68 protein-coding genes and 1 other annotated feature (1 of these 69 only partly in view) are annotated in these 55,974 nt (G+C 54.1%); of the genes, 67 read left to right on the forward strand and 1 reads right to left on the reverse strand.

All coding sequences use genetic code 11. The features are described from left to right. Window positions 1-502 precede the first annotated feature (502 nt). The 65 genes from CDO73_RS24030 to rpsI all read left to right on the forward strand — a co-directional run bounded on the left by CDO73_RS24030 (window position 503) and on the right by rpsI (window position 52,062). Window positions 503-1,621, forward strand: coding sequence for a glycosyl hydrolase family 28-related protein (locus CDO73_RS24030; RefSeq protein ID WP_088491063.1), 1,119 nt, complete (start codon window positions 503-505; stop codon window positions 1,619-1,621). A 311-nt stretch (window positions 1,622-1,932) separates the two neighbouring features. Continuing rightward, entirely contained in the window at window positions 1,933-2,397 is a 465-nt protein-coding gene (locus CDO73_RS24035; RefSeq protein ID WP_088491064.1) for a CtsR family transcriptional regulator, read from the forward strand. Between the two features lie 60 nt (window positions 2,398-2,457). Next, complete coding sequence (gene mcsA / locus CDO73_RS24040; protein WP_088491065.1) at window positions 2,458-2,985, forward strand: protein-arginine kinase activator protein McsA; 528 nt, start codon at window positions 2,458-2,460, stop codon at window positions 2,983-2,985. 15 nt (window positions 2,986-3,000) lie between these two features. Then, entirely contained in the window at window positions 3,001-4,065 is a 1,065-nt protein-coding gene (gene mcsB / locus CDO73_RS24045) for a protein arginine kinase (RefSeq protein ID WP_088491066.1), read from the forward strand. 66 nt (window positions 4,066-4,131) lie between these two features. Next, window positions 4,132-6,600, forward strand: coding sequence for an ATP-dependent Clp protease ATP-binding subunit (locus CDO73_RS24050; RefSeq protein WP_088491067.1), 2,469 nt, complete (start codon window positions 4,132-4,134; stop codon window positions 6,598-6,600). Window positions 6,601-6,861: 261 nt separating this feature from the next. Next, on the forward strand, window positions 6,862-8,241 hold the full coding sequence (gene radA, locus CDO73_RS24055) for a DNA repair protein RadA (protein WP_088491068.1): 1,380 nt from the start codon (window positions 6,862-6,864) through the stop codon (window positions 8,239-8,241). A 39-nt stretch (window positions 8,242-8,280) separates the two neighbouring features. Beyond that, window positions 8,281-9,354, forward strand: coding sequence for a DNA integrity scanning diadenylate cyclase DisA (gene disA / locus CDO73_RS24060; protein ID WP_088491069.1), 1,074 nt, complete (start codon window positions 8,281-8,283; stop codon window positions 9,352-9,354). A gap of 185 nt (window positions 9,355-9,539) precedes the next feature. Continuing rightward, a complete protein-coding gene (gene ispD, locus CDO73_RS24065) occupies window positions 9,540-10,241 on the forward strand; it encodes a 2-C-methyl-D-erythritol 4-phosphate cytidylyltransferase (protein WP_088491070.1) in 702 nt (233 codons plus the stop codon). After that, window positions 10,238-10,738: a 2-C-methyl-D-erythritol 2,4-cyclodiphosphate synthase gene (ispF, locus tag CDO73_RS24070; RefSeq protein WP_088491071.1), complete on the forward strand. Its 501-nt coding sequence runs from the start codon at window positions 10,238-10,240 to the stop codon at window positions 10,736-10,738. The genes ispD and ispF overlap by 4 nt, the downstream gene beginning before the upstream one ends. A 24-nt stretch (window positions 10,739-10,762) precedes the next feature. Then, a complete protein-coding gene (gltX, locus tag CDO73_RS24075; protein ID WP_088491072.1) occupies window positions 10,763-12,220 on the forward strand; it encodes a glutamate--tRNA ligase in 1,458 nt (485 codons plus the stop codon). Between the two features lie 480 nt (window positions 12,221-12,700). Beyond that, window positions 12,701-13,381, forward strand: coding sequence for a serine O-acetyltransferase (gene cysE, locus CDO73_RS24080; protein ID WP_088491073.1), 681 nt, complete (start codon window positions 12,701-12,703; stop codon window positions 13,379-13,381). Window positions 13,382-13,408: 27 nt separating this feature from the next. Then, complete coding sequence (cysS, locus tag CDO73_RS24085) at window positions 13,409-14,812, forward strand: cysteine--tRNA ligase (RefSeq protein ID WP_088491074.1); 1,404 nt, start codon at window positions 13,409-13,411, stop codon at window positions 14,810-14,812. 1 nt (window position 14,813) lies between these two features. Beyond that, window positions 14,814-15,272 carry a Mini-ribonuclease 3 gene (locus tag CDO73_RS24090; protein WP_088491075.1) on the forward strand — a complete coding sequence of 153 codons (459 nt, stop codon included), beginning with the start codon at window positions 14,814-14,816 and terminating at the stop codon, window positions 15,270-15,272. Window positions 15,273-15,334: 62 nt separating this feature from the next. After that, window positions 15,335-16,081, forward strand: coding sequence for a 23S rRNA (guanosine(2251)-2'-O)-methyltransferase RlmB (gene rlmB, locus CDO73_RS24095; RefSeq protein ID WP_088491076.1), 747 nt, complete (start codon window positions 15,335-15,337; stop codon window positions 16,079-16,081). A gap of 9 nt (window positions 16,082-16,090) precedes the next feature. After that, window positions 16,091-16,612: an NYN domain-containing protein gene (locus CDO73_RS24100; protein ID WP_088491077.1), complete on the forward strand. Its 522-nt coding sequence runs from the start codon at window positions 16,091-16,093 to the stop codon at window positions 16,610-16,612. Window positions 16,613-16,825: 213 nt separating this feature from the next. Continuing rightward, the gene (sigH, locus tag CDO73_RS24105) at window positions 16,826-17,473 is read left to right on the forward strand and encodes an RNA polymerase sporulation sigma factor SigH (protein ID WP_088491078.1); all 648 of its coding nucleotides are present in this window, start codon (window positions 16,826-16,828) and stop codon (window positions 17,471-17,473) included. A 281-nt stretch (window positions 17,474-17,754) separates the two neighbouring features. Next, the gene (gene rpmG / locus CDO73_RS24110; RefSeq protein ID WP_087801972.1) at window positions 17,755-17,904 is read left to right on the forward strand and encodes a 50S ribosomal protein L33; all 150 of its coding nucleotides are present in this window, start codon (window positions 17,755-17,757) and stop codon (window positions 17,902-17,904) included. Window positions 17,905-17,925: 21 nt separating this feature from the next. Continuing rightward, complete coding sequence (gene secE, locus CDO73_RS24115) at window positions 17,926-18,117, forward strand: preprotein translocase subunit SecE (protein WP_088491079.1); 192 nt, start codon at window positions 17,926-17,928, stop codon at window positions 18,115-18,117. 24 nt (window positions 18,118-18,141) lie between these two features. After that, entirely contained in the window at window positions 18,142-18,675 is a 534-nt protein-coding gene (gene nusG / locus CDO73_RS24120) for a transcription termination/antitermination protein NusG (protein WP_088491080.1), read from the forward strand. Between the two features lie 24 nt (window positions 18,676-18,699). Then, on the forward strand, window positions 18,700-19,125 hold the full coding sequence (gene rplK, locus CDO73_RS24125; RefSeq protein WP_037291610.1) for a 50S ribosomal protein L11: 426 nt from the start codon (window positions 18,700-18,702) through the stop codon (window positions 19,123-19,125). A 91-nt stretch (window positions 19,126-19,216) separates the two neighbouring features. Continuing rightward, window positions 19,217-19,909, forward strand: a complete 693-nt coding sequence (gene rplA / locus CDO73_RS24130) for a 50S ribosomal protein L1 (RefSeq protein ID WP_088491081.1) — start codon at window positions 19,217-19,219, stop codon at window positions 19,907-19,909. 75 nt (window positions 19,910-19,984) lie between these two features. Next, window positions 19,985-20,116: a sequence feature (ribosomal protein L10 leader region), on the forward strand. A 96-nt stretch (window positions 20,117-20,212) separates the two neighbouring features. Beyond that, window positions 20,213-20,719, forward strand: coding sequence for a 50S ribosomal protein L10 (rplJ, locus tag CDO73_RS24135; RefSeq protein WP_087801966.1), 507 nt, complete (start codon window positions 20,213-20,215; stop codon window positions 20,717-20,719). Between the two features lie 96 nt (window positions 20,720-20,815). Next, window positions 20,816-21,178 carry a 50S ribosomal protein L7/L12 gene (gene rplL, locus CDO73_RS24140; RefSeq protein WP_088491082.1) on the forward strand — a complete coding sequence of 121 codons (363 nt, stop codon included), beginning with the start codon at window positions 20,816-20,818 and terminating at the stop codon, window positions 21,176-21,178. 117 nt (window positions 21,179-21,295) lie between these two features. Continuing rightward, window positions 21,296-21,895, forward strand: coding sequence for a class I SAM-dependent methyltransferase (locus CDO73_RS24145; RefSeq protein ID WP_088491083.1), 600 nt, complete (start codon window positions 21,296-21,298; stop codon window positions 21,893-21,895). A gap of 452 nt (window positions 21,896-22,347) precedes the next feature. Next, window positions 22,348-25,899 (forward strand): DNA-directed RNA polymerase subunit beta, encoded by a 3,552-nt coding sequence (rpoB, locus tag CDO73_RS24150; protein WP_088491084.1) that lies wholly within the window; start codon window positions 22,348-22,350, stop codon window positions 25,897-25,899. A gap of 40 nt (window positions 25,900-25,939) precedes the next feature. Beyond that, window positions 25,940-29,554: a DNA-directed RNA polymerase subunit beta' gene (rpoC, locus tag CDO73_RS24155; protein ID WP_088491085.1), complete on the forward strand. Its 3,615-nt coding sequence runs from the start codon at window positions 25,940-25,942 to the stop codon at window positions 29,552-29,554. Window positions 29,555-29,709: 155 nt separating this feature from the next. Then, window positions 29,710-29,958, forward strand: a complete 249-nt coding sequence (locus tag CDO73_RS24160; protein ID WP_088491086.1) for a ribosomal L7Ae/L30e/S12e/Gadd45 family protein — start codon at window positions 29,710-29,712, stop codon at window positions 29,956-29,958. Between the two features lie 161 nt (window positions 29,959-30,119). Next, window positions 30,120-30,542 (forward strand): 30S ribosomal protein S12, encoded by a 423-nt coding sequence (gene rpsL / locus CDO73_RS24165; RefSeq protein WP_026293957.1) that lies wholly within the window; start codon window positions 30,120-30,122, stop codon window positions 30,540-30,542. Between the two features lie 52 nt (window positions 30,543-30,594). Further along, a complete protein-coding gene (rpsG, locus tag CDO73_RS24170) occupies window positions 30,595-31,065 on the forward strand; it encodes a 30S ribosomal protein S7 (RefSeq protein ID WP_018978372.1) in 471 nt (156 codons plus the stop codon). A 49-nt stretch (window positions 31,066-31,114) separates the two neighbouring features. Next, on the forward strand, window positions 31,115-33,193 hold the full coding sequence (gene fusA / locus CDO73_RS24175) for an elongation factor G (RefSeq protein ID WP_088491087.1): 2,079 nt from the start codon (window positions 31,115-31,117) through the stop codon (window positions 33,191-33,193). Window positions 33,194-33,295: 102 nt separating this feature from the next. After that, window positions 33,296-34,486: an elongation factor Tu gene (gene tuf, locus CDO73_RS24180; protein WP_087801952.1), complete on the forward strand. Its 1,191-nt coding sequence runs from the start codon at window positions 33,296-33,298 to the stop codon at window positions 34,484-34,486. Window positions 34,487-34,794: 308 nt separating this feature from the next. After that, window positions 34,795-35,103 carry a 30S ribosomal protein S10 gene (gene rpsJ / locus CDO73_RS24185; protein ID WP_037291586.1) on the forward strand — a complete coding sequence of 103 codons (309 nt, stop codon included), beginning with the start codon at window positions 34,795-34,797 and terminating at the stop codon, window positions 35,101-35,103. A 39-nt stretch (window positions 35,104-35,142) separates the two neighbouring features. Further along, the gene (gene rplC / locus CDO73_RS24190; RefSeq protein ID WP_088491088.1) at window positions 35,143-35,766 is read left to right on the forward strand and encodes a 50S ribosomal protein L3; all 624 of its coding nucleotides are present in this window, start codon (window positions 35,143-35,145) and stop codon (window positions 35,764-35,766) included. Between the two features lie 30 nt (window positions 35,767-35,796). Further along, entirely contained in the window at window positions 35,797-36,420 is a 624-nt protein-coding gene (rplD, locus tag CDO73_RS24195; RefSeq protein ID WP_088491089.1) for a 50S ribosomal protein L4, read from the forward strand. Further along, window positions 36,420-36,713 (forward strand): 50S ribosomal protein L23, encoded by a 294-nt coding sequence (gene rplW / locus CDO73_RS24200; RefSeq protein ID WP_088491090.1) that lies wholly within the window; start codon window positions 36,420-36,422, stop codon window positions 36,711-36,713. The genes rplD and rplW overlap by 1 nt, the downstream gene beginning before the upstream one ends. 14 nt (window positions 36,714-36,727) lie before the next feature. Beyond that, window positions 36,728-37,558, forward strand: a complete 831-nt coding sequence (rplB, locus tag CDO73_RS24205) for a 50S ribosomal protein L2 (RefSeq protein ID WP_087801942.1) — start codon at window positions 36,728-36,730, stop codon at window positions 37,556-37,558. Between the two features lie 70 nt (window positions 37,559-37,628). Next, window positions 37,629-37,907, forward strand: a complete 279-nt coding sequence (rpsS, locus tag CDO73_RS24210) for a 30S ribosomal protein S19 (protein WP_088491091.1) — start codon at window positions 37,629-37,631, stop codon at window positions 37,905-37,907. Between the two features lie 39 nt (window positions 37,908-37,946). Then, entirely contained in the window at window positions 37,947-38,279 is a 333-nt protein-coding gene (rplV, locus tag CDO73_RS24215; protein WP_087801940.1) for a 50S ribosomal protein L22, read from the forward strand. A gap of 12 nt (window positions 38,280-38,291) precedes the next feature. Further along, window positions 38,292-38,957: a 30S ribosomal protein S3 gene (rpsC, locus tag CDO73_RS24220; protein WP_088491092.1), complete on the forward strand. Its 666-nt coding sequence runs from the start codon at window positions 38,292-38,294 to the stop codon at window positions 38,955-38,957. Window positions 38,958-38,959: 2 nt separating this feature from the next. Then, window positions 38,960-39,394 carry a 50S ribosomal protein L16 gene (gene rplP / locus CDO73_RS24225; protein WP_087801936.1) on the forward strand — a complete coding sequence of 145 codons (435 nt, stop codon included), beginning with the start codon at window positions 38,960-38,962 and terminating at the stop codon, window positions 39,392-39,394. Next, the gene (gene rpmC / locus CDO73_RS24230; RefSeq protein ID WP_018978360.1) at window positions 39,384-39,584 is read left to right on the forward strand and encodes a 50S ribosomal protein L29; all 201 of its coding nucleotides are present in this window, start codon (window positions 39,384-39,386) and stop codon (window positions 39,582-39,584) included. The genes rplP and rpmC overlap by 11 nt, the downstream gene beginning before the upstream one ends. 52 nt (window positions 39,585-39,636) lie before the next feature. Further along, window positions 39,637-39,903: a 30S ribosomal protein S17 gene (rpsQ, locus tag CDO73_RS24235; protein WP_087801934.1), complete on the forward strand. Its 267-nt coding sequence runs from the start codon at window positions 39,637-39,639 to the stop codon at window positions 39,901-39,903. Window positions 39,904-39,941: 38 nt separating this feature from the next. After that, window positions 39,942-40,310, forward strand: coding sequence for a 50S ribosomal protein L14 (gene rplN / locus CDO73_RS24240; RefSeq protein ID WP_087801933.1), 369 nt, complete (start codon window positions 39,942-39,944; stop codon window positions 40,308-40,310). Window positions 40,311-40,369: 59 nt separating this feature from the next. Next, window positions 40,370-40,726 (forward strand): 50S ribosomal protein L24, encoded by a 357-nt coding sequence (gene rplX / locus CDO73_RS24245; protein WP_087801931.1) that lies wholly within the window; start codon window positions 40,370-40,372, stop codon window positions 40,724-40,726. Window positions 40,727-40,756: 30 nt separating this feature from the next. Then, window positions 40,757-41,299, forward strand: a complete 543-nt coding sequence (rplE, locus tag CDO73_RS24250; RefSeq protein WP_087801929.1) for a 50S ribosomal protein L5 — start codon at window positions 40,757-40,759, stop codon at window positions 41,297-41,299. Between the two features lie 72 nt (window positions 41,300-41,371). Beyond that, window positions 41,372-41,557: a type Z 30S ribosomal protein S14 gene (locus CDO73_RS24255; protein WP_009226651.1), complete on the forward strand. Its 186-nt coding sequence runs from the start codon at window positions 41,372-41,374 to the stop codon at window positions 41,555-41,557. 33 nt (window positions 41,558-41,590) lie between these two features. Beyond that, window positions 41,591-41,989, forward strand: coding sequence for a 30S ribosomal protein S8 (rpsH, locus tag CDO73_RS24260; RefSeq protein ID WP_037291559.1), 399 nt, complete (start codon window positions 41,591-41,593; stop codon window positions 41,987-41,989). 31 nt (window positions 41,990-42,020) lie between these two features. Further along, a complete protein-coding gene (gene rplF, locus CDO73_RS24265; RefSeq protein WP_088491093.1) occupies window positions 42,021-42,563 on the forward strand; it encodes a 50S ribosomal protein L6 in 543 nt (180 codons plus the stop codon). A gap of 78 nt (window positions 42,564-42,641) precedes the next feature. Then, entirely contained in the window at window positions 42,642-43,010 is a 369-nt protein-coding gene (rplR, locus tag CDO73_RS24270; RefSeq protein ID WP_087801925.1) for a 50S ribosomal protein L18, read from the forward strand. 26 nt (window positions 43,011-43,036) lie between these two features. After that, window positions 43,037-43,537, forward strand: coding sequence for a 30S ribosomal protein S5 (gene rpsE, locus CDO73_RS24275; RefSeq protein WP_087801923.1), 501 nt, complete (start codon window positions 43,037-43,039; stop codon window positions 43,535-43,537). Between the two features lie 13 nt (window positions 43,538-43,550). Beyond that, window positions 43,551-43,736 (forward strand): 50S ribosomal protein L30, encoded by a 186-nt coding sequence (rpmD, locus tag CDO73_RS24280; RefSeq protein WP_088491094.1) that lies wholly within the window; start codon window positions 43,551-43,553, stop codon window positions 43,734-43,736. A gap of 59 nt (window positions 43,737-43,795) precedes the next feature. Further along, on the forward strand, window positions 43,796-44,236 hold the full coding sequence (rplO, locus tag CDO73_RS24285; RefSeq protein ID WP_088491095.1) for a 50S ribosomal protein L15: 441 nt from the start codon (window positions 43,796-43,798) through the stop codon (window positions 44,234-44,236). Next, a complete protein-coding gene (gene secY, locus CDO73_RS24290; protein WP_088491096.1) occupies window positions 44,236-45,534 on the forward strand; it encodes a preprotein translocase subunit SecY in 1,299 nt (432 codons plus the stop codon). Before rplO ends, secY begins: the two co-directional genes overlap by 1 nt. An 89-nt stretch (window positions 45,535-45,623) precedes the next feature. After that, complete coding sequence (locus tag CDO73_RS24295; RefSeq protein WP_087801915.1) at window positions 45,624-46,268, forward strand: adenylate kinase; 645 nt, start codon at window positions 45,624-45,626, stop codon at window positions 46,266-46,268. Window positions 46,269-46,273: 5 nt separating this feature from the next. After that, window positions 46,274-47,026, forward strand: a complete 753-nt coding sequence (gene map / locus CDO73_RS24300; RefSeq protein WP_088491097.1) for a type I methionyl aminopeptidase — start codon at window positions 46,274-46,276, stop codon at window positions 47,024-47,026. Window positions 47,027-47,035: 9 nt separating this feature from the next. Then, the gene (locus CDO73_RS24305; protein WP_088491106.1) at window positions 47,036-47,344 is read left to right on the forward strand and encodes a KOW domain-containing RNA-binding protein; all 309 of its coding nucleotides are present in this window, start codon (window positions 47,036-47,038) and stop codon (window positions 47,342-47,344) included. 2 nt (window positions 47,345-47,346) lie between these two features. After that, a complete protein-coding gene (infA, locus tag CDO73_RS24310) occupies window positions 47,347-47,562 on the forward strand; it encodes a translation initiation factor IF-1 (RefSeq protein ID WP_018978345.1) in 216 nt (71 codons plus the stop codon). A 110-nt stretch (window positions 47,563-47,672) separates the two neighbouring features. Further along, window positions 47,673-47,786 (forward strand): 50S ribosomal protein L36, encoded by a 114-nt coding sequence (gene rpmJ, locus CDO73_RS24315; protein ID WP_037291536.1) that lies wholly within the window; start codon window positions 47,673-47,675, stop codon window positions 47,784-47,786. Between the two features lie 21 nt (window positions 47,787-47,807). Beyond that, entirely contained in the window at window positions 47,808-48,176 is a 369-nt protein-coding gene (gene rpsM, locus CDO73_RS24320) for a 30S ribosomal protein S13 (protein ID WP_018978344.1), read from the forward strand. A 19-nt stretch (window positions 48,177-48,195) separates the two neighbouring features. Continuing rightward, entirely contained in the window at window positions 48,196-48,591 is a 396-nt protein-coding gene (gene rpsK / locus CDO73_RS24325; RefSeq protein ID WP_037291530.1) for a 30S ribosomal protein S11, read from the forward strand. A 70-nt stretch (window positions 48,592-48,661) separates the two neighbouring features. After that, window positions 48,662-49,606, forward strand: coding sequence for a DNA-directed RNA polymerase subunit alpha (locus CDO73_RS24330; protein ID WP_087801909.1), 945 nt, complete (start codon window positions 48,662-48,664; stop codon window positions 49,604-49,606). 33 nt (window positions 49,607-49,639) lie between these two features. Next, window positions 49,640-50,005: a 50S ribosomal protein L17 gene (gene rplQ, locus CDO73_RS24335; RefSeq protein ID WP_037291525.1), complete on the forward strand. Its 366-nt coding sequence runs from the start codon at window positions 49,640-49,642 to the stop codon at window positions 50,003-50,005. Window positions 50,006-50,169: 164 nt separating this feature from the next. Further along, on the forward strand, window positions 50,170-50,955 hold the full coding sequence (truA, locus tag CDO73_RS24340; protein WP_088491098.1) for a tRNA pseudouridine(38-40) synthase TruA: 786 nt from the start codon (window positions 50,170-50,172) through the stop codon (window positions 50,953-50,955). 257 nt (window positions 50,956-51,212) lie between these two features. Further along, window positions 51,213-51,650 carry a 50S ribosomal protein L13 gene (gene rplM, locus CDO73_RS24345; RefSeq protein ID WP_088491099.1) on the forward strand — a complete coding sequence of 146 codons (438 nt, stop codon included), beginning with the start codon at window positions 51,213-51,215 and terminating at the stop codon, window positions 51,648-51,650. A gap of 19 nt (window positions 51,651-51,669) precedes the next feature. Then, complete coding sequence (rpsI, locus tag CDO73_RS24350) at window positions 51,670-52,062, forward strand: 30S ribosomal protein S9 (protein WP_087801903.1); 393 nt, start codon at window positions 51,670-51,672, stop codon at window positions 52,060-52,062. Between the two features lie 63 nt (window positions 52,063-52,125). On the opposite strand, the gene CDO73_RS24355 is transcribed toward rpsI, so the two are convergent. Continuing rightward, window positions 52,126-53,880 (reverse strand): methyl-accepting chemotaxis protein, encoded by a 1,755-nt coding sequence (locus CDO73_RS24355; protein WP_088491100.1) that lies wholly within the window; start codon window positions 53,878-53,880, stop codon window positions 52,126-52,128. 358 nt (window positions 53,881-54,238) lie between these two features. Between CDO73_RS24355 and CDO73_RS24360 the strand changes: the two genes are divergently transcribed. Then, entirely contained in the window at window positions 54,239-54,931 is a 693-nt protein-coding gene (locus tag CDO73_RS24360) for a phosphoadenylyl-sulfate reductase (RefSeq protein WP_088491101.1), read from the forward strand. Window positions 54,932-54,980: 49 nt separating this feature from the next. Further along, window positions 54,981-55,974, forward strand: partial view of a sulfate adenylyltransferase gene (gene sat, locus CDO73_RS24365; RefSeq protein WP_088491102.1) — the 5' portion only. 176 nt of this gene lie beyond the right edge of the window; 994 of the gene's 1,170 nt are visible here — the first part of the coding sequence; its start codon is at window positions 54,981-54,983; the stop codon falls past the right edge of the window.

Genomic DNA, 55,974 nt, shown 5'->3' on the forward strand with positions numbered 1-55,974 from the left:
CGGAGAAGGCTTTTTTGTATGTGAATTTGCAAGTAACACAAGAGATCCTTGCAGTCGGCAAAGCCGCTGCCTGCCTTCCGCGACTGGAAGAGAGGCGCGGCAAAGTTGTTGCGAACGGGACTCAGAACGTCTAAGGCTCAAGCACTCAGAGGCTTGAGACGCTTTCCCTCCCCCGAACAGAGCGATGCTGTTCTCCGAACCGGAGCGCCTTTGGCTTGTCGCCCTCTACACCCAGCCGCATTCTTGTTCGATCGGAAGAGGGAGACAAACAACGAAGCGCAGGTCGGAGAGCAGCATCGCGGCCCCAACCATCAGCGCTACAGCTAGCAAAAATAAGTTATCCACCGAGATATTAAGATTTCCACATGCTTGGTTGATAAATCGGCTGTAAATCGCTGTTTTTCAACAGATTATCCCCATTTTGCACATTTTTTTGTTTGAGCCGAGGTCGTGTTGTTTTATATATCTGTAAAAAACAGAAAAATGGGAATGGAGGACTTTCATGAAAATTCAGGTTGTAAAACAAAGGCGTACGGCATCATTCGCAGCGCTCGCTTTGGCCGGTTTATTAATTTGGCAGGCTCCTACCGAAGCGGCTGCGCCTCAATCATCCGTATCTGTCAAAGATTACGGAGCCGTACCGAACGGAAAAACCGATTCGTTGGCCGCTTTTCAAAAAGCGATTGCTGCGGCTAAAACCCGAGGGGGCAGCGTCTATGTCCCGCCGGGCAATTACGCGTTAAGCGGCCGCTTATTTGTGGATGGAGTGGGGATAACCGGCGCCGGGCAGAACTTGTCCATTCTGACTTCGACGGATCCTGCCAACGGTTCGATCGATCTGAAAGGCTCCAACGTCTCACTCAAAGACCTGACGCATGTATACAAAAATACCGCCGCGCGTGACGGTTCGGATGCCAAGAACAGCATAACGGTGCTGGGAGCGTCGAACTTCTCGATCCGCAATGTCCGAGTCGTCGGAGCGGGGACCGCCGGTATTCTGGTTCGGGACGAAGCAAAGGATGGCGTTATTTCCGATAACGTTATCAAGAACACCAAAGCCGACGGTATTCATATTACGGACGGCAGCAGCCGGATCACGATCGAGAATAATACCGTCAAACAGACCGGCGACGACACGATTGCCGTAGTCAGTTACAAGAAGGATCCTGTCGTGACAAGCGACGTCGTGATTCGAGGGAACTCGGTCGGTTACGCTTCGGGAGCCCGCGGCATCTCCGTGGTAGGCGGGAGCGGAGTGAAGATCGAGAAGAATACGATCAACAACACCGAAATGGCGGGAATTTATATCGCGGTCGAAGCGGCTTGGAAGACTCGCGACGTCAATGACGTGAATGTCAGCGGCAATACGATCGTAAAAACAGGCACCCGGCCGACCAACGACCATCCTAATGTACTCGTATTCGCGGATACCGGAAGCATCGACGAGATTCGCTTCGATCGAAACGTGATTACGGATTCGACCAATGCGGGGATCGGAGTATGGGGAGACGGCAAGATCGGCAAGATTTATTTTACGTTTAATCAGGTCAAGAATCCCGGACATGACGCGACCAATTTCAAGAAAGGCGATATTACGTCGGAAGGGAACAGCGGATTTTAACAGGCAAGCAGGAAGACCGCGAACCTCGCGGTCTTTTTTTGATATTCAAAAAAACGGGAAGTCTTGGCATTTGCAAAAAATATGCTATAATATACACAAAGTCAAAGAAAGTCAAAGTCAACTGTTTGTCGTGTCATCAATACCCTGCGACACGCCGCAAATTCACGGTGCCTAGCGGCTCGAAACCGTTCGGGCCGTACAAAAACAACCAGACGTTTCTTCCTTTTTGCGGAAGGGTTATTTTAAGAGTAGGCTCCACATTCGGACAGTAGGCCGAGCGGCGGCTCAGGTAGATCGTGGAGGGTGAGTCGATGCGTAACATATCCGATGTCATCGAGCATTATTTAAAGACGGTTCTTCAAGAAAGCCAAGGAGGCATGATCGAGATTCAACGCAACGATCTGGCCGACCGCTTCTCTTGTGTGCCGTCGCAGATCAATTACGTCATCAGTACGCGTTTTACGTTGGAAAAAGGATATTTGGTCGAAAGCAAGCGAGGCGGGGGAGGCTACATCCGGATTCAGCGTATCGAGCTTCCGGCCCATTCCGAGCTTCATGCCCATGTACACGAGACGATCGGCGGCGAGATGAGTCAAGCGGCAGCCGAAGGATTGATCTACCGTCTGGAAGAAGCGGGCTTGATCACCTGCCGGGAAGCCGCGGTCATGAGAGCGACGGTCTCGCGCAATACGCTGCTGCTCAAGCTGCCGTATCGGGACGAGATGAGAGCGCGCATCATGAAAGCGATGCTGATCGCGCTGATGGGGCAGCAATAACAAGAGAGTCGCGCAGGATTGCGGCGATTCAACGTTTATCAGTCGAAGGAGGTGGCGCGGATGCTGTGTCAAGAATGCCAACAGCGGCCCGCAACCCTGCATTTTACGAAGATTATCAACGGCGAGAAAAACGAATTCCATATTTGCGAACAGTGCGCGAGAGAGAAAGGCGAGACGATTCCCGGTACGGCCGGAGGCTTCTCGATTCATAATCTCCTCTCGGGATTTCTCGACTTCGACAATATGGCCGGCAAGACGCAATCGGGAACTCCGCCGCAGACCCAGCAGCAGCATTGCGAGGAATGCGGGATGACGTATGCCCAGTTCCGCAAAATCGGGCGTTTCGGATGCAGTTCTTGTTATAAATATTTCGACGATCGGATCGATCCGCTTCTTAAACGGGTGCATGGAGGAACCGTGCATGTCGGCAAAGTGCCGAAGCGAGGCGGGGCCGATTTGCAGGTTCAACGCGAGATCGACGCGCTCAAGCAGGAACTTCAAGAGCGGATCGAGAAGCAGGAGTTCGAAACGGCCGCCCAGCTTCGAGACCGCATTCGCGAGCTTGAGCTGCAGCGAACCCAGCGGTAAAGGAGGGACCGAACCATGTCGGATTTTACTTTTACGGAGAATGCGCTTAGCGCTTGGATGCAGGTCGAAGGACGCGACTCCGATATCGTCATCAGCAGCCGGGTAAGGATCGCGCGCAATTTGAGAAAACTGCCGTTTCCGCTTGTGGCGAACGAAGAGCAAGGGGAGCAGGTACGGGAGTTGGTCGTGGATGCCGCGGCCCGGGCGGCCGAAGAATTGGGACCGCTGCAGCCGATCCAACTCGACGAACTGAGCGAAGTGGATCGGCAGGTCTTGGTGGAGAAGCACTTGGTCAGCCCTACGCTGGCGAACGAATCCCAGAACCCGGCCGTCGTGCTGAGCGAAGACGAATCGCTGAGCATCATGATCAACGAAGAAGACCATATTCGCATCCAATGTCTGTATCCCGGATTTCAAGTGAAGCAGGCCTGGGAAAGAGCGACGGCGGTAGACGACGCGCTCGAAGCTTACGTGGATTACGCGTTCGACGATCGCCGCGGATACTTGACCAGTTGTCCGACCAACGTGGGAACCGGACTGCGGGCTTCCGTCATGATCCATATGCCCGCGCTCGTCATGACCCATCAAGTGGGCCGCATCCTTAATGCGGTTTCTCAGGTGGGCCTTACGGTGCGCGGCATCTACGGAGAAGGCAGCGAAGCGCAGGGCAATCTGTTCCAGATCTCCAATCAGATCACGCTCGGACAGAGCGAGCAAGAGATTGTGGACAATCTGGAAGGAATCGTGGCGCAGATTATCGAATATGAACGACAGGCGCGCAGCAGGCTCGTCGGCGAGTCGAAGATCCGTTTGTACGACCGCGTAATGCGTTCGTACGGGATTCTGACTCATGCGGCGATTATCGACGGCAAAGAAGCGGCGCAGCGGCTCTCGGATGTTCGTCTGGGCGTCGATCTCGGTTGGATCGACGCGCTGTCGATGACCTTGCTGAACGAACTTACCATTTTGACCCAGCCGAATTTCCTTCAGAAAACGTTCGGTGCTACAATGAACACATCGGAGAAGGATATGTACCGAGCGCAGTTGATTCGGGACAAATTGGTTAAAAGTAAAGAATAACCCGATTTCCCGTGTCGGCGGTCGAATCCGGCCGGAAGCTTACTAATTTGTGGAGGTGCTTCGCATATGATGTTTGGCAGATTTACGGAACGCGCGCAGAAGGTTCTGGCTCTCGCCCAAGAAGAAGCGGTGAGGCTGGGACATAACAACATTGGCACCGAACATATCCTGCTCGGCTTGATTCGCGAAGGCGAAGGCATCGCGGCCAAAGCGTTGATCGGACTGGGCCTCGGGCTGGAACAAATCCAGAACGAAGTCGAGACTTTGATCGGACGCGGCCAAGATCAGCCGACCAATATCGCATATACGCCTCGGGCGAAAAAAGTCATCGAGCTGTCGATGGACGAAGCTCGCAAGCTCGGCCACACTTACGTGGGCACGGAGCACATCCTGCTCGGTCTGATCCGCGAAGGCGAAGGCGTGGCGGCCCGCGTGCTGAACAACCTCGGCATCAGCCTCAACAAAGCCCGCCAGCAGGTGCTTCAGCTGCTCGGCAGCAGCGAAGCGGTATCGAGCCATCACGGCACGCCGGCTAACGTCAGCACGCCTACGCTGGACAGCCTGGCACGCGATCTGACGGCGTACGCCAAAGACGGCAACATCGATCCGGTCATCGGCCGCAGCAAAGAGATCGAACGCGTGATCCAAGTGCTCAGCCGCCGGACCAAAAACAATCCGGTACTGATCGGCGAACCGGGCGTAGGCAAAACGGCGATCGCCGAAGGCTTGGCCCAGAAGATCGTCAATAACGAAATTCCGGAAACGCTGCGCGAAAAACGCGTCATGACGCTCGATATGGGTTCGGTCGTCGCCGGTACCAAATACCGCGGCGAATTCGAAGACCGTCTGAAAAAGATCATGGACGAGATCCGTCAAGCGGGCAACGTCATCTTGTTCATCGACGAGCTGCATACGCTGATCGGAGCGGGCGGCGCGGAAGGCGCGATTGACGCGTCGAATATCCTGAAGCCGGCTCTGGCCCGCGGCGAACTTCAGTGCATCGGGGCCACGACGCTGGACGAATACCGCAAGTATATCGAGAAAGACGCCGCGCTGGAACGTCGTTTCCAACCGATTACGGTGGATCAACCTTCCGTCGACGAAGCGATCCAGATCCTCATGGGTCTGCGCGACCGTTACGAGGCGCATCACCGCGTGAAAATCACGGACGAAGCGATCGTGCAAGCGGTCAAGCTGTCGGACCGTTATATCACCGACCGCTTCCTGCCGGATAAGGCGATCGACTTGATCGACGAAGCGGGTTCCAAAGTAAGGCTTCACACGTATACGGTACCGCCGAATCTCAAACAGCTCGAAAACCGCTTGGAAGATATCCGCAAAGAGAAGGATTCCGCGGTTCAGAGCCAAGAATTCGAGAAAGCGGCCGCGCTGCGCGATACCGAGCAGAAGATCCGCGAAGAGCTGGAAATGACGCGCAATCAGTGGAAAGAAAAACAGGGCCGTACCGATTCCGAAGTAACGCCGGAAGATATCGCCGACGTGGTCAGCAACTGGACCGGCGTACCGGTCACGAAGCTGAAGGAAGAAGAAACGGAGCGCCTGCTCAATATGGAATCCCTGCTGCATGACCGCGTGATCGGTCAAGACGAAGCGGTCGTGGCCGTCAGCCGAGCGATCCGCCGCGCACGCGCCGGTCTCAAGGATCCGAAGCGTCCGATGGGTTCGTTCATCTTCCTCGGTCCTACGGGCGTAGGTAAAACGGAGCTGGCTCGCGCGCTTGCCGAAGCGATGTTCGGCGACGAAAATGCCGTCATCCGTATCGACATGTCGGAATACATGGAGAAACATTCGACGTCCCGTCTGGTCGGAGCGCCTCCGGGATACGTCGGTTACGAAGAAGGCGGACAGTTGACCGAGAAGGTCCGCCGCAAACCGTATTCCGTCGTCCTGCTGGACGAGATCGAAAAAGCGCACCCTGAAGTGTTCAACATTCTGCTTCAAGTGCTGGAAGACGGACGCCTGACCGACTCCAAAGGCCGCGTCGTCGACTTCCGCAATACGCTGATCATCCTGACGTCGAACGTCGGCGCGGACGCGATTCGCCGCAATTCGACGCTGGGCTTCACGGCCGCGGTCGACAGCGGAGCGGAATACAGCAATATGAAAGGCAAAGTCATGGACGAGCTGAAGAAGAGCTTCCGTCCGGAGTTCCTCAACCGGATCGACGAAGTGATCGTCTTCCACTCGCTGGAAGAGAAGCATATCGGACAGATCGTGACTTTGATGTCCGAAGAACTGCGTAAACGCCTGAACGAATACGGCGTGAACTTCAAGCTGACGGACGAAGCCAAAGCTTTCCTTGCCAAAGAAGGTTACGACCCGGCTTACGGCGCGCGTCCGCTGCGCCGGGCGATCCAGAAGCATATCGAGGACCGTCTGTCCGAAGAGCTGCTGACGGGCCGCGTGGCCAAAGGCGATTTCCTGTTGATCGACGAGAAAGAAGGCGCGTTGACCGTCGAAAAAGGCGAAGAACAGGCGGAGCCGGTCGTATCGGTGGAAAAATCGGATAAATAAGCAGGATCAGTGATAAGTGACAATAAAAGGCCCGGGCCGGGCGATGCTTCGCGCTTTTCCGGTCTGCCGGCCGCCGGAGCCGGGTCGCGAAAATTCGTTTTCGCGGCCTGGCTTTTTTTGCTTGGCAGACCGCTTTGCAGGGACTCGTTCCCCTTACTTTTGCGGACGATAAATGATAAACTTTGATAGGCAGGGCCTTCCGTATGCCGGAGGCGAACGGACGGTTTGGGAATGCCGGGAAACCGGCGAGAGAGGAGATCCATGGCCAAAACGAAAACGAAGTTTTATTGCACCGAATGCGGCTACGAATCGCCGAAATGGTACGGGAAATGCCCGGGATGCCAATCGTGGAACTCGATGGTCGAAGAAACGGTCAGCAGCGGCGTCAAAACGCAGGGGATGAGCGGAATGAACTCTTCCTTGTTTCAAGGGACGACCAAGCCTCAGTCCATCGTGGATATCGAAGGCGGTCAAGAACCGCGCGTCGATACGAAGATCGGCGAGCTGAACCGTGTTCTGGGAGGCGGCGTGGTTCCGGGTTCGCTGATTCTGGTCGGCGGAGATCCGGGCATCGGGAAATCGACGCTGCTCTTGCAGACGTCGCACTCGTTGGCCGCATCGGGACTTAAGGTATTGTATATTTCCGGCGAAGAATCGGTGAAGCAGACCAAACTTCGCGCCGAGCGGCTCGGCGCGTTGTCGGCTCAGCTGTACGTGCTTTGCGAGAGCAACATGGAACAGATCGAGCAGTCCATCGAGCAGATCGCGCCCGATTTTCTGGTCATCGACTCGATTCAGACCGTGTATCAGCCGGACGTGACCAGCGCGCCGGGCAGCGTGTCGCAGGTCCGCGAGTGTACGGCGCGCTTTATGCGGCTCGCCAAGAACGGCGGAATCGCGATCGTGCTGGTCGGACACGTCACCAAAGAAGGCGCGATCGCCGGACCGCGCATGTTGGAACATATGGTGGACTGCGTGCTGTATTTCGAAGGCGAGCGCCATCATACGTACCGGATTCTCCGCGCGGTGAAGAACCGTTTCGGTTCGACGAACGAGATGGGGATCTTCGAGATGCGCGAGCAAGGATTGGACGAAGTGACCAACCCTTCGGAACTGTTCTTGTCCGAGCGCGCGATGGGCGTGTCGGGGACGACCGTCGTGGCCAGCATGGAAGGAACGCGTCCGGTGTTGGTCGAGATTCAGGCCTTGGTCGCGACGACGCATTTCCCGTCGCCGAGACGGATGGGCACGGGCATTGATTACAACCGGTTGAACTTGATCATCGCGGTGCTGGAGAAACGCATGGGGCTCTATATGCAGACGCAGGACGCTTACGTCAACGTGGCGGGCGGCGTCCGGCTGGACGAGCCGGCGGTCGATCTGGCGATCGCCGTCAGCATCGCGTCCAGCGTGCAGGATAAGCCGACGCGGCCTTACGACGCGGTATTCGGCGAGATCGGCCTGACGGGCGAAGTCCGGGCGGTGGCGCGGGCGGAGCAGCGGGTCAAAGAAGCGCAGAAGTTGGGCTTCAAGCGGGTCATTTTGCCAGAGAAGAGCTTGAAGGGCTGGAAACATCCGAAAGGGATCGAACTGATCGGGGTCGAAACCGTTTCGCAGGCGCTCAAAGCGGCGCTAGAGTAGTGCGTTGACCATGGGGGTCGATGCAGGGGGAGGCAGGCTATGAAAGAATCGGAATCCGTAAAAATGAACGAGCTGCTCAAGCTCGTCGCGCCGGGAGCGCCTTTCCGCGACGGTCTTGAGAACGTGCTCCGGGCCAAGACCGGCGCTCTGATCGTGGTCGGGTACAGTCCCGAAGTGATGGAAGTCGTCGACGGCGGCTTCTCCATCAACTGCGACTTTTCGCCGAACTATCTGTACGAGCTGGCGAAGATGGACGGCGCCATCATCTTGAGCGAAGATCTCAAGCGCATCTTGTACGCCAATACCCAGTTGATTCCCGATCCGGCGATCTCGTCGTCGGAGACGGGCATTCGCCACCGAACGGCGGAACGCGTCGCCAAGCAGACCGGCAAGCTGGTCGTGTCCATTTCCCAGAGGCGCAATATCATCACGCTGTATCTGGGCAGCCTGCGTTACGCGCTCAAAGAAGTCGGCGTCATCCTGACCAAAGCGAATCAGGCGATCCAGACGCTGGAGCGATACAAAGCGGTGCTGACGCAGGCCATGACCAATCTCACCGCTTCGGAATTCGAAGAAATGGTGACGCTTGCGGAAGTCGTGGGCGTGATCCGTCGGGTAGAGATGGTGCTGCGCATCAAGACCGAGATTCAGCGTTACGTCAGCGAGCTGGGGAACGAAGGCCGACTGATCTCGATGCAAATGGAAGAATTGGTCGGCAACACCGAACGCGAAGTCTTGCTGCTGCTCAAAGACTACGTGGCGCAGAGCGGCGAAGAGCGGATCAAAGACGTGCTCGCCGCGCTTCGCCGATCCACCGACGACGAGCTGCTGGATACGGCGCATATCGTGCGTCTGCTCGGTTATCCGGCGCAGACGTCGGTCGCCGACGAGATGCTCACTCCGCGCGGTTATCGCGTACTCAGCAAGATTCCTCGCCTGCCGAACGTCATCGTGCACAACTTGACCGAACATTTCGGCAAACTGGGCCATGTCGTGCGGGCGGAGCTGGAAGAGTTGGACGAAGTCGACGGCATCGGCGGCGCCCGCGCCCGCACGATCAAAGAAGGTCTGCGGCGTTTGCAGGATCAAGTCTTTATCGACCGGCAGGTCTAAACGTTTCTACGCGATATAAGCGGTTTCACGGCGTCTTCCTTCGGGAAGGCGCTTGTCTTTTTCGGCGGAAGAAGCCGGGTTTTCAGGCCGTTTTCGGCAGGATTGTAGTTTTCCGTGCTTGCTGCGGGTATACTTAAGAGACGCGGAAAAACAGCGAAAACGGCATAAAGGCGGGGCTGAAAGCAATGGAACGGAATTTGAGCGTGATCGTGGTCGCGGCCGGCCGCGGCTCGCGCATGGGAACGGCGGAAAGCAAACAGTTTCTCGAATTGGACGGTCGTCCGCTGTTTCTGCGGGCGATCGAAACGTTCGGGCGTTTTGCCGCGACTGCGGAGATTATCGTGGTAACCGGGGCGGCCGACGTCGAACGCTGCGGCCGCTATATCGAAGAAGCGGGCTGCCCGCTCGTCGAAGCGGTCGTGGCCGGCGGTTCGGAACGTCAGCATTCCGTCTACGAAGGACTGAAGCACGCGCGATCCCCGTGGGTGATGGTGCACGACGGCGTAAGGCCTTTTATCCGCGAACGGGATATCGCTTCCTGCTACGAAGAGATGCAGCGAAGCGGCGCTTCCGTATTGGCGGTACCGGTCAAAGATACGATCAAGACCGTCGGCGAAGGCGGCACCATCGTCGATACGCCCGACCGCAGCCTGCTGTGGGCGATCCAGACGCCTCAAGGGTTCCGTACCGAAGAACTGCTGCGGGCTCATCGGCGCGCGGCGGAAGAAGGGTTCCTCGGAACGGACGATTCGATGCTCGCGGAGCGTCTGGGCGTTCCGGTCAGCGTCGCGCGGGGCGATTATACGAATATCAAGATTACGACGCCGGAGGATCTCGATTATGCGGAGTTCCTGCTCCGGGCGGAGACGAAGGAGAGAGAAGCATGATCAGAGTAGGACAAGGATTCGACGTGCATCAATTGACCGAAGGCAGGCCCTGCATCATCGGCGGGGTGACCATTCCTCATGAAAAAGGACTGCTGGGCCATTCCGACGCCGACGTGCTGCTGCATACGATCAGCGACGCGATTCTGGGCGCGCTGGCGCTGGGCGATATCGGCCGTCATTTTCCCGACACGGATCCGGCTTTCAAAGACGCGGACAGCGTGAAGCTGTTGGAGCGCGTCTGGGAGATGGCGACGGAGCGCGGCTACGTACTGGGCAATCTGGACGCGACCATCATCGCGCAGCAGCCGAAGATGGCGCCTTATATCCCGCAGATGGTGACCGTGATCGCCCGGGCGCTCGGCGCGGAAGAGTCGCAAGTCAACGTCAAAGCGACAACCACGGAATGGCTCGGCTTTACCGGAAGAGGCGAAGGCATCGCGGCGCAGGCCGTTGTTTGTCTGACGAAGGATATGCTATCATCGGAAAAGAGTTTGTAGAAACGATACGGGAGGAAGACGATCATGACTAAGGAAGTACGCGTACGGTATGCGCCGAGCCCGACGGGCCATCTGCATATCGGCAACGCCAGAACGGCGCTGTTCAATTACCTTTTCGCTCGCAATCAGGGCGGCAAATTCATCGTCCGCATCGAAGACACCGACGTGAAACGCAACGTGGCCGGCGGCGAAGAAAGCCAATTGAAATACATGAAATGGCTCGGCATCGACTGGGACGAAAGCATCGACATCGGCGGGGAGTACGGACCTTACCGCCAAACGGAACGGCTCGACGTCTATAAAATCTATTGGCAGGAGCTGCTCGACAAAGGGCTGGCTTACCTCTGCTACTGCACGGAAGAAGAGCTGGAAAAAGAACGCGAAGAACAAACCGCCGCAGGACTGACGCCGCGTTATTCGGGCAAACACCGGGACTTGACCGCGGAGCAGCGTCAAGCGTTCGAAGCCGAAGGCCGCGTGCCGAGCGTGCGTTTCCGCGTGCCGGAGAACAAAACGTATACGTTCGACGACATGGTCAAAGGAGAAATCTCCTTCACGACGGAAGATACGGGCGATTTCGTCATCGTGAAGCGCGACGGCATCCCGACGTACAACTTCGCCGTCGTCATCGACGACTACCTGATGAAGATCTCTCATGTGCTGCGCGGGGAAGACCATATCTCCAACACGCCGCGCCAGCTGATGATCTACGAAGCTTTGGGATGGGAAGCGCCGCGCTTCGCGCATATGACGCTGATCGTGGGCGACGACCACAAGAAGCTCAGCAAGCGGAACGAATCGATCATCCAGTTTATCTCGCAGTACGAAGAACTGGGCTACCTGCCGGAAGCCATGTTCAACTTCATCGCGCTGCTCGGCTGGTCGCCGGAAGGCGAAGAAGAGATCTTCGACCGCGAGCAGCTGATCTCGATCTTCAACGCGAACCGTCTGTCGAAGAGTCCGGCGGTGTTCGATCCGCATAAACTGGCGCATATCAACAACCATTACATCAAGAATGCCGATCCGAAGCGGATCGCCGATCTTGCGATTCCGCATCTGCAAAAAGCGGGGCTGCTGCCGGAAACCTTGGACGCGGCGCAGCGGGAATGGGCGGAACGCCTCGTGGCTCTGTATCAAGAGCAGATGAACGCGGCGTCGGACATCGTCAAGCTGTCGGAGATGTTCTTCCGCGAAGACGTCGAATTCGGCGACGAAGAACGCGAAGTGCTGGCCGACGAGAAAGCGCCGGTCGCGCTGGGCGCGTTCCTCGCCAAAGTCGAAGCTTCCGACGAGTTCACGCCGGAGCGCATGGCGGCCTTGATCAAAGAAGTGCAGAAAGAGAACGGCATCAAAGGCAAACAGCTGTTCATGCCGATTCGCGTCGCGCTCACCGGACAAATGCACGGACGAGACTTGAACCAGACGATCTACCTGCTGGGCAAAGAAACCGTCATCGAGCGCTTGAAAGCCCAAACGGCGTAAACGACCCGCGGGGCGAGGTTCGGCTTCCTTTTCGCGGAGTCCGCTTCCTTGATTGACCGGGAACCAAACGATTGTCAGACCGCGGGGATTCGTTTATAATGGCTAAACAAGATCTATCCAACCTCGTATTCAATCGAATATTTCTATAGCGAAGATCAGGAGAAGTACGTTGTACGCCGCATCCCCAGAGAGGACGGCCGAACGCTCGAAGCCCTTGCGGGCCGAACGGCGGGGAGCTGGGAGTCGTCCGGAGCGGCAGACGGAAATGCGCCTGTGAGCAGCGGATTCGAACTTCGAGCGCTTGAAGCGCCCGGAGCTAGAGTCCGCCGGCCGGTCCCCGTTACGGACTTTGAACGAGACGGACTTCCCGAGCGATCGGAGCAGGTCCAAGCAGAGTGGAACCGCGGTCGAACGCCTCTGCAGCATGATATATGCTGCCGGGGCGTTTTTATTTTGGGGCAATGGAAGCGAGGAAGCGTGATGTTCAAATCGATGAAGTCCGATATCCGCGCGGTATTCGATAACGATCCGGCGGCGAGAAGTATGTTTGAAGTCGTATTCACCTATTCGGGGCTGCATGCGATCTGGGCCCATCGAGTCGCGCACAAGCTGTACGGTTGGCGGCGTTTCACGCTGGCCCGGTTCGTGTCGCAGATCAGCCGCTTTTTCACCGGGATCGAGATCCATCCGGGCGCGACGATCGGCCAGCGGCTGTTCATCGACCACGGCATGGGCGTGGTGATCGGCGAGACGTGCGAGATCGGCGACGACGTCGTCATCTATCAAGGCGTGACGCTGGGAGGCACCGGCAAAGAAAAAGGCAAACGGCATCCGACGATCGGCAACAACGTGGTGGTCGGCTCGGGCGCGAAAGTGCTCGGTTCCATCAAGGTCGGCGATCAGAGCAACATCGGTTCCAATTCCGTCGTGCTCAAAGAAGTGCCGCCCAACAGCACGGTCGTCGGTATTCCCGGGCAGATCGTTCGGCAGCACGGACGCAAAGTGGATCGCTTGAGCCATCAGATGCCGGATCCGTCGCACGACGCGATCTGCGAGCTGCGGCGCCAGATCGGCGAACTTCAGCAAGAACTGGACCGGGTGCGCGAAGACGCGTACGGCAAGCCGCCGCGCGCGGCAGGTAACGGAGACGGCAAACTGTAAACGAGATCGAGAGAGGAACGTGGAAAAATGACGCTGCAAATCTACAATACGATGTCGAGAGAAAAAGAGGAATTCGTGCCGGTCGATCCGGGTAAAGTGAATATGTACGTATGCGGTCCGACCGTATACGACTACATTCACATCGGGAACGCTCGTCCCATGATCTTTTTCGACGTGGTCCGAGCTTATCTGGAAGATCGCGGTTACGACGTGAACTACGTCGCCAACTTTACCGACGTGGACGACAAGCTGATCCGCAAAGCGGAAGCGATGAACACGACGGTGCCGGAAGTGGCGGAAACGTTTATCGCGGCTTACTACGAAGATCTGGAAGGGCTCGGCGTGCAGAGAGCGACCTTGAATCCGCGCGTGACCGAAAACATGGACGACATCATCGCGTTCATCGGCGAACTGGTGGATACGGACCATGCTTACGCGAGCGGCGGCGACGTCTACTTCCGGACTTCCAGCTTCGAAGGATACGGCAAACTGTCGCGTCAGAATCTGGAACAGCTTCAATTCGGCATCCGGATCGAAGTCGACGCGCGCAAAGAGAACCAAGAAGACTTCGTGCTCTGGAAAGGGGCAAAATCGGGCGAGATCTTCTGGGAAAGCCCTTGGGGACCGGGTCGTCCGGGTTGGCATATCGAATGCTCCGCGATGGCGCGCCGCTATCTCGGCGACACGCTGGACATTCACGGCGGCGGACAAGACCTTCAATTCCCGCACCACGAGTGCGAGATCGCCCAATCGGAATCGCTGACCGGCCACCCGCTGTCCAACTATTGGATGCATAACGGTTACGTCAATATCGACAACGAGAAAATGTCCAAGTCGCTCGGCAACGGGATCACGGTCAAAGAACTGCGCGCCCGTTACAAAAAAGAAGCGCTGCGTTACTTCGTATTGTCGACGCAGTACCGCAACCCGCTGAACTTCAGCGCGGACAACATGCAGCAGTCGCTGAACAGCGTGGAACGCATCGAAAACGCGGTCGGCGCGGTACATCATCGTCTGAGCGCCGCGACCGCGGGAACCGAAGGCGTGACGGAAGAACTGCAAACGAAGCTCGCGGCGGTGCTGAACGATTTTTATGCCAAAATGGACGACGACTTCAACACGCCGGATGCGGTGACCGCCGTGTTCGAATGGGTGAACGAAGCGAATCTGGTGCTGCGCCAAGACGTCGCGCGCAAAGCGGATCTCGAAGCGCTGCTGGAGGCTTTCCGCAAGATGAACGCCGTGCTGCGCATCGCGGCCGAGCCGGGCGCGGAGCTGCTGGACGAGGAAGTGGAAGCCTTGATCGCGGAACGCGCCGAAGCGCGCAAAGCGAAGAACTGGAGCCGCTCCGACGAAATTCGCGATCTGCTCGCCGAACAAGGCATCCTGCTGGAAGATACGCCGCAGGGCATGAGATGGCGGAGAAAATAAGATGACGGAACGCGAGAAGCCGGAAGGCCTGCTGTTCGATTACCCGCCGTCCAAGCCGCCGGGATTGCTGCCGCCGCTCGTGCTGGCTTATATCGGAGACGCGGTCTTCGAAGTGGCGATCCGCCAATATCTGATCGGGCACGCGAATCTGCGGCCGCATCATCTGCATCGCGAGGCGACCAAGCTCGTCTCGGCAGGCGCTCAGGCCCGTATGCTGTTTCGGATCGAAGAAGAACTGACCGAAGAAGAAGCGGATATCGTCCGCCGCGGCCGCAACGCCAAATCCGGCTCCGTGCCGAAGAACGCCGACGTGCTCGAATACCGGCACGCGACGGCGCTGGAATGTCTGGCGGGTTATCTCTATTACGGCGGCCGCGTCGGCCGGCTGGAAGATCTGATCCGCATCGGTCTGGCTCCGCTTCCGGAAGACGGAGAAACGAAGCCAGGCGGCGAATCCTAACGCATCAAGAATATCAACCAATAACGGCGGCAGAGGCTCGCCGGCGGAAAGGAAGAATCGGAATGGAAGAAGAATTGATTGCCGGCAAGCACTCGGTCGCCGAGGCGCTAAGAGCCGGTAGAAGCATCAACAAGATCTGGATCGCGGAGGGCACGCAGCAGAAGCAGATGCAGCCGATCCTGACGGAAGCGAAAAAACGCGGCGTCGTCGTTCAGACGGCCGACAAGCGCAAGCTGGACACGCTCGTGCCGGGCATCCAGCACCAAGGCGTCGTGGCTCAAGCCGCGCCTTACGTCTACGCGGAGGTGGAAGACCTGCTCGCGGCTGCGGCGGCCAAAGACGAAGATCCGTTCCTGCTGATCCTCGACGAGATCGAAGACCCGCATAATCTGGGTTCGATCCTGCGGACGGCGGACTGCACGGGCGTGCACGGGGTCATCATTCCCAAGCGCCGTTCGGCGCAGGTCAACGCGACCGTGTCCAAGACGAGCGCGGGAGCGGCGGAATACGTGCCGGTCGCGCGTGTGAGCAATCTGGCGCAGACGATGGAGAAGCTCAAGGAAGCCGGCGTATGGATCGCGGGCACCGACGTGCGCGCCGAAGGCGAGATCTACGAAACGGACGTGTTCAAAGGTCCGGTCGCGCTGGTGATCGGCAACGAAGGCGAAGGCATGGGCCGCCTCGTGCGCGAGACCTGCGACGTGCTCGTCAAGCTGCCGATGCAGGGGCAGATCAACTCGTTGAACGCTTCCGTCGCCGCCGGCGTCGTCATGTACGAAGTGCTTCGCCAGCGCAGCGGCAGAAAGTAGAAGACGGCGATGGGCGATTTGCGGGATGTACTGCTGGTGGACGGCTACAACATGATCGGAGCCTGGCCCGACCTGGCTCCGCTGTCGCAAATCGACATGAACGAAGCGCGGGATCGGCTGCTGGAACGTTTGGCCGATTACCAGGCTTTTACGGGCCGGCGAGTCATTGCGGTGTTCGACGCGTACCGGGTTCCCGGCAAAGGGCGGACGTTCGAACAAGGGCGCGTCGAAATCTACTTCACGAAAGAAAAGGAGACGGCCGACGAAGCGATCGAACGTTTCGCCGGCCAGCTTCGGAGCAAACGCCGCCGCGTCTACGTCGCGACGAGCGACTTCGTGGAGCAGAGCGTCGCTTTCGCGCAGGGCGCGCTTCGCGTTCCGGCGTTGGAACTGCTGACGGACGTCGAGCAGAGCGAACGCGAGATCGGCAAGCGGATCGCGGAGCAGGCGCAGCGCGGCAGCCGCAACACGATCGACGGCAAATTGACGCCCGAGCAGCTCAAGCTGTTCGAACTTTGGAGACGCCAGTGAAGAATAGGGAAAGAGCGTATCGAATCCTTCTGCGCATCCGAGAGAAGCGAGTGGTACGGCGAATTTTACAACTCGGTGTACAAAAAGGAATTATTCGGCACGCTCTCCCTCTTTTGGGCGTTATGCGGTTGACGGTGTAAGGTGACATAATATATACTGGGTCTAACTTTTACGACAGGCTCGAAACTTGCGCCGCGGCCGGAGGGATTGCTGGTGAGTGTAGATCTCAAAGACGTCATAGTTTCACCTTACGATTTCCAATGCGACGAAGAAGTCGTGGAAGCCGTTCGTGCCGGCGACAGCGAAGCGCTGGAATACCTGATCAACAAGTATCGGAATTTCGTTCGCGCGAAAGCGCGTTCATATTTCCTGATCGGGGCGGACCGGGAGGATATCATCCAAGAAGGCATGATCGGTCTGTACAAGTCGATTCGCGATTTCCGCGGCGACAAGCTGGCCTCTTTCAAGGCGTTTGCCGAATTGTGCATCACGCGGCAGATTATCACGGCGATCAAGACGGCGACGCGGCAGAAACATATTCCGCTCAATTCGTACGTCTCGCTGGACAAGCCGATCTACGAAGAAGATTCCGACCGCACGCTGCTCGACGTGATCTGCGTCTCGCAGGTCTGCGATCCGGAAGAGCTGATCATCAACCGGGAAGAGTTTAACGGGTTGGAAGACAAAATGTCGGAAATTCTGAGCGAGCTGGAACGTCAGGTGTTGATGCTGTATTTGGACGGAAGGTCTTATCAAGAGATCGCCGTCGATCTGCGGAGGCACGTCAAATCGATCGACAACGCGCTGCAGCGGGTGAAACGCAAGTTGGAGCGGTATCTGGAAGTCAGGGATCAATTCTAAAAAAGGGCTTTGCGCATCGCGGTCCGTTCATCGTTACATAGACCAGGCAGCCGATCCGGAAGCGGCGGCGGCCGAAGAGGCTCCCTTCAGGGGGCCTTTTTTATAGGCAGAGCGCTTGGAACGCGAAAAACGAAATCAGGATACACGCGGCTGAGTTGCTGTAGTTTTTCGTTGACAGCCTATACCGGCTATGCTAAAGTGTTTTAGGTAGGCCTAAAATTATGATTTTAGGCTCAATACGAGTTCTTCTATTGAAGGATATCTTCGGGAGGTGTACATCTATGCGGGTTATTATCACGTTGGCATGCACGCAGTGCAAGCAGCGCAATTATACAACGATGAAAAACAAACGTAATCACCCTGACCGCATGGAGATGAAGAAGTATTGCAAGTATTGTAACTCGCAAACTCCTCATCGTGAAACCAGATAGTTTGTTGGAGGTGTCGTCGGCGTGAAAAAAAGCTTCAAGTCTATGTTTTCCTTTTTCTCCGAAAGCTGGGCTGAACTTAAAAAGGTTCGCTGGCCCAATCGCAAAGAACTGACCAACTACTCGCTGGTCGTGCTGGGTACGATTGTTGTGATGGCTGTATTCTTTTGGGTAATTGACATCGGACTGTCTTATGCGATTGAAGCGATAATTTAAGGAAGGGCCTGTAGGTGGCTTGATATGGAAAAAAGATGGTACGTCGTTCATACCTACTCCGGGTATGAGAACAAAGTCAAAGCCAATTTGGAAAAACGCGTAGAATCGATGGGCATGGAAGACAAGATTTTCCGGGTTCTTGTTCCGATGGAAGAAGAACTGGTCGACAAAGACGGCAAGAAAAAAACCGTCATGCGTAAAGTATATCCCGGTTATGTCTTGGTAGAAATGATCCAAACCGATGATTCTTGGTATGTTGTCCGCAACACGCCGGGCGTCACCGGATTCGTAGGTTCGACGGGTTCCGGTTCCAAGCCGACAGCCCTGCTTCCGGAAGAGGTAGAACAAATTCTGAAGCATATGGGCATGGACGAGCCGAAACCGAAGATCGAATTCGATCTGAAGGAATCCGTGCGTATCAAAGTTGGTCCTTTCGCGAACTTTGTCGGAACGGTGGAAGAAATTCTGCTCGACAAAAGCAAGCTGAAGGTTCACGTCAACATGTTCGGGCGCGAGACTCCGCTTGAACTGGATTACACGCAAGTCGAAAAGATTTAACTAACGCAAGGAGGTGTTTCTCAGATGGCAAAGAAAGTCATTAAAATGGTGAAACTTCAAATTCCTGCTGGCAAAGCGAACCCTGCGCCACCGGTAGGTCCGGCACTGGGTCAAGCAGGCGTGAACATCATGGCATTCTGCAAAGAGTTCAACGCTCGCACAGCGGATCAAGCAGGTCTGATCATTCCGGTCGAGATCTCCGTATTTGAAGACCGTTCGTTTACTTTCATCACGAAAACTCCGCCGGCTGCAGTTCTGCTGCGCGTCGCTGCGAAGATCGAGAAAGGTTCGGGCGAACCGAACAAAAAGAAAGTCGCAACGGTAAACCGCGATACTGTTCGTCAGATCGCTGAACAAAAAATGCCTGACCTGAACGCGGCGAACGTCGAGTCCGCTATGCGCATGGTCGAAGGTACTGCCCGCAGCATGGGCATCACGATCCAAGACTAATTCTTGCGATTCGTTCCAAAGCCGAGCCTCATAGGCAGTGCGGCATACGTGGGAGGGTTACCCGCTAACACCACAAAGGAGGAATACACACATGGCTAAACACGGTAAGAAATACGTAGAAGCTGCCAAGCTGATCGACAGCGAAGCAACTTACGAACCAACCGAAGCCGTAGGTCTCGTCAAAAAGACGGCAACCGCTAAATTCGACGAAACCGTCGAAGCAGCAGTACGTCTGGGCGTAGACCCGCGTAAACAAGACCAAGCCGTTCGCGGCGTCGTTGTCCTGCCACACGGCACAGGCAAAACGCAACGCGTACTGGTATTTGCGAAAGGCGATAAAGCGAAGGAAGCGGAAGCTGCCGGAGCGGACTTCGTAGGCGATCAGGACATGATCAACAAGATCCAACAAGGTTGGTTCGAGTTCGACGTCTGCGTAGCAACGCCTGACATGATGAGCGAAGTCGGTAAACTGGGTCGTCTGCTCGGCGGTAAAGGCCTCATGCCTAACCCTAAAGCAGGTACAGTTACTTTCGACGTTACCAAAGCCGTTCAAGAAATCAAGGCTGGTAAAATCGAATACCGTCTGGACAAAGCAGGCCAAATCCATGCACCGATCGGCAAAGCGTCGTTCAGTGAGGATCAGTTGAACGAAAACCTGAAAGCACTGATGGACGCGCTGAACCGCGCTAAACCGGCTGCCGCTAAGGGCGTTTACCTGAAAGGCGTAGCTGTGTCCGCAACGATGGGACCGAGCATTCGCGTTAACACAGCCGCTTACAGATAAAAAAGTGTTGACTTCGGTCGACTCTTTCGATAAACTGTAGAAGCTGTTTCATTCCGTTCTTACAGAACGGTCTGCTAAATTTGAATATGCTTACCGTAGACAGTAGGTGCCCTCGGGCTTAATTTCCTACCGAGGTGTCGTGATAGAATTTCAGCTTCGCTGATTCGTCAAGCCTTCGTCTTCTGCGGAGGCTTTTCTTATTGCCTGCGCTGCGTCGCAAGACGCATCATTACAAGGCGAACGACCGGGCGGCCCGCTGCGGCGCATCCGGACTTCGCTTGAATTCAACAGGAGGTGTACGATTTGGCTAACGCAAAAGTAATCACTGCTAAAGAAGCAGCGGTAAACGAAATCGCCGGCAAATTGCGCGAAAGCGTAACGACCGTCGTTGTCGATTATCGCGGCCTGAACGTAGCTCAAGTTACCGAGCTGCGCAAACAGCTGCGCGAAGCGGGCATCGAGTTCCAAGTGTTGAAAAACACTCTGGTACGCCGCGCGACTGCAGCTGCCGAACTGAGCGATCTTGACGCGGTTCTGACCGGCCCGACAGCAATTGCTTTCGGTACGGAAGACGCTGTAGCGCCTGCTAAAATCCTGAACGACTTCGCGAAAACGAATGACGCTCTGGAACTGAAAGGCGGCGTGGTCGAAGGACGCGTAGTAAGTGCCGACGAACTGAAAGCACTGGCTTCCCTGCCTTCCCGCGAAGGTTTGCTGTCCATGCTCCTCAGCGTGCTTCAAGCACCGGTGCGCAACTTCGCACTGGCTGTCAAAGCCGTTGCGGACAAAGACGAGCAACAATCTGCTTAAGATCGCTTAGCGATCTCATGCAAAATGCATCATCCCGTTTCACAAAATCGACAGCCTTAACCGGCTGATCCCACATACCCAAATGGAGGTTCAATCATGAGCAACGAGCAAATCCTTGAAGCCATCAAAGGCATGACTGTACTGGAACTGAACGACCTGGTTAAAGCAATCGAAGAAGAATTCGGCGTAACTGCAGCAGCTCCGGTAGCAGCAGTAGGCGGCGGCGCAGCAGCAGCTGAAGCTGAGCAAACTGAATTCGACGTTATCCTGACAAGCGCTGGCGCTTCGAAGATCAACGTAATCAAAGTCGTTCGCGAAATCACAGGTCTGGGCCTGAAAGAAGCGAAAGAAGTTGTAGACAACGCTCCAAAAGCAATCAAAGAAAAAACTTCCAAAGAAGACGCAGAAGCGGTTAAAGCTAAGCTTGAAGAAGCTGGCGCTTCCGTAGAAGTGAAGTAATTCTTCTTTAAATAAGCTTTACACAGGCAGACCCTCGAAGTTATCCTGCTTCGGGGGTCTGTTCTCGTATTTGACCGTGAGCGGGACTTGGATCAACGGCAGAAGGGATTGAAGCGGATGTCGGATCATTATTATTCCAATCGTCCTTCCGCGGCGCATGACCGTAGGACGATCGAAGACGAACTGCGCGGCCGCAAGGTGCGTCTCGTTACCGATGCGGGCGTCTTTTCCAAAGGCGGGCTGGATTACGGAAGTCGGGTGCTGATCGACGCGCTGGATATTCCGGTCGGTGCTTCCGTTCTCGACGTAGGCTGCGGTTACGGGCCGATCGGCATTGCCGCCGGCATTTTGGGCGCAGGAAAAGTCACCATGTTGGACGTGAACGAAAGAGCGGTCGAATTGGCGCGCGAGAATGCGGCAGCCAACGGGATCGCGCAGGCCAAAGCGATGCAAAGCGATCTGCTCGAAGCGGTGTCGGAAGAGCGTTTCGACGTGATCATTACCAATCCGCCGATCCGCGCCGGCAAAGAAACGGTACATCGGCTGTTCGAACAGGCGAGCGAACGTTTGAACTCCGGGGGTTCGTTGTGGATCGTGATTCAAAAGAAACAAGGCGCACCGTCGGCGAAAGCCAAATTGGAAACCTTGTTCGAACGGGTAGAAGAGGTTACGAAAGATAAAGGTTACCGAATCTATCAAGCGATCAAAGGGAATTGAGCGGGTTTGCCAAACTTCTTCGAGGGAAAAACGGAGAAGGGGTTGACCTGGCAGCAAGGCCGTGTTATAGTTGTAAAATGTCAGTATAGAATGCCCTACGTGGCTTTACCATATTAAAATGTTGAGAGGCTCCGCAAAACAGCAAAGGAAGCGCGGTTTTGTTTGGGGCTTACTATTTTGATGTGAGAAGGCAAGTCCGCGGGTATTTTTGACGGCAACAATGAAAGATATGCAGCGACGTTTCATTACATGTTTCGATTCATCATTGATCCGGCCATGCGACGCTCTTTTTTCGAATCATACTCGATAAGGGCTTTTCTGCATGTAAGGGACGTGCCCGTCTTGGTCTCATTATACGTGATTCTGACGAAGGGCCGCAACGGAATTTTTAAACTCGGCATTTTCATCCAAAAAGTGCCTAAAGTTGAGTAGACATTGAGGGGTGAGTATAGTTGACGGGACATCTTGTTCGATATGGTCGACGCACTCGGCGGAGTTATTCGCGGATTCATGAGGTGCTCGAAGTTCCGAATCTGATCGAGATTCAGCAAAAATCTTACGAATGGTTCCTGGAGGAAGGTCTTCGGGAAATGTTCCACGATATTTCGCCGATCCAGGACTTTACGGGGAATCTGATTCTGGAATTTATCGATTACAGCCTCGGAGAACCGAAATACACGACAGACGATGCCAAAGAGCGTGACGTGACGTACGCGGCGCCGCTGCGCGTGAAAGTCCGCCTGATTAACAAAGAAACGGGCGAAGTCAAAGAGCAGGAAGTATTTATGGGCGACTTCCCGCTGATGACCGAAACCGGTACGTTTATCATAAACGGTGCGGAACGGGTTATTGTCAGTCAGTTGGTTCGCTCTCCAAGCGTCTACTTCAATACTAAAGTGGACAAAAACGGAAAGAAAACATACAGCGCGACTGTGATCCCGAACCGCGGCGCATGGCTCGAACTCGAGACGGACGCTAAGGATATCATCTACGTTCGTATCGACCGTACCCGGAAGATTCCGGTAACGGTACTGCTGCGCGCGCTCGGTTTCGGCAGCGATGCCGAAATTCTGGATCTGCTCGGCAACGACGAGTATATCCGCAACACGCTGGACAAAGACAATACGGATTCGACGGAGAAAGCTCTGATCGAAATCTACGAACGTCTGCGTCCGGGCGAACCGCCTACGCTGGACAACGCGAAAAGCTTGCTCATCGCTCGCTTCTTCGATCCAAAGAGATACGATCTCGCCAACGTAGGCCGTTACAAGATCAACAAAAAGCTTCATATCAAGAACCGTCTCTTCAACCAAAGACTGGCCGAAACGCTGATCGACACCGTAACCGGCGAGATCATCGCGGAAGCGGGACAAATGGTAGACCGTCGTCTCCTCGACGAAATTCTGCCGTATCTGGAGAGCGAACACAGCGTGAAGACGTATCATGTCGCGGGCGGCGTACTCGAAGCCAACGACATTCCGATGCAGTCGATCGACGTGTTCTCGCCGATCGAAGATGGCAAAGTCGTTAAGGTCATCGCGAACGGTCTGATCGACAAAACGGTCAAACACATCACGCCTGCCGACATCATCGCATCGGTCAGCTACTTTATCGACCTGCTGCACGGCATCGGCGACACCGACGATATCGACCACCTGGGCAACCGTCGTCTGCGTTCCGTAGGCGAACTGCTTCAGAACCAATTCCGTATCGGTCTGTCCCGTATGGAACGCGTCGTTCGCGAGCGCATGTCCATTCAGGACGCGAACGTGATCACGCCGCAGGCTCTGATCAACATTCGTCCGGTTATCGCATCCATTAAGGAGTTCTTCGGCAGCTCGCAGCTCTCCCAGTTCATGGACCAAACGAACCCGCTGGCAGAACTGACGCACAAACGCCGTCTGTCCGCTCTCGGACCCGGCGGTCTGACGCGCGAACGCGCAGGTTTCGAAGTTCGAGACGTTCACGCCAGCCACTACGGCCGGATGTGCCCGATCGAAACGCCGGAAGGACCGAACATCGGTCTGATCAACTCTTTGTCCACGTTCGCGCGGATCAACGAGTACGGCTTCATCGAAGCGCCTTACCGTCGCGTCGATCCGAAGACGAACAAAGTTACCGAGCATATCGACTATCTGACGGCCGACGAAGAGGATAACTACGTGGTGGCTCAGGCGAACGCCAAGCTGAACGAAGACGATTCCTTCGCCGACGACATGGTTATCGTGCGGTACAACAAACAGGCCGACAACATCCTGCCGATGCCGAGCGATCGCGTCGACTATATGGACGTTTCGCCGAAACAGGTCGTATCCGTCGCGACGGCGCTCATTCCGTTCCTTGAGAACGATGACTCCAACCGCGCTCTGATGGGATCGAACATGCAGCGTCAGGCCGTTCCTCTGCTCATTCCTAAGGCTCCGCTTGTCGGAACCGGCATGGAACACAAAGCAGCCAAGGACTCCGGCGTATGTATCGTCGCGAAACACGACGGTTACATCGAACGTTCGACAGCCAGCGAAATCACGCTGCGCCGCGTCGAGAACGTCGACGGCCAAGAAGTCAAAGGCGACTTGGTCACTTATAAATTACACAAATTCATGCGCTCGAACCAAGGCACGTGCATTAACCAACGTCCGATCGTTCGCGCAGGCGACATCGTGAAAAAAGGCGACATCCTCGCGGACGGTCCTTCGACCGAAATGGGCGAATTGGCTCTGGGCCGCAACGTTGTCGTAGCCTTCATGACTTGGGAAGGTTACAACTACGAGGATGCCATCTTGCTGAGCGAGAAGCTCGTCAAGGAAGACGTATACACTTCGATCCATATCGAAGAATACGAATCCGACGCGCGCGACACCAAGCTCGGACCGGAAGAGATCACGCGCGACATCCCGAACGTCGGCGAAGAAGCGCTGAAGAACCTCGACGATCGCGGCATTATCCGCATCGGCGCGGAGATCGCCGCCGGCGATATCCTGGTCGGCAAAGTCACGCCTAAGGGCGTAACGGAGTTGACGGCGGAAGAGCGCCTGCTGCACGCGATCTTCGGCGAGAAGGCTCGCGAAGTACGCGACACTTCCTTGAGAGTGCCTCACGGTACGGACGGGATCGTCGTGGACGTCAAAGTCTTCACCCGCGAAAACGGCGACGAGCTGCCTCCGGGCGTCAACCAACTCGTTCGCGTGTACATCGCGCAGAAGCGTAAAATCTCCCAAGGCGACAAGATGGCCGGACGTCACGGTAACAAGGGTGTCGTATCGCGCATCATGCCGGAAGAAGATATGCCGTTCCTGCCGGACGGCACGCCGGTTCAGATCGTACTGAACCCGCTGGGCGTACCTTCGCGGATGAACATCGGACAGATCTTGGAAGTTCACTTGGGCATGGCCGCGCAGCGTCTGGGCATCCACGTGGCCACTCCGGTATTCGACGGAGCGGACGAATACGACGTATTCGATACGATGGAAGAGTCCGGCATGCAGCGCAACGGCAAAACGGTCCTGTACGACGGTCGTACCGGCGAGCGCTTTGAGCGCGAAGTCACGGTCGGCGTCATGCATATGATCAAGCTGGCGCACATGGTCGACGACAAGATCCACGCCCGTTCGACGGGTCCTTACTCGCTCGTTACGCAGCAGCCTCTGGGCGGTAAAGCTCAGTTCGGCGGACAGCGTTTCGGCGAAATGGAAGTATGGGCGCTGGAAGCTTACGGCGCGGCATACACGCTGCAAGAAATCTTGACCGTCAAGTCCGATGACGTGGTGGGCCGCGTGAAAACGTACGAATCCATCGTCAAAGGCGAAAACGTGCCGGAACCGGGCGTTCCGGAAGCGTTCAAGGTCTTGATTAAAGAGCTGCAAAGTTTGGGCATGGACGTCAAGATCCTGAGCGAAGACGAAGAAGAGATCGAAATGAAAGAACTGGACGACGAGGATGAACCGACCGGCGGCGACAAACTTGGCCTCAACCTTGAAGGTTCGGAAGTCGGCGTAGAACAATAAGAGTCAAAAATCAGGAACCGCATATAGGGAGGGTTGCTCCTTGTTGGATGTAAACAACTTCGAGTTTATCAAGATCGGGCTGGCTTCGCCGGACAAGATTCGTTCTTGGTCCCGCGGCGAAGTCAAAAAGCCGGAAACGATCAACTATCGTACGCTCAAACCGGAGAAAGAAGGTCTTTTCTGCGAAAAGATCTTCGGACCGACCAAAGACTGGGAATGCCATTGCGGCAAGTACAAACGCGTTCGTTATAAAGGCGTCGTCTGCGATCGTTGCGGCGTCGAAGTCACTCGCGCCAAAGTACGCCGCGAGCGGATGGGCCATATCGAGCTCGCCGCTCCGGTTTCCCACATCTGGTACTTCAAAGGGATTCCGAGCCGTATGGGTCTGGCGCTGGACATGTCGCCGCGCTCGCTCGAAGAAGTCATTTACTTCGCTTCGTACGTTGTAACCGATCCGGGCGAAACGCCTCTGGAAAGAAAGCAACTGCTGTCCGAAAAAGAATACCGCAGCTATCGCGAGAAATACGGCTACGGATTCCAAGCGGGCATGGGCGCCGAAGCCGTGAAGAAACTCCTCCAGGATCTCGACATCGACAAAGAACTGGAGTTCCTCAAAGAAGAACTGCGTACGACGCAAGGACAACGTAGAAGCCGGGCGATCAAACGTCTGGAAGTCATCGAAGCGTTCAAAAGTTCGGGTAACAACCCGGACTGGATGATCCTCGACGTGCTTCCGGTCATCCCGCCGGAACTGCGTCCGATGGTACAGCTCGACGGCGGCCGTTTCGCGACGTCCGACTTGAACGATCTGTACCGCCGCGTCATCAACCGGAACAACCGTCTGAAAAGACTGCTGGATCTGGGCGCGCCGGACATCATCGTTCAGAACGAAAAGCGCATGCTGCAAGAAGCGGTAGACGCCCTGATCGACAACGGCCGTCGCGGTCGTCCGGTAACGGGCCCGGGTAACCGTCCGCTCAAATCCCTCAGCCATATGCTGAAAGGTAAACAAGGACGTTTCCGTCAGAACTTGCTCGGTAAACGGGTCGACTATTCCGGCCGTTCCGTTATCGTCGTAGGTCCGAACCTGAAGATGTACCAATGCGGTCTTCCGAAGGAAATGGCGTTGGAACTGTTCAAACCGTTCGTGATGAAAGAGCTGGTCAACAAAGGCCTCGCTCATAACATCAAGAGCGCGAAACGCAAAGTCGAGCGCGTAAGCGCCGAAGTATGGGACGTGCTCGAAGAAGTCATCAAAGAGCATCCGGTTCTGTTGAACCGTGCCCCTACGCTTCACCGTCTCGGTATCCAAGCGTTCGAACCGATCTTGGTCGAAGGCAAAGCGATCCGCCTTCACCCGCTCGTATGTACGGCTTACAACGCCGACTTCGACGGCGACCAGATGGCCGTGCACGTTCCGCTGTCCGCGGAAGCGCAGGCCGAAGCCCGCATTCTCATGCTGGCATCCGGCAACATCCTGAACCCGAAAGACGGCAAGCCTGTCGTTACCCCTTCGCAGGATATGGTCCTCGGAACGTATTATCTGACGATGGATAACAAGGAAGGCCGCGGCGCAGGCATGATCCTTCGCAACATCAACGAAGCCGTGTCCGCTTACCAACGCGGCACAGCCGAACTCCACGCTCGCGTGGCGATTCCGGTTAAGGCTCTCAATAAAACAAGCTTCACCGACAAGCAGCAGGAAGCGATCCTGATTACGACGATCGGTCGGATTATCTTCAACGAGATCTTCCCGGCAAGTTTCCCGTATATCAACGACGCGACCCGGGCGAACCTGTTCGACGGCGTAGCCGAAGACTTCTTCATCTATGAAAAAGGGGAGAACGTCACCGAGCGCATCATGAACGCGCCTCAAACCAAAGGCATCGGCAAAGAGTATCTGGGCGAAATCATCGGACGCTGCTTCGAAGTGTACCAGACGACTCAAACTTCGATGATCCTCGACGAAATCAAACAGCTCGGATTCACGTACTCGACTCGTTCGGGCGTAACCGTAGCCGTTTCCGACGTCGTCGTGCCGCCGGAGAAGAAAGACTTGATGGCAGAATCGGACAAGAAGGTCGCGGTCATCACCAACCAATACCGTCGCGGTCTGATTACCAACGAAGAACGGTACGACCGGGTTATCGAAATCTGGTCGAGCGCCAAGGATCAAATCAGTGACATTCTGATGAAATCCATGGACCGTTACAATTCCATCATGCTCATGGTCGACTCCAAAGCCCGCGGTAACAAATCGCAGATCACCCAGCTGGGCGGCATGCGGGGTCTGATGGCCAACCCGTCGGGTCGGATCATCGAACTCCCGATCAAGTCGAACTTCCGCGAAGGCCTGACGGTCCTCGAATACTTCCTGTCTACGCACGGCGCGCGTAAAGGTCTGGCCGATACCGCGCTTCGTACCGCCGACTCGGGTTACTTGACCCGCCGTCTGGTCGACGTGGCTCAGGACGTTATCGTTCGCGAAGACGACTGCGGAACCGATAAAGGCTTCATGGTCAGCCGGATCCAAGACGGCAAGGAAGTCATCGAAGATCTGTACGACCGTATCGAAGGCCGTTACTGCTTCGAGACCGTCCGCCATCCGGAAACCAACGAAATCATCGCTCGCCGCAACGAGCTGATCACTTCGGACAAAGCCGAAGAGATCGTCAAAGCCGGCGTCGAAAAACTGCAAATCCGTTCCGTGCTCAGCTGCCGCGCCCGCCACGGCGTGTGCAAAAAGTGCTACGGACGCAACCTGGCTACGGGTAAACACGTCGAGATCGGCGAAGCGGTCGGCATCATCGCCGCCCAATCGATCGGCGAACCGGGAACCCAGCTCACCATGCGTACGTTCCACACCGGCGGCGTAGCCGGCGACGACATCACGCAAGGTCTGCCGCGTATCCAGGAGTTGTTCGAAGCCCGTAACCCTAAAGGTCAGGCTACGATCAGCGAAATCGACGGCGTCGTGAAAGAGATCCGCGAAGCGAAAGACCGTCGCGAGATCGAAGTTCAAGGCGAAGCCGAAAGCAAAACGTATTCCGTAACTTACGGTTCCCGTCTGCGCGTACGCGAAGGCATGGCGATCGAAGCCGGAGACGAGTTGACGGACGGTTCGATCGACCCGAAAGAAATGCTGCGCATCAAAGGCATCCGCGGCGTGCAGAACTATATCCTTCAGGAAGTTCAGCGCGTATACCGGAACCAAGGCGTAGAAATCAACGATAAGCACGTCGAAGTCATGATCCGTCAGATGCTGCGCAAGATCCGCATCGTGGACGCGGGCGAAACGACGCTGCTGCCGGGTTCGTTCGTCGATCTGCACGAATACGAGAAGGCCAACAAAGAAGCCATGTTGAACGGCAAAGATCCGGCGGTAGCCAAGCCGGTCCTGCTCGGTATCACCAAAGCTTCCTTGGAAACCGACTCCTTCTTGTCCGCGGCGTCGTTCCAAGAAACGACCCGCGTCCTCACCGACGCGGCAATCAAAGGCAAGGTCGACCAACTGCTTGGCCTCAAAGAAAACGTCCTGATCGGTAAACTGATTCCTGCCGGTACCGGCATGACTCGTTACCGCAGCGTCCGTTTCGAAGAGCCGGAAGGTTCGGAAAGCGGAGAAGAGTCGTTGGAAACCGTAACAACCGAGTAACGCTCAGTTTGGCAATCGGAATCGGGGCGGAAGAAAGGAGGAATCTTTTCCGAAGCCCCGACATTCTGTGCTTGACATACCTCTCTGCCAGGTGCTAATATAGCAAAGGTGCGTGAGCGGGTAGTGATAATCCTGTCTTTTGGAGGATATGCCGAATGTCTAATGATAAAGGACTTCAGGATGCACACGTCAAAATCGGTACCAAGCAAACCGTGCGAGCGGTGGAACTTGGATTAGCTTCCGAAGTATATGTAGCCATGGATGCGGACCAGCGGATGATCGCCAAGATCACATCGCTGTGCGGCAAGTCCGGCGTCAAGTTGACCGAAGTGGAGACCATGCGCATGCTGGGCAAAGCTTGCGGCATTGAAGTCGGGGCGGCGATGGCTGCGGTGCTGAAATGAGAAAGTCATAACCTTGTGAGAACGTTTTTGTTTCAGGGGCGTCAAGCGCTTGGGGCAAAAACTTTCATTTGTTCTTTTATGAACCACCTGGGTCTGTGGACTTGAGGAAGCCGGTTTGTAACAAGGATGTTTACCAATATGGGAAGGGGGTGGCAATGACAATGCCAACTATTAACCAACTCGTCCGCAAAGGACGTCAAGCGAAAGTCGTGAAGTCGAAATCCCCAGCACTGCAAAAGGGTTTCAACGCACTGAAACGTGAAGAAACAAACCTGAGCGCCCCGCAAAAACGCGGTGTCTGCACTCGTGTAGGTACGATGACTCCACGTAAACCGAACTCCGCGCTTCGTAAGTATGCCCGTGTTCGTTTGACGAACCGTATCGAGGTGACTGCTTACATTCCGGGTATCGGACACAACCTGCAAGAACACAGCGTCGTGCTGGTTCGCGGAGGTCGCGTAAAGGACTTGGCGGGTGTACGTTACCACATCGTTCGCGGTGCTCTTGACACTGCAGGCGTAAACGGACGTATGCAAGCCCGTTCGAAATACGGCGCTAAGCGTCCGAAAGAAAAGAAAAACTAATTTCAATTTGAGCGCTTAAGAGCGTTCAATTATCGGAGAAAGGGGGATATCCATGCCACGCAAAGGTCCAGTTACCAAAAGAGACGTACTGCCGGATCCGGTGTACAACAGCAAACTGGTTACTCGTCTGATCAACCGCATCATGATCGACGGTAAACGCGGTGTAGCTCAAAACATCCTTTACAACTCGTTCAAATTGATTCAAGAACGTACGGGCAACGACCCGATGGAAGTCTTTGAAGCTGCAATCAAAAACATCATGCCGGTTCTGGAAGTTAAAGCTCGCCGTGTAGGCGGCGCGAACTACCAAGTACCGATCGAAGTTAAGCCAGAAAGACGGACGGCTCTCGGTCTCCGTTGGCTCGTCAACTACTCCCGCAACCGCGGCGAGAAGACGATGGAAGAGCGTCTGGCGGCTGAAATCATCGATGCATCGAACAACACAGGCGCATCCGTGAAGAAACGCGAAGACACGCACAAAATGGCTGAAGCGAACAAAGCGTTCGCTCACTACCGCTGGTAGGATTTCGGCTTAGCAACCAATACAGAATTTTGAAGGGAGAATCCCATTCATGGCAAGAGAGTTCTCCTTGAAAAATACACGTAACATCGGTATCATGGCGCATATCGACGCCGGTAAGACCACGACCACGGAACGGATTCTGTTCTACACAGGCATCACGCACAAAATCGGTGAAGTTCACGAAGGCGCTGCGACGATGGACTGGATGGAACAGGAGCAAGAGCGCGGAATCACGATCACGTCCGCCGCTACGACCGCTCAATGGAAAGGTCACCGCGTCAATATCATCGATACTCCGGGACACGTCGACTTCACAGTAGAAGTCGAACGTTCCCTTCGTGTATTGGACGGGGCAGTAGGCGTATTCAGTGCCAAAGAAGGCGTCGAGCCGCAGTCGGAAACCGTATGGAGACAGGCTGACCGTTACGGCGTACCTCGGATCGCATACGTCAACAAAATGGACATCATCGGCGCGGACTTCCTTAACGTAGTCAAAGATATGGGCGAGCGTCTTCAAGCGAACTCGGTAGCGATTCAGCTTCCGATCGGCGCGGAAAACGACTTCGTCGGTATCATCGACCTGGTTGAGCAAAAAGCTCACATGTACAAAGACGATCTCGGTCAAAACATCGAAGTCGTCGACGTGCCTGAAGAGTTCAAAGCTCAGGTCGAAGAACTGCGCGGAATCCTGGTAGAGAAGGTTGCCGAGCTGGACGAAGAATTGATGATGAAATACCTTGAAGGAGAAGAAATCTCCATCGAAGAGCTCAAAGCAGCTCTGCGTAAAGGTGTTATCGACGTTAAGATCTTCCCGGTTATCTGCGGATCTTCCTACAAAAACAAAGGGGTTCAGCTCATGCTGGACGCCGTTATCGATTACCTGCCGGCTCCGGTAGACGTACCGGCGATCCAGGGTCACCTGGAAGACGGAGAAGAAACGGTTCGTCACTCTTCGGACGAAGAGCCGTTCTCCGCACTGGCATTCAAAATCATGACCGACCCTTACGTGGGTAAACTGACGTTCTTCCGCGTGTACTCCGGCGTGCTTCAATCCGGTTCGTACGTGCTGAATGCAACGAAAGGCAAACGCGAACGGATCGGCCGTATCCTGCAAATGCACGCCAACAGCCGTCAAGAAATCAGCGTCGTTTACGCCGGTGATATCGCGGCAGCGGTTGGTTTGAAAGATACAGGTACAGGTGATACACTGTGTGATGAGAAGAACCCGGTTATTCTGGAATCGATGAACTTCCCTGACCCGGTTATCGAAATCGCGGTCGAGCCGAAAACCAAGGCCGACCAAGACAAGATGGGCGTGGCTCTGAGCAAGCTCACCGAGGAAGATCCGACCCTTCGTGCGCATACGGACGAAGAAACCGGCCAGACGATTCTGGCAGGTATGGGCGAACTCCACCTTGATATCATTATCGACCGGATGCGTCGGGAGTTTAAGGTAGAAACCAATGTGGGTAAACCGCAGGTTGCTTACCGCGAGACTTTCCGTCAACCGGCTCGCGTAGAAGGCAAATTCGTTCGTCAATCCGGCGGCCGCGGTCAATACGGTCACGTATGGGTTGAGTTCGAACCGCTGGAACCGGGTACGGGCAGCCAGTTCGAGAGCAAAGTCGTCGGCGGTTCGGTTCCTCGCGAATACATCCAGCCGGCACTTGCAGGTATCGAAGAACAAATGAAGAGCGGCGTTATCGCGGGCTTCCCGCTGGTAGACGTCAAAGCTACGATCGTAGACGGCTCGTACCACGATGTCGACTCCAACGAAATGGCGTTCAAAATCGCCGGTTCGATGGCGCTCAAAGCAGCTAAAGACAAGTGTAAGCCTGTCCTGCTCGAGCCGATCATGAAAGTCGAAGTAACTGTCCCTGAGGAGTACATGGGCGACGTTATGGGTATGCTGAACTCCCGCCGCGGCCGTATCGAAGGTATGGATTCCCGCAGCGGTGCTCAAATCATCCGTGCGAAGGTACCTCTCTCCGAAATGTTCGGTTACTCGACGACTCTGCGTTCGGGTACGCAAGGACGCGGCGTATTCTCGATGGAACTTTCTCACTACGAAGAAGTTCCGAAGAACATCGCCGAAGAAATCGTATCGAAAACGAAAGCAGGGGAGTAATCCTCGTTTTCACCGCCGGGCGAACGTTTTGTCTTGGACGAAACGCGAGCCCGGATTGATTCAAACCTATAATCTTTCTATATTAAGGAGGAACTGTTTCAAATGGCAAAAGCTAAATTCGAACGTAATAAGCCGCACGTTAACATCGGCACAATCGGTCACGTCGACCATGGTAAAACGACTCTGACAGCTGCTATCACGACTGTCCTCTCCAAAACTTACGGCGGTGCTGCCGTTGCCTTCGACCAAATCGACAAGGCTCCGGAAGAAAGAGAACGCGGTATCACGATCTCGACTGCACACGTAGAATACGAGACTCCTGCTCGTCACTACGCACACGTAGACTGCCCAGGACACGCCGACTATGTTAAAAACATGATCACCGGCGCTGCCCAAATGGACGGAGCAATCCTGGTTGTATCCGCAGCTGACGGCCCTATGCCGCAAACTCGCGAACACATCCTGCTGTCCCGCCAAGTAGGCGTTCCTTACATCGTCGTATTCCTGAACAAATGCGACATGGTTGAAGACGCTGAACTGTTGGAACTGGTTGAAATGGAAGTACGCGACCTGCTGAGCGAATACGACTTCCCAGGCGACGACACTCCGATCATCCAAGGTTCCGCTCGCGAAGCGCTGCAAAACCCGGACGGCGAATGGGCTCAAAAGATCGTTGAAATGTTCAACATCATCGACGAGTACATCCCGACTCCAGAGCGCGACACTGAGAAGCCTTTCCTGATGCCAGTCGAAGACGTGTTCTCGATCACTGGCCGTGGTACGGTAGCAACTGGCCGTATCGAACGCGGTACAGTTAAAATCGGCGACGAAGTCGAAATCGTTGGTATCGCTGAAGAGTCCAAGAAATCCGTCGTTACGGGCGTAGAAATGTTCCGTAAACTGATGGATTCCGCTCAAGCGGGCGACAACATCGGCGCATTGCTGCGCGGTGTTGACCGTACGCAAATCGAGCGTGGACAAGTTCTGTCGAAACCAGGTTCGGTTAAACCGCACACTGAGTTCACAGCACAAATCTACGTCCTGACTAAAGAAGAAGGTGGCCGTCACAAGCCTTTCTTCACAGGATACCGTCCTCAGTTCTACTTCCGTACAACTGACGTAACGGGCATCATCAACCTGCCGGAAGGCACTGAGATGGTAATGCCGGGCGACAACATCACGGTTACTGTTCAACTGATCGCTCCGATCGCTATCGAAGAAGGAACTAAGTTCTCCATTCGTGAAGGCGGACGTACAGTAGGCGCCGGTGCCGTAGCAACAATCCAAAAATAATAACGGTTCTTAACCGTTAAATAGAGCAACAGTGTACTGGAACGAGCAACAATGTACTGTAAACGAAAGCGCGAGGCGGGGCCATTATCCCGGAGTCGGGATAGGGCCTCGCTTTCTTTTTGTGTAATTCGAAAAAAGTATTGCATTGTCTCGCGATGTTCTATATAATAATGAATGTTGTTCTGAGACGTTGCGATGATGCGAGAGGTTACCGACACACCCGGCTCCTTTGCCATAGTGGGCGTGAGCGGAAAATTTTCGCGGAGTATGTCCGATACCAAATTGGGCGATAGAAGGAGGGAATTATAATGGCAAAGCAAAAAATCCGTATTCGTTTGAAAGCTTATGATCACAGAGTTCTGGATCAATCCGCTGAGAAAATCGTTGAAACGGCAAAACGTTCGGGTGCTGGCGTGTCCGGTCCGATCCCGCTGCCGACTGAAAAACAAATCATCACCATTCTCCGTGCGGTGCACAAGTACAAGGATTCGCGCGAACAATTCGAACAGCGTACGCACAAGCGTCTGATCGATATCGTGAACCCGACTCCACAAACCGTGGATGCCTTGATGCGCTTGGACCTGCCGTCCGGTGTAGATATCGAAATCAAACTGTAATACTCCTGAATAAGGACATAAATGAAAAGAGGTGTCAACATGAAAGGTATCTTAGGGAAAAAACTGGGTATGACCCAAGTGTTCACCGCTGAAGGTAACGTCGTTCCGGTAACGGTCATCGAAGCAGGCCCTTGCGTGGTTCTGCAAAAGAAAGACCTGGAAAACGACGGTTACGAAGCGGTACAAATCGGTTTCTCGGACAAGAAAGCTAGCCGTTCGAACAAACCGGAGGCAGGTCACGCTAAAAAAGCGGACACTGCACCTAAGCGCTACGTCCGCGAACTTCGCGGTGTTGACCTCGGAACTTACGAGGTTGGACAAGTGCTTAAAGCGGACGTATTCGCAGAAGGCGAATTCGTTGACGTAAGCGGCGTATCCAAAGGTAAAGGTTTTGCCGGCGTTATCAAACGTTGGGGACAAAGCCGCGGACCAATGGCGCACGGCTCGCGTTACCACCGCAGACCGGGTTCGATGGGTTCCATCCAAGCTAACCGTGTACCGAAAGGCAAACGCCTGCCAGGACACATGGGCCACGACTCGATCACTGTTCAAAACCTCGAAATCGTAAGAGTCGACGCAGAACGCAACGTATTGCTGGTTAAAGGCTCCATTCCGGGTCCTAAAAACGGCTTCGTCAAAGTTCGCGCATCGGTGAAGAAATAATTAATCCTTAGAAGAAAGGAGGAACATGAAATGCCTAAAGTAGCAGTCTATAATATCGAAGGCAAACAGGTCGAAGAAATCGAACTGAGCGATTCGGTATTCGGTATCAACCCTAACGGACACGTGCTTCACCAGGCAGTCGTGATGCAACAAGCATCCCTGCGCTCGGGTACGCACAAAGTCAAAGGACGTTCGGAAGTTCGTGGCGGCGGTCGTAAACCTTGGAAACAAAAAGGTACAGGACGCGCGCGTCAAGGCTCCATCCGTTCTCCGCAATGGAAAGGCGGCGGTATCGTCTTCGGACCGACTCCGCGCAGCTATTCCTTCAAACTGCCTAAAAAAGTTCGTCGTCTGGCGATCAAATCGGCACTGTCTTCGAAAGTCATCGCAAACGAAATTATCGTTCTGGATGCACTGAGCCTTAACGCTCCGAAGACCAAAGAATTCGCAGCTATCCTGAACAAGTTGAACGTAGACCGTAAAGCCCTGGTAGTGGCTCCGGAATACGACAACAACGTAGCTTTGTCCGCTCGCAACATTCCGGGCGTCAAGTTCGTTCAGGCTGACGGCATCAATGTTCTCGACGTACTCGTGCATGATAAGCTGATCATCACGAAGGACGCAGTTCAGAAGGTAGAGGAGGTATTCGCGTAATGAAAGATCCTCGTGACCTGATCAAACGTCCGATTATCACGGAACGTACGGCTGAAGCGATGAGCCAGTCGAAATACGTATTTGAAGTGCAAATGAGCGCTAACAAAACGGAAGTGAAAAAGGCAGTAGAATCGATCTTCGGCGTAAAAGTGTCGAAAGTCAACGTTCTGCGCGTTCCGGCTAAGCCGAAACGTTACGGCCGTCACTCCGGTTATACGAGCGAATGGAAAAAAGCGATCGTGACGCTGACTCCAGATAGCAAATCGCTCGAGTTCTTTGAATCTGCAGAGTAAGGAGGGAAACCAACGTGCCAATCAAAAAGTATAAACCGACATCCCCGGCCCGCCGCGCGATGAGCGTGTCGACATTCGAAGAAATCACAACGAATCAGCCGGAGAAATCGTTGCTGGCGCCGCTTTACAACAAAGCAGGCCGCAACAACCAAGGTAAAATTACGGTTCGTCACCAAGGCGGCGGACACAAACGTAAATACCGCATCATCGACTTCAAGCGTACCAAAGATGGAATTCCAGGCCGCGTTGCTACGATCGAATACGATCCGAACCGGACTTCGAACATCGCGCTGATCAACTATGCAGACGGCGAAAAGCGCTACATTCTGGCGCCTAAAGGTCTGAAAGTTGGCGACACGATCTTCTCCGGACCGGATGCCGACATCAAGATCGGTAACGCTCTGCCGCTGGAAAACATTCCGGTAGGTACAGTTATCCACAACATCGAGTTGAAACCGGGCAAAGGCGGCCAAATGGTTCGCGCAGCCGGCACAGAAGCTCAATTGCTGGGTAAAGAAGAACGTTACGTATCGATCCGCCTTTCTTCGGGCGAAGTTCGTCGCGTACTGAAAGTTTGCCGCGCTACCATCGGTTCCGTAGGCAACCAGGACCACGAGCTCGTGAAGATCGGTAAAGCAGGCCGTAACCGTTGGTTGGGCAAACGCCCTGAAGTCCGCGGCGTAGTTATGAACCCGAACGATCACCCACACGGTGGTGGTGAAGGTCGTGCTCCGATCGGACGTAAATCCCCGTTGTCTCCTTGGGGCAAACCGACGCTTGGTTACAAAACGCGCAAGAAAAACAAATCTTCGGATCAATACATCATCCGTCGCCGCACGAAGTAATGCGCTTATCCCGCATTGCTTCGCCGGCTAGGGTTATGGAACAAGCCAGCTGAAGGGAGGACTACAATCGATGACACGCAGTCTCAAAAAAGGCCCTTTCATTGATGCATACCTGCTGAAAAAAGTAGAAGTCATGAATGAAGCAAGCAAAAAGGCCGTTATCAAAACTTGGTCCAGACGTTCCACGATCTTCCCGCAATTCATCGGACACACTTTCGCCGTTTACGACGGTCGCAAACACGTGCCGGTATACGTAACGGAAGACATGGTCGGACACAAACTGGGTGAGTTCGCGCCGACGCGTACTTACAAAGGCCACACCGACGACGACAAGAAAACAAGACGCTAAAACGGACCGTACTAAAGTCCGAAGGGAGGTACTGATAGCATGGAAGCAAAAGCGCACTTGAAATATTCCCGCATCGCTCCGCGCAAAGCCCAACTGGTCGCTGATTTGATCCGCGGCAAGCAAGTAGGCGAAGCAATCGCGATTCTGCGCCACACTCCGAAAGCGGCATCCCCGATTCTGGAGAAGTTGCTCAACTCGGCAATCGCTAACGCAGAAAACAACCACTCGCTCGACGTGAGCAAACTGGTGATTTCGCAAGTATACGTAAACCAAGGACCGACTTTGAAACGTTTCCGCCCTCGGGCAATGGGACGCGCAAGCCGGATCAACAAACGCACCAGCCATATCACTCTGGCTGTATCTGAAAAGTAAGGAGGGAAACGTGTGGGACAAAAAGTAAATCCGGTCGGACTCCGTGTAGGGATCATCCGTGACTGGGAATCCAAATGGTACGCTGGCAAAGACTTCGGCACACTGTTGATGGAAGACGTGAAAATTCGCGAATACCTGAAAACTAAGCTGAAAGAATCCGCTGTCTCCAAGATCGAGATCGAAAGAGCAGCAAATCGCGTAAACGTAACGATCCATACGGCTAAGCCGGGTATGGTAATCGGACGCGGCGGCGCAGAGGTTGAGGTACTTCGCGGCGAGATCACTAAGATCGCAAGCGGAAAAAAAGTACACATCAACATCGCTGAAATCAAAAACCAAGAACTGGACGCTGTTCTGGTCGCTGAAAGCATCGCACAACAATTGGAACGTCGCGTATCGTTCCGTCGTGCTTTGAAACAATCGATCCAACGTACAATGCGTGCAGGCGCTAAAGGAATCAAAACTGCGGTTAGCGGTCGTCTCGGCGGCGCGGAAATCGCACGTTCGGAAGGCTACAGCGAAGGAACTGTTCCACTTCATACCCTGCGTGCCGACATCGACTACGGTACAGCTGAAGCGCACACGACTTACGGTCGTATCGGCGTTAAAGTATGGATCTATCGTGGAGAAGTACTTCCTGCGGCTAAGAAACAAGCTGCTCAGGAAGGAGGCAACTAATCATGTTGGTACCTAAACGTGTAAAACACCGTAAACAGCAACGCGGCAGCATGGCCGGTCGTGCTAAAGGCGGTACTGAATTGAACTTCGGCGAATTCGGCCTGCAAGCGACTGAACCTTCGTGGATCACGAACCGTCAGATCGAAGCGGCACGTATCGCCATGACCCGTTACATCAAACGGGGCGGTAAAGTCTGGATCAAGATTTTCCCTGACAAGCCGATTACTCAAAAGCCTCTCGAGGTCCGGATGGGTAGCGGTAAAGGTAACGTTGAGAAATGGGTAGCAGTCGTAAAACCGGGCAAGATCATGTTCGAACTTGCCGGTGTATCGGAAGAAATCGCTCGCGAAGCGATGCGCCTTGCTGCTCACAAACTGCCTGTCAAAACTAAGTTTGTGAAACGTGAAGAATTGGGTGGTGAAGCAAATGAAGGCTAAGGAACTGCGTGACCTGACTACTGCCGAAATCGAACAGAAGGTCTCCGGATTTAAAGAAGAACTCTTTAATCTGCGCTTTCAGCTCGCTACCGGTCAGCTCGACAACCCGACGCGCATCAGCGTAGTCCGCAAGGAAATCGCTCGCGCTAAGACGGTTCTGCGTCAAAGAGAACTCGGAATTACTTCTTAATTCCTTATGACCCTCCGGGTATGTAGCCCGATATTCAGGAAGGAGGCTAACCATGACCGAACAACGCAACTCGCGTAAAGTGCTGGTAGGTAAAGTCGTGAGCGACAAAATGGATAAAACGATCGTTGTTGCTGTAGAAACTTACAAAAAACATGATCTGTATCATAAACGCATCAAATCCACGAAGAAATTCAAAGCGCATGACGAAAACAACGAAGCGAAAATCGGCGATGTAGTAAGAATCGTTGAGACTCGTCCGCTGTCCAAAGACAAGCGCTGGAGACTGGCAGCAGTCACTGAAAAAGCGATCATCATCTAATTGAACGATAAAGCTCGTCCGAAAGGAGGACATTCATAATGATTCAACCATTTACACGTTTGGCTGTAGCCGATAACTCCGGTGCGAAGGAACTGATGTGCATCCGCGTACTCGGCGGTACGGGACGTCGTACAGCTAACATCGGCGACCTGATCGTTTGCTCGGTAAAACAAGCAACACCAGGGGGCGTTGTCAAAAAAGGCGACGTAGTTAAAGCGGTAGTCGTTCGCACGAAACGTTCGGTACGTCGTAAAGACGGATCTTACATCGCATTCGACGAAAACGCAGCAGTAGTGGTGAAAGAAGATCGCAGCCCGCGCGGTACGCGTATCTTTGGACCAGTTGCCCGTGAACTTCGCGACAAGGACTTCATGAAAATCGTTTCCTTGGCACCGGAAGTTATCTAATATAGCATGCACGATTTTCTTGTCGGCTGCCGGCCGGTAAGTCATAGGAGGTGTACCTGATGGCAAGAGTGAAAAAAGTTCTGGAATCCCACAACAACAAACTTCACGTGAAAAAAGACGATGTCGTTATCGTAATCACTGGTAAAGACAAAGGCAAAAAAGGCCGCGTAATCGCAGCTTATCCTCGTGAAAACCGCGTGCTGGTCGAAGGCGTGAACATGGTGAAAAAACACCAGAAGCCAAGCCAAGCGAACCCGCAAGGCGGAATCGTGGAACAAGAAGCTTCGATCCACGTGTCGAACGTGATGCACGTTGACCCGAAAGACGGCGGCAAAGTAACCCGCGTTGGTTACAAGACGTTGGACAACGGCAAAAAAGTGCGCGTTGCGAAACGTTCCGGAGAAGTTATCGAATAATCATCTTTACAGAAAGGAGGCCCATCCTTCATGGTAACAAGACTTAAAGAACGTTATTTGAACGAAAGTACTCCTGCTTTGATGCAGAAGTTCAACTATACGTCGGTTATGCAGGTGCCGAAACTGGAGAAAGTCGTCATCAACATGGGTGTCGGCGAAGCCGTATCCAACTCCAAAGTTCTCGACACGGCAGTAGCCGAGCTCGAGCAAATCGCTGGTCAAAAACCGGTAATCACTCGCGCTAAAAAATCGATCGCAGGTTTCAAACTGCGTGAGAACATGCCGATCGGAACGAAGGTAACCCTGCGCGGCGAGCGCATGTACCAGTTCCTCGACAAACTGTTCAACGTAGCGCTTCCGCGCGTACGTGACTTCCAAGGCGTATCGAACAAAGCGTTCGACGGCCGCGGCAACTACACGCTGGGTCTTAAAGAACAGCTGATCTTCCCAGAAATCCAATACGATCAAGTGGACAAAGTCCGCGGTATGGATATCGTTATCGTAACTACGGCGAAGAGCGACGAAGAAGCTCGTGAACTGCTCACGGGTCTCGGAATGCCTTTCGCAAAATAATATCGGCCAGTATCTAGGGCCATGATCTATGACCCTGTTCTCCCGAAACTATCCAGGAGGTGTCAGGCTAAAGTGGCAAAAACTTCGATGAAGGTTAAACAGCAACGCACCCCGAAATTCAAAGTGCGTGCATACACGCGCTGCGAGCGTTGCGGTCGTCCACACTCGGTTCTGCAAAAGTACAAAATCTGCCGTATTTGCTTCCGCGAATTGGCTTATAAAGGCCAGATCCCTGGCGTGAAAAAAGCAAGCTGGTAATTACCGCATAACAAGGAAGGAGGTTCACACACTATGACTATGTCCGATCCGATTGCAGATATGCTTACACGTATTCGCAACGCGAACGTGGTTCGTCACGAGAAAGTCGAAATGCCGGCTTCCGCGATGAAAAAGCAAATTGCTGAGATCCTGAAGCGCGAAGGTTTTATCCGCGACGCGGAATTCGTACAGGATAACAAGCAAGGCATCATCCGTATCTTCCTGAAATACGGACAAAACAACGAGCGCGTTATTACTGGTCTGAAAAGAATCAGTAAGCCGGGTCTGCGCGTGTACACGAAGAGCAACGAAGTTCCTCGCGTACTGGGCGGCCTGGGTATCGCGATCATCTCCACGTCCAAGGGAGTAATGACCGACAAAGAAGCTCGTCAGGCGAAAGCCGGCGGCGAAGTAATCTGCTACGTTTGGTAATCACGTCAGAACACAAGGAGGTGCAACACATATGTCGCGTATTGGTCGCAAACCAATCGAAGTACCAAGCGGGGTTGAAGTAACGCTGAACAACGCAGCGATTACTGTCAAAGGCCCTAAAGGTACACTCACTCGTGAACTTCATAGAGATATGAAAGTAACGGTGGAAGGTAATACAATCACGGTAGAACGCCCTTCCGATAACAAAGAGCATCGTTCCCTTCACGGCACGACGCGCAGCGTTGTCAACAACATGGTAAGTGGTGTAACGGATGGCTTCTCCAAGTCTCTGGAACTGGTCGGGGTCGGATACCGTGCCAGCAAATCGGGAGACAAGATCGTCCTGAACGTAGGTTACTCCCACCCGGTCGAAATCACGCCGGAAGCGGGAATCGAGTTCGAAGTTCCTTCGAACACGAAAATCATCGTTCGCGGAATCGACAAAGAGCGCGTAGGCGCCTATGCCGCTCAAATCCGTTCGGTACGTGAGCCTGAGCCGTATAAAGGCAAAGGTATCAAGTACGAAGGCGAACGCATCATCCGTAAAGAAGGTAAAGCCGGCAAGAAGAAATAAGCCGCTTTCCTTCGCATTACCCTTAGCTTGCTCATGTGAAGCTGCTTAATAAGCAGATGGGAAGGAGTGAAAGTACTCATGATTACCAAAGGTGATAAAAATAAAGCTCGCTTGAAAAGACACTTGCGTGTACGCAAGAAAATTCAAGGTACGGTTGAGCGTCCTCGTCTGAACGTATACCGTTCGGAGAAACACATCTATGCCCAACTGATCGACGACGTAAACGGCGTAACTATCGTTTCGGCTTCGACTATGGACAAAGAGCTGAAGAGCGAAATCACGAACGGCGGCAACGTTGAAGCTGCGACTAAGGTCGGCACGCTGGTTGCGAACCGTGCGAAGGAAAAAGGTTATACTGCTGTCGTATTCGACCGCGGAGGATACCTCTACCACGGACGGATCCAAGCACTGGCTGACGCAGCCCGTGAAGCCGGACTGGAATTCTAATACCGAGACAAAAGGAGGTTAACGACTTGCGTGTAGATATGAGCACTGTAGGAGAACTGACGGAACGCGTTGTACACATCAACCGCGTAGCTAAAGTTGTAAAGGGCGGACGCCGTTTCAGCTTCAGCGCACTGGTTGTCGTAGGCGACGGACAAGGTAACGTCGGTGCGGGCATCGGTAAAGCCGGAGAAGTTCCGGACGCGATCCGCAAAGGCATCGAAGATGCTAAGAAAAACATGATCCACGTTCCGCTCGTAGGAACAACGATCACTCACCCGATCACAGGTAAATTCGGAGCCGGCAGCGTACTGCTGAAACCAGCTTCCGAAGGTACAGGCGTTATCGCCGGCGGTCCGGTACGTGCAGTACTGGAACTTGCAGGCGTAGGCGATATCTTGACAAAATCCCTGGGTTCTTCGAACTCCATGAACATGGTCAACGCGACGTTGGAAGGATTGTCCCGTTTGAAGCGTGCCGAAGATGTGGCTAAGCTTCGCGGTAAATCCGTCGAAGAACTGAGAGGCTAAGGAGGGAAAAGCAATGGCTAAATTGGAAATCACCCTCGTACGCAGCCTGATCGGACGTCCGAAAAACCAACGCACGACCGTGAACACGCTGGGACTGCGTAAAACGAACCAAGTCGTTGTAAAAGACGACAACGCTGCGATTCGCGGTATGGTAAATCAAGTTCAGCACTTGGTTTCCGTAAAAGAAATCGAAGCTTAAATTTCAATCGCTTCTCGAGAAGCGAATCAATAGAATGAATCAAGGAGGTGCAACGAACGATGAAGTTACATGAGCTTTCTCCAGCTCCGGGTTCGACTAAAGAGCGCAAGCGCATCGGTCGCGGTACGAGTAGCGGTACGGGTAAAACAGCCGGACGCGGTCATAAAGGCCAAAACGCTCGTTCCGGCGGCGGTGTCCGTCCAGGCTTCGAAGGCGGTCAGAACCCACTGTATCGTCGCTTGCCGAAACGCGGATTTGTTAATCCGACCCGTAAAGAATATGCCATCGTAAACACCGAAGAGCTGAACAACTTTGCAGAAAACACCGAAATCACTCCTGAGCTCCTGAAGGAACAAGGTATCATCAAAGATGCCAAGAGCGGCATCAAGATCCTTGGCAATGGCGATGTGACGGTGAAATTGACTGTCAAAGCAAACAAGTTCTCTCAATCTGCGGTGGAGAAAATCGAGGCTGCCGGCGGTAAAACCGAGGTGATCTAATGTTCAACACCCTGAAGAATATATGGAAGGTCGAAGACCTGCGTAAACGGATCCTGTTTACGTTGTTGGTCCTGATCATCTATCGTATCGGTTCGTTCATCCCGATTCCGGGTGTCAACACGGACGTGCTGGAATCGGCTAACGAAGCCGGTAGCCAACTGATGGGACTCTTGAACACCTTCTCCGGAGGCGCGCTCAAACAGTTCTCGATCTTCGCGCTCAGCATTTATCCTTACGTTACGGCATCGATCATCGTGCAGCTGCTGTCGATGGATGTCATCCCGAAGTTCACCGAATGGTCGAAACAAGGGGAACACGGGAAAAAGAAGCTGGCGCAAGTTACCCGATACGGTACCATTGTTCTGGGTTTGATCCAGGCGTTCGCTACGGCGATCGGTTTCAACCGGATTTATAATTCGGAAATGATTCCGAACGCTACGCTCGTCGACTATATTCTGATTGCGATTGTCCTGACCGCGGGTACTTCCCTCCTAATGTGGATGGGTGAGCAGATCACGGAAAAGGGCATCGGCAACGGGATTTCGATTATTATCTTTGCCGGGATCGTCGCTAACATTCCGGGGTACATCGCGACAACCGCGCAATCCGATTTCATCGTGGACGGACAAACGTTCCTGAACGTGATGAAAACCGTGATTATCGCGCTTGTCTTGATCCTGATCATTGTCGGTGTTATCTTTATTCAGCAGGGGATCCGGAAAGTTCCGGTTCAATATGCGAAAAGAGTAGTCGGCAATAAAATGTACGGCGGTCAAAACACCCACATTCCGCTGAAAGTAAACGCGGCGGGTGTCATTCCGGTAATCTTTGCCGTGTCTCTGCTGCAGTTCCCGGTTATCCTTGCAAACTTCTGGTCCACGCATCTGTGGGCGCAATGGGTGCAGCAAAACCTGAACTACAGTCAGCCGCTTGGCATGGTGCTTTATGCAGTCATGATCATCGGCTTCACGTTCTTCTACACCTTCGTGCAGATCAATCCGCAGCAGATGGCGGAGAACATGAAGAAAAACGGCGGTTACATCCCTGGAGTACGTCCGGGTAAAGCAACCGAGAAGTACATTACTCGCGTGATGTCGCGGTTGACGGTTACCGGCGCGCTCTTCCTGACCGTAATTTCGCTCTTGCCGATCGCGTTCGGCTCGCTCTCCGGTCTTCCTCAGTCGGTTCAAATCGGCGGCACGTCGCTGCTGATCGTCGTCGGGGTAGCCTTGGATACGATGAAAACGATCGAAAGTCAGCTGATTAAGCGGCACTATAAAGGTTTTATCAATAAATAGCTCAGGTTCCGGACGGGTCCGACTCCATGCGCTCGCCCGGCGCCTTTTGTGCTGTTAGGCATGGGTAAGACGTAAGGAGTGGACATGACGTGAACATTCTATTCATGGGGCCTCCCGGGGCAGGTAAAGGAACACAGGCGCAGGTCATCGTCGATGCATTCGGCATTCCTCATATCTCGACAGGCGATGCATTTCGTCTGGCGATCAAAGAGGGAACTCCGATCGGAGTAAAAGCCAAAGAATACATCGACCAGGGTCTGCTCGTACCGGATGACGTAACGAACGGTATCGTCCGCGAACGGCTGAGTCAGCCGGATTGCGAAAAAGGTTTCTTGCTCGACGGATTTCCGAGAACTCTGCTGCAGGCCGAAGCATTGGATGCACTTTTGCTCGAATCGGGCCGTAAGCTTGATCATGTTATCAACCTGAACGTTGATCCGGAGAAGCTGCTTAACCGGATTACGGGTCGCCGCATCTGCAAGACTTGCGGAACGACCTATCATGTGATCTTCAACCCGCCGAAGCAAGAAGGCGTATGTGACAAAGACGGCGGAGAACTTTACCAACGTCCGGACGACAATGAAGAGAGCGTACGCACGCGGCTTGAGGAATATGCAAGCAAAACGGCGCCTCTGATCGATTACTATGCAAACAAAGGCTTGCTGCGGCAGATCGACGGAGACCAGGAGATCGGTACGGTATCGGAAGGAATCCTGTCCGTACTGCGAGGTTAACTGTAATGATCATTTGCAAGTCCGAAACGGAGCTCGGCTTTATGAGAGAAGCGGGACGGATTGTGGCTGAGACTCACCGCGCATTGGCGAAAGCGATCGAACCCGGCATTACAACCGCCGAGCTTGACGCGATTGCCGAAGCGACCATCCGCAGCCAGGATGCGGTGCCGTCTTTCAAAGGCTATAATGGTTTTCCGGCCAGCATCTGTGCGTCGGTTAACGACCAGCTGGTTCACGGATTCCCCAGCGAGCGAAAGCTTCGGGAAGGCGATATCGTCACGCTCGATATCGGCGCGCAGTACCGCGGTTACCACGGCGATTCCGCCTGGACTTACCCGGTGGGGCGCATTTCCGACGAAGCCCAGCGTCTGCTGGACGTTACGGAAGGCTCCCTGTACGCAGGACTGGCGTTTGTAAAGCCGGATGTGCGTCTGTTTACCATTTCGCATGCGATTCAGCGATACATCGAAGCGTCGGGCATGTCGGTTGTTCGGGAATTCGTCGGTCACGGCATCGGCCTTGATCTGCACGAAGATCCGAAGATTCCGAATTACGGCATCGAAGGCCGCGGTCCGCTGCTCAAGCCGGGCATGGTGCTGGCGATCGAACCGATGGTCAACCTCGGCGGACGGCAAGTCCGAACGCTGGAGGACGAATGGACCGTCGTAACGGTAGACGGCTCCCTGTGTGCTCATTTCGAACACACAGTAGCGGTTACGAAAGACGGATTGGAAATTTTCACAAAATTGAGCGCGTAGGTGATACACTTGAAAAAGGAAAATCCCCTGCAAATCGGTCAACTCGTGAAGATCCGAAAGGGCCGCGATGCCGGGCAGGCGGCGGTAATCGTAAAGCTTGACGAGGAACAGGGAATTTGGATCGCGGACGGACACAAACGCAAGTTTGACCATCCGAAGAAAAAAAATCCGCTGCACCTCGAGCCCCAGTTGGCAATCAGCAGCGAAGTCGTAAACAGTTTGCAGGAGAGCGGCAGGGTTACAAATGCGAAATTGCGTCATGCGATCAACGCATTTCTGGAATCCGACGCACAGAATGCTAAGCAGAAAGGAGAATGATTGTGGCCAAGGAAGATGTCATTGAAATCGAAGGCGTGGTTATCGAACCGCTGCCTAATGCGATGTTCAAGGTGGAACTTGAGAACGGTCATCAAATTCTCGCTCACGTTTCCGGTAAGCTGCGTATGCACTTTATCCGTATTCTGACGGGAGACAAAGTGGTCGTACAGTTATCGCCTTACGATCTGACTCGCGGCCGTATCACTTACCGCAAGTAGGGATACGTCGCTTTTTGGATATACAACGTTCTGGTGCTTGGAACGCTTCCGGTGCGGCCGGAGCGCGTTCTTGCCCGATCAAACCGAATGCTTTTGAGGAGGTAATAATCATGAAGGTTAGACCGTCGGTCAAACCAATGTGCGAAAAATGCAAAGTCATTCGTCGCAAAGGGAATGTCATGGTAATCTGCGAAAATCCGAAACACAAACAAAAACAAGGATAATTTAGAAGGGGGTGTAGCGTAATGGCTCGTATTGCTGGTGTGGATTTGCCACGTGACAAACGCGTTGAGATCGCCTTGACTTATATCTTCGGGATTGGTAAGACAACTTCCCAAAAACTCCTGAGCCAAACAGGAATCAGCCCGGACACTCGTGTTCGCGATCTGACTGAGGATGAGGTAAGCAAGCTGCGTGAAACGATTGACGCTAATGTAAAAGTAGAGGGCGACCTGCGTCGCGAAGTATCTTTGAACATCAAACGTCTGATCGAGATCGGATCTTATCGCGGTATCCGTCATCGTCGTGGATTGCCGGTACGCGGACAACGTACGAAAACGAATGCTCGTACTCGTAAAGGTCCTCGTCGTACTGTAGCGAACAAGAAGAAGTAAGAAAGGGGGATAACTGACAATGGCTAAACCGAAAAAAGTCGTACGTACGAAACGTCGCGACCGTAAAAATATCGAATCCGGCGTGGCACACATCCGTTCCACGTTTAACAATACGATTGTAACGATTACGGATCCGCACGGAAACGCGATCTCCTGGGCAAGCTCGGGCGGTCTCGGTTTCAGAGGTTCCCGTAAATCGACTCCATTCGCCGCTCAGCTCGCTGCCGAAACAGCTGCTAAAGCTGCAATGGAGCACGGCCTGAAAACCGTTGAAGTTATGGTTAAAGGTCCTGGCGCAGGCCGTGAAGCGGCAATCCGCTCGCTGCAAGCAACAGGTCTGGAAATCAACCTGATCAAGGACGTAACTCCGGTTCCTCACAATGGATGCCGTCCTCCTAAGCGTCGCCGCGTATAGTATTCTTAAGCATTGTGAGTTCAGTATGCTTGGTTTCACGGAAGCGACGTTTTGAAGGAGGGGTATTGTAGTGATAGAAATCGAAAAGCCGAAAATCGAGACCGTCGAGATCAATGACGGAGGCACCTACGGTAAATTCGTCGTTGAGCCTCTGGAACGCGGATACGGTACGACGCTTGGAAACTCGCTTCGTCGCATCCTGTTGTCGTCGCTTCCGGGCGCGGCAGTCACTTCGGTCCAAATTGACGGCGTTCTGCACGAATTCTCGACGATCCCCGGCGTTACGGAAGACGTAACGGAAATCATTCTGAATCTGAAAGCTCTCTCGCTGAAGATTCATTCCGATGAAGAAAAGGTACTGGAAATCGACGCGGAAGGCGAAGGCCTCGTAACGGCCGGAGACATCCGCGCCGATAGCGATGTGGAGATCCTGAACCCGGATCTGCATATTGCGACTCTGGCACCGGGATCGAGACTGCATGTACGCATTTTCGCCGGCCGCGGCCGCGGGTACGTACAGTCCGTCAAGAACAAACGTGACGATCAACCGATCGGCGTCATTCCGATCGACTCGATCTACACCCCGATCTCCCGTGTCAACTACACGGTCGAGAACACGCGGGTCGGACAAGTCACGAACTACGACAAGCTCACCTTGGAAGTCTGGACCGATGGCAGCATCCGTCCGGAAGAAGCGGTAAGCCTTGGCGCTAAAATTTTGACCGAGCACGTATTGCTCTTCGTAGGTCTGACCGACGAAGCGCGCGATGCGGAGATCATGGTCGAAAAAGAAGAAGACAAGAAGGAAAAAGTGTTGGAGATGACGATCGAAGAACTCGATCTCTCCGTGCGTTCCTATAACTGTCTGAAACGTGCCGGCATCAATACGGTACAAGAGCTGACCACGAAATCGGAAGAAGACATGATGAAAGTCCGCAACTTGGGCCGCAAGTCTTTGGAAGAAGTTCAAGAGAAGCTCGAAGAACTGGGTCTGGGTCTCCGTCAGGAAGACTAAGACCGAACAGTATATGTAGAAGGAGGGAAAACGATGGCATACCAAAAGTTGGGACGTAACTCCAGCGCGCGCAAAGCTCTGCTTCGCGACCTGGTAACCGACCTGTTCTTGTACGAGCGCATCGAAACGACGGAAGCGAAAGCGAAAGAAGCTCGCTCCATCGCCGAAAAACTGATCACCCTTTCCAAACGCGGAGATCTGCATGCACGCCGCCAAGTGGCTGCATACGTTCGTCGCGAGACGGTTGACGGTGAAAAAGACGCAATCCAAAAGCTGTTTGCTGATCTGGCACCGCGCTACGCGGACCGTCCGGGCGGCTACACACGCATCCTGAAACTGGGAGCACGCCGCGGAGACGCAGCACCTATGGTTTACCTGGAACTGGTTGACCGCGCCTAGTTGCCGGTTCGATCGTTCGGGGCGGGAGTGATCCCACCCATGGATTCCCGAGAAACGTATGCCGCCTGTTCAAGGCGGCAGAGCCGTTTCTTTTTTTTTGAACTTATCCGTTGCCGGTAGGCGATCCGGTACGGAATCAAGCAGAAAGAGAAGGAGGTGAGCCCGTGCGCAATTTATGCATGACCGTCGCTTACGACGGCACGAATTATAACGGATTTCAGACGCAGCCGATCGGCAACACGGTCCAAGACGAACTGGAAGCTTCGATCCTTGCTTTAACGGGCGACAAACCGAAGATTATCGCTTCGGGCCGCACCGACGCCGGCGTGCATGCATACGCTCAAGTGTTCAACTTCCATACTCTTTCGCGGATTCCTGCGGATCGCTGGCCTCTGGCGCTCAATGCCCGGCTGCCGAAAGACATCGTCGTGACCCGTTCTTGGGAAGTTCCGTTCGAATTCAATTCCCGGCATGCGGCCAAACGCAAGACGTATCGCTATACGATCAACGCTAACCGCTATCCGGACGTTTTCCAGCGCCATATGCAGTTTCACCATCCCGCGCCGCAGCTCGACATCGAAGCCATGCGGGAAGGGCTGCAGCATCTGGTGGGGACTTACGATTTTACGTCGTTTGCCTCCAGGCATTCTCAGAAGACCAATCATGTGCGAACGCTGCTCGAAGCTTGGATCGAAGTGGATCGAACGACCTGCCGTCCGGGAACGTCCGATCAGGGGTTCATCCATGTTTTCTTGACAGGCACAGGCTTTCTTCAGCATATGGTTCGAATCATTACCGGTACGCTCCTGCAGGTGGGAGAAGGCAAGCGTGCTTCGGAGGAGATGAAGACCATTTTGCTGGCCTGCGATCGGGCCGCGGCCGGTCCGACGGCAGTAGGGAAAGGCCTCGCGCTGTGGAACGTCGACTACGGCGATCTGCTGCCCGAGTAACGGAAAGTTCTTTGGGGAATTGCTCGAAAATGTATTGCAGTTTATGGGATCATCATGTAGAATAAAAGTTGTGTTTTCTTGAAGGCTTCCCACGGCCCCCAATCAAGAAAACGTGCAACAACAATCGTTTTACCTTTTGATTATCCATGATCGCAAACATAAATCGTTCCGGCAGCCCCGGATCTTAGCCCGGCGGCATGGAACGTCTGACACTTACAACGAATATTATTGCAAAGATTAGAAGGAGGCACTTACTCATGCGTACTACCTACATGGCTAAGCCGAGCGAAGTTGAGCGCAACTGGTACATCATCGACGCTGAAGGCAAAACGCTGGGCCGTCTGGCAAGCGAAGCTGCTGCACTGATCCGCGGCAAGCACAAAACACAATTCACTCCACACGTTGACGGCGGCGACTTCGTTATCGTCATCAATGCGGAGAAAATCCACCTGACAGGCAACAAGCTGCAGGACAAGAAATACTACCGTCACTCGATGCACCCGGGCGGCCTGAAAGTTACAAGCGCAGGCGAAATGATCAAAAACAAGCCTGCACGTCTCCTGGAACTGGCTGTAGCCGGCATGCTTCCTAAGACTCGCATGGGCGACAGAATGAAACTCAGACTCAAAGCGTATGCCGGAGCAGAGCATCCACATGCAGCACAAAAACCGGAAGTTTACGAGCTTCGCGGCTAAATAAAAGGAGGACCCTTTCATGGCAACTGTACAATACTATGGCACTGGTCGTCGTAAGCATTCGGTAGCTCGTGTTCGCCTCGTACCGGGTGAAGGACGCATTGTCATCAACAAACGTGAAATCGACGAATACTTCGGTCTGGAGACGCTCAAACTGATCGTCAACCAACCGCTGAACCTGACTGAGACAGTAGGCAAGTACGACGTAATCGTACTGGCACACGGCGGCGGCACTTCGGGCCAAGCCGGCGCGATTCGTCACGGTATCGCTCGCGCACTGCTCAAAGCAGACCCAGAACTGCGCGGTTCGCTGAAAAAAGCGGGCTTCCTGACGCGTGACCCACGCATGAAGGAACGTAAAAAATACGGCCTCAAAGCCGCTCGTCGCGCTCCACAGTTCTCGAAACGTTAATTCTTACAAGCAAACAGCCTGCTTCCGATTTTCGGAGGCAGGCTGTTTTTTTGTTTGCGTATCCTACAATTCGAAGCGTACGATCGTTTTTTCGAGACTGTCACTGCTCCGGCCGAGTAGTTGGGTCGTTTCCGCGATCGCTTTGGAAGCTTCCAACTGTCGGATCGATAACTGCTGCAAAGAGAGCGTATAGTCCGCGGTAGTCTTGGAGATCTGCGAGATCTGCTCGACCGAAGCCGATACTTCTTCCGAACCGGCCAGAATTTCTTCGGCGGAAGCCGAAATTTCTTCCATGTGGCCGCTGATCTGGTTAAACCGGACAACCGTACGTGCGAACAGCGAATGGACTTGATTCGAAAGTTCGTTGCTTTTCTGAATTTCTTCGCTTTCTTCGCTCATTCTTTCCCCGATAATCGCGACTTCCTGACTGATCTTCGACAGCAGATCCACGACATGAGACGCCGAGGTGGACGACAGTCCGGCCAGCTTGCGAATCTCTCCGGCTACGACAGCAAATCCTGCGCCGTCTTCTCCGGCTCTGGCGGCTTCGATCGAAGCGTTCAGCGCCAACAGGTTCGTTTGTTCGGCAATGCTGGTGATCGATTGAAGAACAGGACCGATCTCGTTCATATAGAGATGCAGGGTATTGACCGAATCGGAAGTATGTCCGACCAACTGGGCCATTTCCGTGATCTTCCGCTGCAGTCCGTCCATCGAAGATTTTCCCCGAGCAGCCGCTTCCAAGACTTCCGTAGATGCTCCCGAGACGTCGGCGGAAGAATGCGTAACTCTTTCGATCGCCGAAGTGATCTCCTGCATCGATCTTGCACATTCTTCGGCACTCGCGTATTGATTGTTCGCTTCGATCGTCAAGGTAGCAGCCGATTCGTTCAATTGATTATTCATGCTCAGCAGCAGGTCGGCTTCCGAAGTGAACCGATGCGAAGACTGGACCAGCGTTTGCGTGGTGTCGCGCATCTCCTGCACCACATCGCCGAGAGTATGGCCTAATCGAACGCTCATTTTCGTCATGGCTTCGTACGTCTGGCCGATTTCGTCGTTGGAGCGGTTTTTGACTGTGTTCAAGAGTTGGTTCGCTTTGCCGATCTCCCCGTTCGCGATTGCTTGAGAACTCTCTACGATCACGCTCAACGGACGCAGCGCCCGATACAGGAATACGGCAATGACGGCGAAGATGATCAGCGTCATGCCGGCCATCAGGATATAGAACAAAAAGCTGCTCTGCAAAAACTGATCCGAGATCTGATTGGCGACCGTCACGTTGGTATCGATGCCTAAGATCCCGATCATCTTGCCGCCCGCATCGATAAGAGGCACATAAGCGGAAATGTAACTGCCGTATTCGGGGTGCACGATAATGCCCGTCTGCGCTTTCTCGCCTTTGAGCAATTTGGCGATCGCTTCTTTCGGAATATCCGTTACCTCGCCGATCGGCGAAGCGGTATCCGAACCTTTGGGCTGCCCGTCGACGATCAGGATCGGTTGCTGATCTTGGTCGATGGTCACCGTATACACGTACATGGCTCCGATCTCGCTTCGATATTGGTTCAGTTTGTTGCGGATCTGCCAATACTGCTCGTTTTCCGTGGGATTCGCGGCGAAGGCTTCATACGATTCGACATCGAACTGCGAAGCGAAAGCTTCGGCCATGTTCATATTGAAGCTGCTGATCGTATATTCGCTCGCTTTTTTGACATTTTCGTTTTGCATATAGACAAACGTGGAGAGAAGAACCGCCAGTACAAGAAAGATAATGACGGATAGCTTGACCGAGAGTTTTTGGGTGAGTGCGGACATAAATGCCACCTTCCTGGATTTTGTGAGTTCATTGTACTATGTCGGATGCATTTTATGAGAAAAGAGTCAACAAGCAAGCAAATATTTATTTTAATTTTTAGAAATCTTGTTTTCGGCACGAAAAAAGTTTTTCTCATTTTGAAATAAAGATTGATTGTTTACACGGAAAGTTTTATACTTGAAAATAATTCAGATTAGAATAGTTGGTTTTACGCGATAAAGGATTCGTCCTATCGTAACGCGCATACAAGTCCGAAACTTTTTCCCCGCCGGCCTCACCTCGCTTTTTCGCTGCCGCCGTACGGGATGCTTGATTTTATTCATACCATTCGCCATTCAGAGATGGAGGGTCTTCAAGATGAATTTGTTGGAAAAAGAAGAGTTTGCCCGTACCAAAGCCGAAGAGTTGGAACACTTGAGCGCCGAGGAAGTCATTCGTTTCGCCGCGCAGCAGTATTCGAGCCTGACCTTTGCTTGCAGTTTCGGCGCGGAAGACGTCGTGATCGTGGATATGCTTCAGCATATCAGCCCGACCACGGACGTGTTTTATCTGGATACGGACTTCCATTTCAAAGAAACCTACGAGACGCGCGACCGGATGTCCGATCGTTACGGTCTGGACTTCGTGCGCGTATCTCCGCTGATTACGCCGGAAGAGCAAGCGGCGCAGCACGGAGAGTCTCTCTGGACCGTCGATCCGAACCAATGCTGCAATATCCGCAAAGTCGAGCCGTTGACGCGCAACCTGTCGCGTTACGACGCTTGGATCACCGGGATTCGCCGCGATCAAGCTCCGACCCGCGCGAACTCCAAGAAAGTCGAATACGACTACAAGTTCGGTCTGATGAAGTTCAACCCGTTAGCGGATTGGACGAGCGAAGACGTATGGAAGTACATTCGCGACAACGACATCATCTATAATCCGCTGCATGACCGCAATTTCCCGAGCATCGGCTGCGAACAGTGCACCCGTGCCGTTATGCCGGGCGAAGATCCGCGCGCCGGACGCTGGTCGGGCAACGACAAGACCGAATGCGGTTTGCATAAGTAAGGAAACGACCGGAACAGCTTAACCATCCATAAAGGAGCGACTGCCGATTATGACTTCCATCAAGCCGCACGGCGGCACTTTGATCAACCGTCTCGCCGAAGGCGAAGAACGTACGCGACTGCTCGAAGAGGCCGCGGGCCTTCGCCAGATTGCCATTAACGCATGGACGTTGTCCGACCTTGATCTGATCGCCGTAGGCGCTTTTTCCCCGCTGACCGGATTCATGAACGAAGAAGACTATAACAGCGTGGTCAAGACGATGCGTCTGGCGGACGGAACCGTATGGAGCATCCCGATTACTTTGCCGCTCGAAGGGGCCGAAGCTTCGCTGAAAGGCGAGCGCGTAGCCTTGGTCGGCGAAGAAGACGGCGTCGTCTATGCGGTGCTCGACGTAGAGAGCGTCTACAGCATCGACCGGACCCGAGAAGCGATCAATGTTTTCAAGACCGACGATTCGGAACATCCCGGCGTGAAGAAATTGTTCGAACGTCCGCTCGAGCGGATCGGCGGTACCGTAAGAGTACTGAATCGTCCGCAGCCGGAACGTTTCAACGAGTTTTATTTCGATCCGGCCGAGACGAGACGGTTGTTCGCGGAAAAAGGATGGAAAAGCGTCGTCGGCTTCCAAACCCGCAATCCGGTGCATCGGGCGCACGAATATATTCAGAAGTCGGCGCTGGAAACGGTCGATGCGTTGTTCCTGAACCCGCTGGTCGGCGAGACCAAGTCCGATGACGTGCCGGCGGATATCCGTATGAGAAGCTATCTGGTGCTGCTCGAGAACTATTATCCGGCCGCGCGCACGTTCTTGGGCGTATTCCCGGCGGCGATGCGTTATGCGGGACCGCGCGAAGCGATTTTCCATGCCATCGTGCGTAAAAACTACGGATGCACCCACTTCATCGTAGGCCGCGACCATGCGGGCGTAGGCGACTACTACGGCACGTATGAAGCGCAGGAGATCTTCTCCAACTTCGAAGCGGAAGAACTCGGCATCACGCCGTTGTTCTTCGAACACAGCTTCTTCTGCACGCACTGCGGCA

Source organism: Saccharibacillus sp. O23 (genome assembly GCF_002205895.1).
GTDB lineage: Bacteria > Bacillota > Bacilli > Paenibacillales > Paenibacillaceae > Saccharibacillus.

Bases quoted from the DNA above. Each gene is read 5' to 3' on its own strand.
- CDO73_RS24030 (WP_088491063.1), top strand. From the start codon at position 503: ATGAAAATTCAGGTTGTAAAACAAAGGCGTACGGCATCATTCGCAGCG.
- CDO73_RS24035 (WP_088491064.1), top strand. From the start codon at position 1,933: ATGCGTAACATATCCGATGTCATCGAGCATTATTTAAAGACGGTTCTT.
- mcsA (WP_088491065.1), top strand. From the start codon at position 2,458: ATGCTGTGTCAAGAATGCCAACAGCGGCCCGCAACCCTGCATTTTACG.
- mcsB (WP_088491066.1), top strand. From the start codon at position 3,001: ATGTCGGATTTTACTTTTACGGAGAATGCGCTTAGCGCTTGGATGCAG.
- CDO73_RS24050 (WP_088491067.1), top strand. From the start codon at position 4,132: ATGATGTTTGGCAGATTTACGGAACGCGCGCAGAAGGTTCTGGCTCTC.
- radA (WP_088491068.1), top strand. From the start codon at position 6,862: ATGGCCAAAACGAAAACGAAGTTTTATTGCACCGAATGCGGCTACGAA.
- disA (WP_088491069.1), top strand. From the start codon at position 8,281: ATGAAAGAATCGGAATCCGTAAAAATGAACGAGCTGCTCAAGCTCGTC.
- ispD (WP_088491070.1), top strand. From the start codon at position 9,540: ATGGAACGGAATTTGAGCGTGATCGTGGTCGCGGCCGGCCGCGGCTCG.
- ispF (WP_088491071.1), top strand. From the start codon at position 10,238: ATGATCAGAGTAGGACAAGGATTCGACGTGCATCAATTGACCGAAGGC.
- gltX (WP_088491072.1), top strand. From the start codon at position 10,763: ATGACTAAGGAAGTACGCGTACGGTATGCGCCGAGCCCGACGGGCCAT.
- cysE (WP_088491073.1), top strand. From the start codon at position 12,701: ATGTTCAAATCGATGAAGTCCGATATCCGCGCGGTATTCGATAACGAT.
- cysS (WP_088491074.1), top strand. From the start codon at position 13,409: ATGACGCTGCAAATCTACAATACGATGTCGAGAGAAAAAGAGGAATTC.
- CDO73_RS24090 (WP_088491075.1), top strand. From the start codon at position 14,814: ATGACGGAACGCGAGAAGCCGGAAGGCCTGCTGTTCGATTACCCGCCG.
- rlmB (WP_088491076.1), top strand. From the start codon at position 15,335: ATGGAAGAAGAATTGATTGCCGGCAAGCACTCGGTCGCCGAGGCGCTA.
- CDO73_RS24100 (WP_088491077.1), top strand. From the start codon at position 16,091: ATGGGCGATTTGCGGGATGTACTGCTGGTGGACGGCTACAACATGATC.
- rpmG (WP_087801972.1), top strand. From the start codon at position 17,755: ATGCGGGTTATTATCACGTTGGCATGCACGCAGTGCAAGCAGCGCAAT.
- nusG (WP_088491080.1), top strand. From the start codon at position 18,142: ATGGAAAAAAGATGGTACGTCGTTCATACCTACTCCGGGTATGAGAAC.
- rplK (WP_037291610.1), top strand. From the start codon at position 18,700: ATGGCAAAGAAAGTCATTAAAATGGTGAAACTTCAAATTCCTGCTGGC.
- rplA (WP_088491081.1), top strand. From the start codon at position 19,217: ATGGCTAAACACGGTAAGAAATACGTAGAAGCTGCCAAGCTGATCGAC.
- rplL (WP_088491082.1), top strand. From the start codon at position 20,816: ATGAGCAACGAGCAAATCCTTGAAGCCATCAAAGGCATGACTGTACTG.
- CDO73_RS24145 (WP_088491083.1), top strand. From the start codon at position 21,296: ATGTCGGATCATTATTATTCCAATCGTCCTTCCGCGGCGCATGACCGT.
- CDO73_RS24160 (WP_088491086.1), top strand. From the start codon at position 29,710: ATGTCTAATGATAAAGGACTTCAGGATGCACACGTCAAAATCGGTACC.
- rpsL (WP_026293957.1), top strand. From the start codon at position 30,120: ATGCCAACTATTAACCAACTCGTCCGCAAAGGACGTCAAGCGAAAGTC.
- rpsG (WP_018978372.1), top strand. From the start codon at position 30,595: ATGCCACGCAAAGGTCCAGTTACCAAAAGAGACGTACTGCCGGATCCG.
- fusA (WP_088491087.1), top strand. From the start codon at position 31,115: ATGGCAAGAGAGTTCTCCTTGAAAAATACACGTAACATCGGTATCATG.
- tuf (WP_087801952.1), top strand. From the start codon at position 33,296: ATGGCAAAAGCTAAATTCGAACGTAATAAGCCGCACGTTAACATCGGC.
- rpsJ (WP_037291586.1), top strand. From the start codon at position 34,795: ATGGCAAAGCAAAAAATCCGTATTCGTTTGAAAGCTTATGATCACAGA.
- rplC (WP_088491088.1), top strand. From the start codon at position 35,143: ATGAAAGGTATCTTAGGGAAAAAACTGGGTATGACCCAAGTGTTCACC.
- rplD (WP_088491089.1), top strand. From the start codon at position 35,797: ATGCCTAAAGTAGCAGTCTATAATATCGAAGGCAAACAGGTCGAAGAA.
- rplW (WP_088491090.1), top strand. From the start codon at position 36,420: ATGAAAGATCCTCGTGACCTGATCAAACGTCCGATTATCACGGAACGT.
- rpsS (WP_088491091.1), top strand. From the start codon at position 37,629: ATGACACGCAGTCTCAAAAAAGGCCCTTTCATTGATGCATACCTGCTG.
- rplV (WP_087801940.1), top strand. From the start codon at position 37,947: ATGGAAGCAAAAGCGCACTTGAAATATTCCCGCATCGCTCCGCGCAAA.
- rplP (WP_087801936.1), top strand. From the start codon at position 38,960: ATGTTGGTACCTAAACGTGTAAAACACCGTAAACAGCAACGCGGCAGC.
- rpmC (WP_018978360.1), top strand. From the start codon at position 39,384: ATGAAGGCTAAGGAACTGCGTGACCTGACTACTGCCGAAATCGAACAG.
- rpsQ (WP_087801934.1), top strand. From the start codon at position 39,637: ATGACCGAACAACGCAACTCGCGTAAAGTGCTGGTAGGTAAAGTCGTG.
- rplN (WP_087801933.1), top strand. From the start codon at position 39,942: ATGATTCAACCATTTACACGTTTGGCTGTAGCCGATAACTCCGGTGCG.
- rplX (WP_087801931.1), top strand. From the start codon at position 40,370: ATGGCAAGAGTGAAAAAAGTTCTGGAATCCCACAACAACAAACTTCAC.
- rplE (WP_087801929.1), top strand. From the start codon at position 40,757: ATGGTAACAAGACTTAAAGAACGTTATTTGAACGAAAGTACTCCTGCT.
- rpsH (WP_037291559.1), top strand. From the start codon at position 41,591: ATGACTATGTCCGATCCGATTGCAGATATGCTTACACGTATTCGCAAC.
- rplF (WP_088491093.1), top strand. From the start codon at position 42,021: ATGTCGCGTATTGGTCGCAAACCAATCGAAGTACCAAGCGGGGTTGAA.
- rplR (WP_087801925.1), top strand. From the start codon at position 42,642: ATGATTACCAAAGGTGATAAAAATAAAGCTCGCTTGAAAAGACACTTG.
- rpmD (WP_088491094.1), top strand. From the start codon at position 43,551: ATGGCTAAATTGGAAATCACCCTCGTACGCAGCCTGATCGGACGTCCG.
- rplO (WP_088491095.1), top strand. From the start codon at position 43,796: ATGAAGTTACATGAGCTTTCTCCAGCTCCGGGTTCGACTAAAGAGCGC.
- secY (WP_088491096.1), top strand. From the start codon at position 44,236: ATGTTCAACACCCTGAAGAATATATGGAAGGTCGAAGACCTGCGTAAA.
- map (WP_088491097.1), top strand. From the start codon at position 46,274: ATGATCATTTGCAAGTCCGAAACGGAGCTCGGCTTTATGAGAGAAGCG.
- rpmJ (WP_037291536.1), top strand. From the start codon at position 47,673: ATGAAGGTTAGACCGTCGGTCAAACCAATGTGCGAAAAATGCAAAGTC.
- rpsM (WP_018978344.1), top strand. From the start codon at position 47,808: ATGGCTCGTATTGCTGGTGTGGATTTGCCACGTGACAAACGCGTTGAG.
- rpsK (WP_037291530.1), top strand. From the start codon at position 48,196: ATGGCTAAACCGAAAAAAGTCGTACGTACGAAACGTCGCGACCGTAAA.
- rplQ (WP_037291525.1), top strand. From the start codon at position 49,640: ATGGCATACCAAAAGTTGGGACGTAACTCCAGCGCGCGCAAAGCTCTG.
- rplM (WP_088491099.1), top strand. From the start codon at position 51,213: ATGCGTACTACCTACATGGCTAAGCCGAGCGAAGTTGAGCGCAACTGG.
- rpsI (WP_087801903.1), top strand. From the start codon at position 51,670: ATGGCAACTGTACAATACTATGGCACTGGTCGTCGTAAGCATTCGGTA.
- CDO73_RS24355 (WP_088491100.1), bottom strand. From the start codon at position 53,880: ATGTCCGCACTCACCCAAAAACTCTCGGTCAAGCTATCCGTCATTATC.
- CDO73_RS24360 (WP_088491101.1), top strand. From the start codon at position 54,239: ATGAATTTGTTGGAAAAAGAAGAGTTTGCCCGTACCAAAGCCGAAGAG.